Here is a 57,671-nt window from a genome sequence, read left to right as displayed (position 1 = left end):
GCGCGCAAAGGAAAACAGCGCACGCTTTCATATGCAGAATATCGCTCTGCAATGGAAAGAACTCTTTGATACGTCCAATCAAACCTTTAAATAACATCCGATTTATCCATTATGAAAAAGAAACTTAAACTTGCTTACATCGTTCCTGGGATATTTTATCCCAGTGGTATGGAACGGGTATTGACAGCCAAAGTCAACTATTTTGTCCATTATTTTGATTACGAAATCCATATTTTTGTTACCGATGGAAAAGGGCTGGAGCCCTATTATCCATTAGATGAAAGGATCCATTTACATCATTTGGACATTAATTTCGATGGTATTTTTAGGTTCTCACTTTTCAAACGGTTACGCTTATATATAAAAAAGCAACGGCTTTTCAAAAAACGGCTGGAAGCACAATTAACGGCCTTACGTCCTGATATTACGGTGTCCTTGTTGCGGCGTGATGTCAATTTCTTAAATGATTTAAAAGATGGTAGCCTTAAAGTTGGCGAGTTGCATTTCAATAAACTTGTCTATCGCCAATTTACCGACCGTCGTTTTCCAGTTTTTGTCCAGAAAGCGATTTCGTCTGTATGGCAGATGCAGCTGCTAAAAAATTTGCGTAAACTAGCAGCTTTTGTTGTCCTGACACATGAAGATGCCGGCTATTGGCAAGGTCTTGACAATATCTCGGTCATCCCCAACCCTTTATCCTTTTATCCCGTTCAGGCTGCCGCATTAGAGAATAAACAAGTGATTGCTGTGGGTCGGATGACCTATCAAAAGGGTTTTGATATGCTTATTGAAGCCTGGAAGACTGTATCGTCCAAACACCCCGATTGGATTTTGAAGATCTATGGAGGCGGAGAAAAGGAAGCGTATCAGTTGCAGATTGACAGGCTCGGGATCGGCGCAACTTGTTTTCTGGAAGACGGTACCGATACGATTGGAGAAAAATATTATGAGAGTTCGATTTTTGTTCTTTCCTCGCGATATGAAGGGTTTCCTATGGTTTTGGGCGAAACTATGGCTTATGGTGTCCCTCCTGTATCGTTCACCTGTCCATGCGGCCCCCGTGATATTATTGTCCATAAGCGCAATGGTCTGTTGGTCGAAAATGGTCATATTCCACAGCTGGCCGATCATATTTGTTACCTGATAGAAAATGAGACAGAGCGCAAAATAATGGGCCAAAATGCCCGAAATGACGTTCAAAAATTTGATATTGCACCTATTGCTCTTCAATGGCGCACTCTTTTTGAATCTTTAAAACCAATTTAGCATACGATGATGAATAAAAAGATGAAGTCTCCTTGGTATCAAAAATATTTATCAGCCTACAATGTTTCTCCCAATGAGGTGCCGACGGCTGTCATAGATCTGATCGCTAGCCAGTTAAAACAGCAGCAGAGTGAGCATCCGCTCGTTACAGTTTCGGTCATTGCTTACAATGAAGATAAAAATTTATGGGCTTGTTTATGGGCTTTAAGCGATCTTTCATCACGATACCCCATCGAAATTATAGGGGTTAATAATAACTCCACCGACAGCACAGAAACTATTTTTAAGCAGTCCGGGATACCCTATTTCAACGAAGTGCAAAATGGCTGCGGATTTGCAAGAAAATGCGGACTAGAGCATGCTAGGGGTGCGTATCACATGAATATTGATGCCGACACCTTATATCCTGTTGACTATGTCAATATCATGATCGGTCATTTAGAGCAGACCGGAGTAGTTGCAGTGAGCTCCACTTGGGGGTATGTCCCCGATAAAGAGCATACCGCATTTTCATTGTGGCTCTATGAGCGCATGCGTGATATCTTTTTATACTTGCAGTCTATAAAACGGCCAGAATTGAGCGTTCGTGGGCTGGTATTTGCTTATCGTACCGCTTTAGCACAAGAGATTGGCATACGCACCGACATCAAACGTGGCGAGGATGGCTCACTGGCACTGGGGTTGAAAAAATTTGGTAAAATTGTTTTTGTTCGAAATAAAAAAGCCAAGGCGATTACGGGGTATGGTACGATCAGTGCAGACGGCTCCCTATGGAATAGCTTTAAGATCCGGTTTATAAATGGCATTAAAAATATACCACTAATCTTTTCTAAAAAAGATCAATATCAAGATGAAGACTCAAATTTAATTGATCCCAAAAATAAATAATCTATTTTTGTCTCCTTATAGCGACCTTCTATGTTACAGTTTATATTTTGGTGCAGTTTATTGTTAGTGTTGTATACTTATGTTGGCTATGCCATCATCATTTATGTATTAGCAAAATACAGGCCTTATCAGCCTCAAGCACAGATTCATTCCGTCAACGAAGAACAACTTCCTGAGGTCACGCTTTTTATTGCAGCCTACAATGAAGCCGATATTATTGCCGAAAAAATGGCAAACTGTAGGGCCTTGGCTTATCCCAAGCATAAATTAAAGATCCTCTGGGTAATTGATGGCAGTAGTGATCATAGTGAAGTTTTATTGCAGCAGTATCCCGACGTGCAGGTCGTGAGTTCGCCCTTACGTAAGGGCAAAACTGCGGCGATCAATCATGGGATGAGTGTTGTCCATACCCCCATTGTTGTTTTTAGTGATGCCAATTGTTTTCTAAATACCGATGCCCTGACGATTATCGTCCATCAATTTAATGATCCGAGTATTGGCTGTGTATCAGGTGAAAAAAGAGTTGCCTTTACCGATGGCGATACGATATCGTCCAAAGGGGAGGGTACCTATTGGAAATATGAGTCCTTATTAAAGAAGCTGGACTTCCAGTATTATTCCGCAGTAGGAGCAGCTGGCGAGCTATTTGCGATTCGTACGGCCTTGTTTACGGTGATGCCAGAAGATACACTGTTGGATGATTTTATGTTATCCATGGGGATTGCGCAAAAAGGCTATCGTATCGCCTACACCCCAGATGCCTATGCCGTAGAGTCCGGTTCGCTCAATATGGAAGAAGAGGCAAAGCGCAAACGTCGCATTGCAGCTGGGGGCTGGCAATCCATCAACAGGCTCTTGCCCTTACTCGATATATTTACTTATGGAAAATTGAGTTTCCAATATCTGTCGCATCGCGTACTCCGTTGGTCAGTCACCCCTTTTGCTTTATTTGCCTTGTTGCCACTATCCTTCATCCTCGGACTAGGATATGTGTCACCCTATAATGTGTTTCATGTCATTTTTGCGAGTCAGGTCTTGTTTTACCTTTGCGCAGGCATTGGATATCTACAGCGCGATCATCCAAATGTGTCAAAGTTGTTTTATGTCCCCTATTATTTTATATTTATGAATATAAATGTAGTGCTGGGGATTTACTACCTATTCGGCAATCAGCACCGCGGCGGATGGGAAAAGTCACAGCGGAAATAATTTAGCAAAACATGATGGAGCAAAGAGCATTACATAACTTAAAATATTTGGAGAAGATCTTAGATCTGACCAGTGATACCTTATTCTTGATCGATCAAGATAATGTATGTGTTGATGCCATTATCAAGACCGACAATCCAATTATCAATCCTCGGACCGAGTTGATCGGCTCTAATATGCTCGATCTTTTGCCTTTATCTACTGCGCAGCTCATGGAGCAGGAATTTAACAAATGTCGTCAGACAGGAGATACCTCCAACCTGAACTACGATCTACCAACGACAGATCAGACCTACTTTTTTAAATTTATCATCCATAAGTTTGACCAGGAGCATTTGCTTTGCCAATATCGCGATATTACCCAGCGCAGCAATATGAAACATCGGCTCAAATCTGCCTTAAAAGCACAGCTTGAAGTAGGCAAAGTAGCGATGATCGGCCACTGGCGTTTTGATTGCCAAGATCAGGAGTTTTTGCATACCGGTTATTCCAATCTCTTGGGGATTAATCTGCTCGACGCCAAAATCACCTCACTGAATGAGTTATTGGCGTCCATTCATCCCGATGATCGCGAAAAGATGCGCAAATTTGTCAACATTGATTCAACCGAATTTAAAACATTGGAGTACCGCATGGTCCTTCCCGATCAGCCGATTGCGTATATCCGCGCCACAAAATATGCGAGATATTTGGAAAATGACCATACGATCATGGACGGATTTTCGCAGAATGTAAGTGACTTTATGAAAAATAGAAATGAACTGGAAATGGTGTTGGCCGTTGTTCATAATGCCCCATACAGTATTTTTGCTTGTCATACCGATGGGCAGCTGGCTTTTGCCAATAAAGCCTGCCGTCAGCAGAATGGTTTATCTGATGAAGAAGAGATTACCCATATGCTGGTGTACGAGCGATTGAAAAATTTTAGCTCAAAAGAAGAGTGGGAAGCCTTCTTTCAAAAAGTACAAGATGCGGCAGGTTATCTCCAGTACCGATGTGACATATCCTATCCTGAAATGGATATCATCGGTTCAGAATGCAGTTCCTTGATTATTAAAAATGGGAATGGCGAAGATATTGTCTGGACCATCCAGCGGGATATTTCCGATCAGATCAGATATGAAGAGCAATTGCTGCGCTCCAAAGAAACAGCGGAGGAATCTGAAAAATTGAAATCGGCCTTTATTTCCAATATGAATCATGAGATCCGTACACCCTTGAGTGCGATTATGGGATTTGGAAATATCATCGCCGAAACGCCAGATCCCGAATTGCGTAAAGAGTATGGTCAGATTTTGACCACCAACAGTAGTCAGCTTTTGCGTTTAGTATCCGACGTTTTAGAAATGTCACAAATGGAGACCGGTAAAGTTCGCTTTGAATCCGCTCCTGTATCGCTCAAAGGTATTTTCAATGAGCTGTCCTTAAGTTTTGTTCCCGATGACGATATGCCCAGTCTTTTCTTTGACATTCCCTCACAGGAGGTGGTAGCTTATCTGGATCGTGGGCGGGTGATGCAGGTCTTGGTCAATTTGATCAACAACAGTAGAAAGTTTACACCTGCCAAAGGATCAATTCATGTCGGTTATATGCTGCACGACGATACTGTTGAATTTTATGTCAGAGATAATGGTATCGGTATTGCCAAGGAGCTCCAGGAATCGATCTTTAATCGCTTTTTTAAGGTCAATGAATCGGATAAGGGCAGCGGTTTGGGTTTATCCATCTGTAAAGGTATTGTTGAACAGATGAGTGGCACCATCTCGGTCGAGTCCGAAGAAGGAGCTGGAGCAACCTTTAGAATTATGCTTCCATTAAAAACTCCAACATCATCCCAACGCGCTGCTCCATGATCAATCCTTCACAACCTCATCCTATACGCATCCGTTCCTTAATGGGCAAATCCGCCTATGTTATATTGATGCTTATCACATCGCTATCTTTTCTAGCTCTCTATATTTCGCCGGAGACTTTTGTGCTATTTCAATGGATTGGTGTGGTATTACCATTGCTGTTGTGCTGCAACCTATTTCTTTTAATTATTGCTTTGTACAAAAGGAGTTGGTATAGTATTTGTCCGCTAATTGCGATACTGGCAAACTTCCATTACTATCCACATAAGTTTCAGATGCATCAACCGGAAGAAGGGAATTTGGCTGAGATTAAATTTGCGACATATAATGTGCACGAGTTCAAAATGATCTATAACATATCTTCGATGGAACATATTGCCGAATATTTTTCTGCTCAGCAGTTGAATACTCTATGCTTGCAAGAAATACCTGCGGATTGTACGGAGGCAGATCTCAGACAGGTCTTCACCAGTATGCCGTATGTATTGACCACAGGTGGAGACGGAAAACACTTTCAGTTAGCTATTCTCAGTAAATATCCATTAGATTCTATTTCTACCATTTCCTTTCCCGAGCGTCCAAATTGTGCTTTATTTGCCGATATGACGGTCAATAGTAAAAAGATACGTATTGCCAACTTCCATTTACAGACCACCAACTGGAACCAAGTCAAAGGTACATTGCTGCACGAAGAGCATACCCAGGGCAGTTGGGCTGATGCATTAGGTGTTATTTCAAGCAATTTTAGATTTAGAGGCAAACAAGTCGATTCCCTAAGAAGCATATTGGATCGTTCTCCCTACCCGTTGATCGTGAGTGGTGATTTTAACAACACCCCAGTTTCATATGGGTACAGAATCCTTAAAGGCGATCTAAACGATGCCTATCAAGAGGCCGGAAATGGCTATGGATATACCTACCGTTATTTTATGAAACTGTACCGCATTGATTTTGTACTCTATTCGGGCACGACCATGCAAGCCCGAAATTACCGGCTAGGAGCTGTTGAATACAGTGATCACTTGCCAGTGCTGGTTGATCTTGATATAAAATGATGACTATTATAACATTTTTGAGACACAAATGGTTTGTGTCTTTGTTGATGCCAAATAATAAAAAAAAAAAGATACTTTAACAGTACCGAAATTGTTGATCTAAAATTATATTTACAAAATGATATTAGGTATTTATACGTACTATTGTGTAAGCTGCAAATTGACCTATGGAAATTGATTTTTCACTCTATAATATCCTCATTGTTGAGGACTCGGAACTAAACCTCTTTATGTTAAAAGGGATTCTCGAAAGGGAGGCTTTCAACGTGTTTTCGGCTTCGGCCGATGCGGAGGCTTTAGAAATTTTAGAAAAGGAACGAATTGATCTGATATTGATGGATGTCATGTTGGGCGATTCAAATGGTTATGATCTGACCATGAAATTGAAGTCGCTGGAGCACCACAAGCATATTCCAGTTATTTTTATTACCAACCTACGATCACCCGAAGACGTTGTGCGTGGTTTTGACAGTGGAGGTGTCGATTATGTGGCCAAACCTTTTAATAAGATGGAACTTTTGCAGCGAATTAAGCATCAGATCCGTCTCATCGCTTCAAATCAAACGATTACTAGGCAAACCGAAGAGCTCAAAGAGGCCATTCTTAATCGTGATCGCATGTATGCCATTTTAGCGCATGACCTGCGAAGTCCAATTTCTTCACTCAAGATGATCTTTAATATTTTGAGCGTTCAGACCGAAACTGCAGCAAATGGTTATAGCGATATGGTCAATACCGGAAATGATATTGCCGAACAGCTCTTTACTGTGCTGGACAATTTACTGAAGTGGACCAAGTCCAGCTTGGGTATGCTCAGCTATATTCCCCAGAAGCTGGATTTAAATGAACTGATACAAGGCGTAGCAGAAACCTTAATGCCGACCGCCAAGCTGAAAAATATCGCTGTTCAACTGGATCTACAGGAAGGCTTAGAGATCTTTTTTGATGTGGACATCATGAAAAGTATTTTACGAAACCTTTTGATGAATGCGGTCAAATTTAGCCATAACGACTCTGCGGTTACATTGAAGCTACATCGTGATCAAGAATGGGCAGTGGTCGAGATCATTGATACGGGAGTTGGGATGAGTCCTGAAATTCAGGAACAATTGCACCAGCAGATTTTCAGGCAAGGATCGGTGACACCTATGCATGATCAGGGCAAGGGGCTAGGTCTATGGGTTGTATATCATTTTATACACAGCCATCAGGGCGAGTTCTTTTTCCATTCCGAAGAGCACGTAGGATCACGCTTTGGATTTAAAGTTAAGCTGCTTACAGATTTGGGACAATCCTAGTCTTTAAAAACAAAGATGCACGGTATTTCGGATTGAGGTACCGTGCATCTGCCTATTATGCGATGCTTTTAAAATAAGCAATGGTTTTGCGGAGACCTTCCTCCAACTGGATCGTTGGTTCCCAATTTAAAGCCGATTTAGCCAGGTCAATATCCGGTTTGCGCTGTTTAGGATCATCTGAAGGTAAGGGCAGAAAGATAATTTTTGATTTCGATCCCGTTAGGGCGATCACGCGCTCCGCAAGTTCGCGGATACTAAATTCATTGGGATTGCCCATATTGATTGGACCTATCGTATCGTGGGAACTTCCCATCATTCTGATCATCCCCTCGACCAGGTCATCCACATATTGAAAACTTCTGGTTTGCGAGCCATCACCATATAGCGTGATATCTTTGTTGTTCAAGGCCTGAATGATGAAGTTGGATACGACCCTCCCATCATTGGGATGCATATTCGGACCATAGGTGTTGAATATCCTAATGATTTTGATTTTGACATCATTCATGCGGTGATAGTCCATAAACAAGGTTTCGGCACATCTCTTGCCTTCATCGTAACAGGAACGGATACCGATGGGGTTGACATTTCCCCAGTACGATTCCGTTTGCGGATGGACAATCGGATCCCCATAGACCTCGCTTGTCGAAGCCTGCAGGATCTTGATATTTAACCGTTTTGCCAATCCCAACATATTGATTGCGCCCATTACCGAAGTTTTCACAGTTTTGATTGCATTAAATTGATAATGCACAGGTGAGGCAGGGCAGGCCAGATTATAGATTTCATCTACCTCGATAAAATAGGGCATCGTGACATCATGTCGGATGGCCTCAAAGTATGGATTTGATAATAGTGGCGCTATATTCTCTTTAGATCCTGTAAAATAGTTATCCAAAGAAATGACCTCATTGCCCTCATCGAGCAATCTTTTGCACAAGTGCGAGCCAATAAAACCAGCTCCGCCCGTTATCAATATTCTTTTTTTCATGTATATTCTTTTATAAGAAGTTGAACATTACGAAGATATAGATATAGCAGTTGTCAGACAAATTTATTCCGCTTCGTATTGAAATTTAGTAAATAATTCACTAATTTCGATACATGCACGTATCTGCGGTAACCGCCTTATATTTTGCGAGTTAAAAATGGTTGCCGATGATGTTGTTTTAGTATACTTAGATGAGAGAAATTAAGAGAATAGCCTGTGTTGGAGCAGGGTATGTAGGTGGTCCGACCATGTCGGTTATTGCTCAAAAAAATCCAAATATTACCATCACTGTTGTTGATTTAAATCAGGCCCGTATCGATGCTTGGAATGACCCCGATCTAAACAATCTTCCTATATATGAGCCCGGTCTGGATGCAGTGGTCGCTGAGGCCAGAGGGCGCAATCTTTTTTTCTCGACCGATGTCGATAAAGCGATTGAAGAGGCCGACATGATCTTTATTTCGGTCAATACCCCAACCAAGACCTATGGCAAGGGCAAGGGACAAGCAGCCGATTTAAAATATATTGAACTATGTGCCCGTCAGATTGCGCGAGTCGCCAAAGACGATAAGATTGTCGTCGAAAAATCCACCCTGCCCGTCCGAACAGCAGCAGCTCTCAAGAGTATCTTGGACAATACCGGAAATGGTGTTAATTTCCATATTCTTTCCAATCCCGAGTTTTTGGCAGAAGGTACGGCTGTACCCGACCTGCACAGCCCCGATCGGGTATTGATCGGTGGAGAAGATCAGGAAGCCATAGAAGCTCTGGTGCAGATTTACGAAGCTTGGGTGCCTAGAGATCGCATATTGACCACCAATCTATGGTCTTCCGAATTGTCAAAACTCGTAGCCAATGCTTTCTTGGCACAGCGCGTATCTTCGATCAATGCCATTTCCGAACTGTGCGAAGTGACAGGAGCCAATGTAGATGAAGTGTCACGTGCCATCGGTTATGATTCGCGTATCGGATCCAAATTTTTAAAAGCATCCGTTGGATTTGGAGGGTCATGCTTCCAAAAAGATATTCTCAACCTGGTTTACATCGCCCGCACCTATAATCTCACCGCTGTAGCAGATTATTGGGAACAAGTGATTCTGTTAAACGATCACCAGAAAGATCGATTTGCGCAAAAGATCATACAGACCATGTACAATACGGTCAATGGTAAGCAGATTGCATTCTTAGGCTGGGCGTTTAAAAAAGATACCAATGATACGCGCGAATCGGCAGCGATTTATGTCGCCGATCACCTCTTGGATGAAGAAGCCGAGATCGTGGTGTACGATCCCAAGGTTTCGGCCGAGCAGATCTATCGCGATCTGGATTACCTCGGGACGCGTTCTCCGGCAGAAAACCGCCGTTTATTGACGGTTGTAAACGAGCCTCATCAAGCCCTAACAGGAGCACATGCGGTAGCGATATTGACCGAGTGGGATGAGTTTAAACAATACGATTGGGCACAGATAAAAGAAGGAATGAAAAAACCAGCTTTTGTATTTGATGGCCGCAAGATTTTAGATAGAAAGCAGCTCGAAGGATTCGGTTTTCAGTACTATGCTATTGGCGAGTGAGAAGTATTGTGTAATCTATTATTTTAAGCTAGAAGATTTTCTTTATGAAAAAAGTAGGAAAAATATATTTAAAAGAGTACTTTTGTTACTCAATTGCTGATCGATCTGAATGTTAGATAAACTTATTACTTCTAAAACCCGTCTTAAATTGCTAATCAAATTTTTTGTGTTAGCGGATAACCATGGGCATCTTAGAGGACTGGCAGGTGAATTTCAAGAATCAACAAATGCTATTCGTAAAGAATTGAATCAATTATCTGCGGCCGGATACCTAGAGCGTATTATCGTTAAGAATAAAATTATATATCGTGCAAATACGCGACATACACTTTTTGATCCGCTACAAAAATTGATCCGTACGTATTTGGGAATAGATGAAATTATAGATCAAGTGCTCGATAAGGCAGGTGATGTCTCTGAAATAAGTTTTATTGGTGACTGCGCTAAAGGAGAAGATTTAGGGATTATTGAAATTTTAATATTGGGTAAAAATTTAGATCAAGACTATCTAATAAATATAGCACATAAGATAAGCTTAAGAATAGGTAAACAAATCACAATCAAATTTAATGAACAATATAGTTTGCAGAGAATCGTTCTATTTAGAATTTAGAAAACAGTATTGATATTAAATATAGGTATGAAAAATTTTAAAATAGCGGTTATTGGACAAGGGTATGTGGGCTTTCCTTTAGCAATAGAATTTTCTTTTCATTTTTCTGTAATTGGATACGATGTAAATACCAAGCGGATAGACGAGTTAATGTCTGGGAATGATAGTAAACTGGAAGTTGAAAGCGAAAAAATAAAAAAATCTTTGGCTTTATATGAGCAGAGTCAAGGGCAAGTTGGTTATTTACCCAGTTCTGATGTTAGTACATTAAAGCAAGCAAATATTTATATTATTACAGTACCTACGCCTATAGATCGGTCGAATTCGCCAGATCTTCGTTATTTAAAACAGGCGACAGAATTAGTTGCTGGTGTTTTAAAGAGCAATGATATTGTTATTTATGAATCCACCGTATATCCAGGTTGTACTGAAGAAGAATGTGTTCCTTTGTTGGAAAAGTATTCGAACTTAGAATATAATGTTGATTTTTTCGTAGGCTACTCACCTGAACGGATTAATCCTGGAGATAAAAATAATACGTTAGTCAATGTTGTAAAGGTGACTTCTGGTTCTACAGTTGAAATTGCAGCTGAAATAGATCAGCTTTATCGTACTATCATCCAGGCAGGAACCCATTTAGCTCCTTCGATAAAAGTTGCTGAGGCGGCAAAGGCGATTGAAAATGCTCAACGTGATGTAAATATTTCATTTGTAAATGAATTGGCATTGATGTTTGATCGTATGAATATCGATACACATGAAGTTTTAGAAGCAGCCGGTACTAAATATAATTTTTTAAAATACAAACCTGGTTTAGTAGGGGGGCACTGTATATCTGTAGATCCTTATTATTTAACATATAAGGCAGAGCAATTGGGCTATGTCCCACAAGTTATCTTATCTGGACGTAGAGTCAATAATATGATTGCATCGTTTATCAGTAATAAGTTAATTAAGAAATTGGTTCTTAAGGGAAATGTCATCACTGGATCTCGTATCTTGATTTTAGGTGTAACATTTAAAGAAAATTGTGTAGACTTTCGGAATTCAAAGGTTATTGATATCATTCGAGATCTACAAGAGTTTGGTCTGAAAGTTGACCTTTATGATCCTTGGGTAGATCCACAATCTTTCTTCCATGAGCATCAACTAGAACTCATCAATGAGCTACCGAGGTCCGGTGGCTATGATGGCGTTATACTTGCTGTAGCACATGATCAATTTAAAAATATTCAACCTCGATCGTTGATAAAAGAAAATGGTGTAATTTTTGATGTAAAGGCATTTTGGGATAAGGAAGCAGTTGATGCACGCCTATAAGTATAAGACTATTTAATTCAATATGAAAGGAACAATTATCATTACCGGGGGAGCTGGATTTATTGGTTCCCACGTGGTACGTGAATTTGTAACAAAATACCCGGATTACCAGATTATCAATTTAGATGCATTGACCTATGCTGGAAATCTGGAAAATTTAAAAGATATCGAAGATTTTTCCAATTATACTTTTGTTAAAGGAGATATTACCGATCAAAATCTGATGCTGGATATTTTTAAGGAATATCAACCAGATGGCGTTATTCATTTAGCTGCAGAGTCTCATGTTGATCGTTCTATTACAGATCCGACAGCATTTGTGATGACTAATGTGATCGGAACGGTTAATTTGTTAAATGCAGCAAAGGAAATCTGGAAAGATGATTACGTGGGGAAACGCTTTCATCATGTTTCAACAGATGAAGTTTATGGCACGCTAGGAGAGACGGGTCTTTTTCAAGAGACAACGAGTTATGATCCTCATTCGCCTTATTCTGCATCTAAAGCGTCTTCCGATCATTTTGTGCGTGCGTACCACGATACATATGGCTTACCAACTGTGCTGACCAATTGTTCAAATAATTACGGCCCAAATCATTTTCCTGAAAAGCTAATCCCTTTGTGCATTCATAATATTTTAACAAATAAGCCTTTGCCAATTTATGGAAATGGTAAGTATACGCGCGACTGGTTGTTTGTTATTGATCATGCAAAAGCAATCGATTTAGTTTTCCATAACGGTAAAAATGGTGATTCATACAATGTTGGAGGCTTTAATGAATGGCAAAATATTGATCTGGTTAAAGAATTGTGTAAGCAGATGGATGAAAAGTTAGCTCGTCCTATAGGTACATCTGCAGCTTTAATTACTTATGTCAAAGATCGGCCAGGCCATGACCTACGTTATGCTATTGATGCGACGAAGATTAATAAAGAATTAGGTTATCAGCCTTCTGTAACGTTTGAACAAGGCTTATCGCTAACTATCGATTGGTTTTTAAATAATCAAGAATGGTTAGACAATGTGACTTCTGGAGATTATCAAAAATATTATCAAGGTCAATATAATGGCTAAGCCTATTTGATGATGATAGTTTATATATCTTAATATACAATTAAAGAATGAACGTTACCGAAACAAAACTCAAGGGCTGCTTTATACTGGAACCTGCGAAATATGACGATAGCCGTGGTTATTTTTTTGAAAGTTTCAATGAACAGACCTTTAATAAATTAACAGGAACAAGGACGCATTTTGTTCAGGATAATCAATCGTACTCTACACGCGGAGTATTGAGAGGTTTGCATACACAGTCAGGAGAACATGCGCAGGCTAAGTTAGTGCGGGTTTTGCAAGGAGAGGTATTGGATGTTGCGGTTGATGTCCGACCAGATTCATCAACATTTGGGCAACATGTTGCTATTAAGTTGTCCGAGGATAACAATTTGCAGTTATTTGTTCCACGTGGATTTTTGCATGGATTTGTGGTATTAAGTGATGTCGCAACATTTTTTTATAAATGCGATAATTTTTATAATAAGGCATCAGAATGTGGTGTTCATCCTTTGGATAAAGACCTAGGTGTTGATTGGGAAATTCCCCTTGAAGATATAATCTTATCTGAAAAAGACAAAGAAGCACTAAGTTTTAAGGAGAAATTTAAATCATGAAAATTGTTATCACTGGAGCAAATGGACAATTAGGTTCAGAATTACAAGATCTTTTCAATGAAAAGAGCAACTATGAATGCTTTTTTTTAGATAGAAATAAATTGCCTTTAGATCAAACGATGCTTATCCAAGCTATATTAGCACAGTATAAACCAGATTTGATTATTCATGGAGGGGCTTATACAGCAGTCGATTTAGCCGAATCTCAAACTGAATTGGCCGATAAAATTAATCACTTAGCTGCTGAACAGATTGCTGCATATTGTGCTCTTCACGGAACAAAATTAATAGCAATCTCCACCGATTATGTTTTTGATGGTCTTTCATCGGTAGCTTTGAAAGAGGATGCTCCAGTAGCACCCATCAACACATATGGATTGACAAAATTAAAAGGTGAGCAAGCTATTCAAATGCTTTGTCCAGAAGCCATCATCATTCGTACTTCGTGGGTATACTCTACTTATGGAAAGAATTTTGTTAAGACAATGATCAGGTTAATGAGTGAGCGAGATGAAATCGGAGTCATCAACGATCAGATTGGTTCGCCCACTTACGCGCGAGATTTAGCCGCAGCAATTTTAGTTATTATTGCATCGGATAAATGGCTAGGAGGAGTATATCATTATTCTAACGAAGGAGAAATATCGTGGTATGATTTTGCTGTTGCCATAAAGGAGAACAATGGTTTGACTTGTATCATAAACCCGATACCAAGTGTTGCATATACCACGCCAGCGGCTCGTCCAAGCTTTTCTTTATTAGATAAATCGAAAATAAAAGCTACATTTGGACTTACAATATCAGAATGGAAAGTTAGTTTGGTTGATATGTTAAGTCAATATAATCGTGTAACTAGTTATTAGCAATATGAAAGGAATTATACTAGCCGGCGGATCCGGAACACGCCTACATCCCTTAACTCTAGCAGTTTCCAAACAGCTGATGCCTGTCTATGACAAGCCCATGATTTATTATCCGTTATCCGTACTAATGTTAGCAGGAATAAAAGAGATATTAATTATTTCGACTCCACACGATCTACCTCATTTTGAAAAATTGTTAGGAGACGGTTCCCAAATAGGATGTAAGTTTTCCTACAAAGAGCAGCCAAGTCCAGATGGATTAGCGCAAGCATTTATATTGGGAGAAGAATTTATTGGAGACGATAAAGTAGCTTTAATACTTGGTGATAATATCTTTTATGCTTCTGGAATGTCTCAGTTATTACAAGATTCTACAGATCCACACGGAGGTATTGTGTTTGCTTACCAGGTTTCTGATCCAGAGCGTTACGGTGTGGTTGAATTTGATCAAGATAATCAGGTGCTTTCTATAGAAGAAAAGCCTAAAAATCCAAAGTCAAATTATGCTGTACCCGGGTTATATTTTTATGACAATGATGTTGTAGAAATTGCGAAAAATATCAAACCTTCTCTTCGTGGAGAGCTTGAAATCACAGATATCAATGCGGAATATCTACGTAGAGGCAAATTAAAGGTTGGCGTTTTTAATCGCGGAACTGCTTGGTTGGATACTGGTACCATTAACTCTTTGATGCAGGCAGGACAATTTGTCCAAGTGATCGAAGAAAGAACAGGAAAAAAAATAGGGGCAATTGAGGAGGTCGCTTATAGAATGGGCTATATTGACAAAAAACAATTAAAAAGAATTGCTGAACCATTGAGAAAGAGTGGGTATGGTGAGTATTTAATAAATGTAACTGAATAGATTTTTTACTGTGGCTATAAAAATTGATTTTCTTAAATCTCAAGTTGATGAGAGGAGTAAAAAATTAGGGAAAAATACACTATTGCTAATTGTATGCCAAGTCGTCGGAATAGTAGTAAGTTTTTTGATAGTTCCTCTAACTTTAAATCATTTAGGGGTTTCAGAATATGGTATTTGGATTACTTTGGTTGGTATTATAGAATGGTTTAATTTTTTTGATATCGGGTTAGGACATGGACTGAGAAATAAATATGCTGAAGCAAAAGCTAAAAATGAGTATGATGATCTGAAAAAGTATGTGAGTACCACATTCTTTATGATGTTGATAATAAGTGTCAGTATATTTTTATTATTTTCAGCTGTAACTCACTTTGTTGAATGGTCAGTAGTGTTGAATGCTCCCTCAGAATTAGGGTATACTCTTAAAAACCTATCTATAATACTAATTGGAATGTTTTGCATTAGATTTGTTGTTAATTTAATAAGTGTATTACTCACGGCAGATCAAAATCCCGCAATTCCAGCTATTATTACTGCTTCTGGAAGTTTACTGTCTTTAGGATTGATTTTAATGCTTATTTATTCTAATAAAGTAAATTTAATAACACTAGGAATATGCATGTCTATCTCTCAATTATTACCTCTTGTTTTTGCTTATTTTTATTTCTTTAAAGGTATATACAATTCAGTAACTCCTAAAATTATTCATTTTTCTAGGAAGCATTTAAATGAAATATTTTCTTTTGGCGGGAAGTTTTTTTTAATTCAGATAACGGCTTTGCTATTGTTACAATCTAATAATATTATTATTGCACAAGTTTGTGGATTGAAAGAAGTTACCTCTTTTAATATTGGGATGAAATATTTCAACGTTTTAAATACATTATTTATGACAATGGTAGGTCCATTGTGGTCCGCAACTACTGATGCATATTTTAAAAAGGATTTTGATTGGATAAAAAAGACTTATAGAAAATTTGATTTTCTATGGTATTTTCTATTTGCTTGCGGAATTATTATGTTTTTTCTAAGCGGTTTTGCTTATAAAATATGGTTAGGAAATAAGATAAGTCCTGATTATTTACTTATGATTTTATTATTGTTAAATATCTTATTTTTGATGCGAAGTACTTTATTCAGAAGTTTCATGAATGGTGTAGGTAAAATTAAATTGCAATTTCTTGTGACTTTTGTTCAATCATTATTACATATTCCTGTAATTATTTTTTTAGGAAAATTTTATGGAATTTATGGAATTGTTTTTGTCATGTTTACTTGGAATTTTATAAATTCGATTTGGGAATATAAGCAATATAAATTGATTTTGAATAACAAGGCCACGGGGCTTTGGAATAAATAGGGTTATTATGATAAAAACAAATTTTGAAGTACCCATAGTATTATTTACTTTTAAAAGAGCTGATAAAACATTGGAAGTCTTAGATCAAATTGCTCAAGTTAGACCTTCGAAGTTATATATTTTGAGTGATGAAGGACGTAATGAAGAGGAGAAAAAAACAGTTTCTAAATTGAGAAAAGATATAGAAGAAAGGATTACATGGGATTGTGAACTCATTAAAAATTATGCTGATAAAAATAGGGGTGTATATGAAAATATTGGTGTAGGAGCCAGATGGGTTTTAGAAAGGGAATCTTCTGCAATTTTTTTAGAAGATGATAACCTGCCTGATATAACATTTTTTGCATTCTGTCAAGAAATGCTTGAGAAGTACAAAAATGAAGAAAAAGTACTTTGGATTTGTGGAACAAATTATCTTGAGGAATATAAATCGGTTAAGGGGGAGAGTTATATGTTTACTTCAAATATGCTCCCATGTGGATGGGCATCATGGTCTAAGAAATTTTTAAAATACTATGATGGAGAATTAAAACTATGGAAAGACAGTAATACGAGAAAGAAATTGATTAAAAGTAAAAAATATTATAAACCTCTTTTACAACAAGATTTTAAAAACTGGGATAGAGAGTTAGACCGCATTAACAGAAATTTAAAACCTGATTCTTGGGATTACCAAATGGCTCTAGCATTAAAAGCAAATGACTTGTTAGGTATTGCTCCCAAGTACAATTTAATTCAAAATATCGGTGTAGATTTAGATTCAATTCATGGCGGCACATCATTTGATTTAGAAATGACGAAAAGATTTTGTGGCATTCCTACTAAAGCTATGGAATTCCCCTTAAATCATCCAGAAAAAATTGAGATCTCGATAGATTTTGAAAAGAAAACTTCTAAAATTATGACTCTTCCAAAATTAGTTCGTTTGAAAGAGGATTTATCATCTTTTATAAAGAAAATTTTAAAAATGAATCGTGAAGAAAGTATTGTCAATAAAATTAAGAAAACTTTAGGTGTAAGGTAGTATAAGAGATATGATTTCCATCAGTATATTTTTAATTTTTGTTTCTCTTTTATTTAAGAACTCAAAATTTCTGACAATATTAATATTAGTATATTGTTGGGTGCTTTTTGGCTTTAATACAATGAATGGAGATTATGATTTATATGAGAGAATGTATAACGGAGCTAAAAGTGCTAAGTCAATATTTTCTTACGAAGCTGGATATAATTTGTTAATGTACTTAGGGAATTTGTTTGGGTTTACTTTTCAAATATTTTTTAAAGTTATAGCGGCTTTTATTTTAACAGTTTTAGGTGTATTTAGTTTTAAGTTTTCAAGATATTCTGCTCTTTTTGTGAGTGTTTTTTTAGCAGTATACTTGCCTATTGAGTATGTTTTATTGAGAAACTTTTTGTCGTTTTCGATAGTTTTAATAGGTATAATTGCATTTTTGAAAAATCAAGAAAGGGGCAAATTTTTATTGTTAGTTAGCATTCTTATTGCGACGACTGTGCACATCTCCTCTATTTTTTATTTTTTAATATATTTCGCATTTTTATATAAAAATATAAAACCAGAAAAGGTATTTTTGCTTACTCTTATTGGATTATTTGCGTTTACGATTGGAGATTCTCTTTTAATTGGAATTCTCAAAGATACAGGCGGAAGAGGTACAATGTATTTAACTAGATTTCCTCAATTTTTATTGTATACCTTTTTTCAAATTGGAAATTATTTTTTAATTCATTGGTATTTCAAAAGTAATATTTCTATAAATCCAGATTTAAAAAAAGTAATCATTGCAATTAACTTGTATTTGGTGTTTTTAGTTATTTTGTATTTTAATTACGCAATTTTCATCAGAATATTTCTAAATATATCTTTAGTAAATGTTTTGTTTATGTTAAACCATGTCAATTTCAAATTTAAAAGAGGAGGAGAGAGACTGATAGTCCTTGTGCTTTATTTAGCTTTCTTCTTTTTTGAATTTGTGTTTCCAGTGATGAAAGATTCTCTGGATGCTATGTATGAGAATAATAATTTTTTTTATGAGTAAAGTACTAATAGTAGCTAATAATAGCTTTTCATCTTTATCAAACAATGGGAAAACATATGAAGCCATATTTTCAGATTTTAATAAAGCTGATCTTGGACAAATATTTTTTAGTGAAAATGAATCTCCTGATTTAGATTATTGTAATAATTATTTTAAAATAACTGATAAGGATGTTTTAATAAATACACTAACATTGAGTGGAAAAAAAGGAGGAGAAATTAATAAACAAAATTATATAAGTAATGAAAATCAACTAGCCTACAGCAAAAAAAAAATTGTGAGCGTTTTATTTAAATTTCTCCAGAAAAGAGCAGATTCGCTAGTTCAGTTGAGGGATTTGTTATGGAGTCTAAATTTTTGGAAAACTAATAAATTGAAATTGTGGCTTAGAGAATATAATCCTCAGATTATTTTTTTTGTAGCTGGAGATATGGAATTTCCTCATACTGTTGCTAAATGGATCTCGAATGAATTGAAGATACCTTTGGTAATTTATTTTACTGACGATTATGTCTTAAATCCCCAACCTAGAAATTTTTTAGATAAAAATAGAAAAGAAAGGGCTCTTAATTTTTATAAAGATACAATAGCAAAATCATCGAAACTATATACAATTGGAGAATTAATGGCCAATGAATATGAAAATTATTTTGGAAAGAGTTTTAATTTTATCATGAATTCTGTTAACGTTAATCCGCTAATTAATTATGTAGATGATAAATCTGATAAAGTGATAATAATCTCTTATTTTGGAGGATTGCATCTTAATCGTTGGAAAATGATTTCACGATTAGGCAGTATTCTAAATAATCGTGCAAAAATAAATGTTTATACGATAGAAAAACCTTCAAATGATATTTTGTCAGCGTTTGAGCGCGCATCGGTTAATTATTGTGGACCCGTGACTGGTGAAAATCTAAAGTGTAGAATTATTGAAAGTGATGTTTTGTTACATGTTGAAAGTGATGATCAATATAATAGAAGTCTAACAAAATTATCTGTGTCAACCAAAATTCCAGAATACTTAATGTCGGGTAGGGTTATCTTAGGATTTGGCCCCGTTGAAGTGGCATCTATGCGAATTCTTAGTGATAATGATATAGGGTATGTAATTTCAAGCAGTTTAAATGATTTTGAAATTTCTCAAAGTATTTCTAAAATTTTTGATTTTGAACAAAGAAAAGATCTGGGTATTAAAGGATATGATTTTGCTGTTGCCAATTTTAGTAAAGATGTTATTTCTAAGAAATTTAGAAAAGAAATTGAAGCTTTAGTACTTGATGCTAAATAGATAGATAATATGGCAGTAAAGAATATTAAAAATAGTACAATGAGAGATTATAAAATATGTACTAAAACAATTATGGATACTTCAGATCCTAATATTGTGTTTAATGACCTTGGCGAAAGCGAATATTACACTAATTTTATTGAAAATATTTTACCCTCTTGGAATTTTGGTCAAGATAAATCAGATGAATTATTAAAATTTGCAAAAAAAGTTAAGTTTGAGAATAGGAAAAAGCAATATGATTGTATTATAGGTGTTAGTGGAGGACTAGACAGTTCTTATTGTACATATGTTACAACAAAGATAATGGGTTTAAGACCACTTCTTTATCATGTTGATGCTGGATGGAATACGGAACAAGCTGTATCAAATATAGAAAAATTGGTCGATGGATTAAGTTTAGATTTGTATACTGATGTAATTAATTGGAATGAGATGAAAGATCTTCAACGTTCATTTTTTAAATCTCAAATTGCGGAGCAAGATGCACCGCAGGATTTAGCTTTTTTTTCTAGTTTATACAAATTTGCACATAAAAATAATATTAAATATGTTTTTACTGGAGCGAATTTTAGTACAGAATGTTGTAGGGAACCTATTGAGTGGGGAGCATATCCTGGAATTGATAAAAGATTAATTATCGATATTCATAATAAATTTGGAGAAACTAAACTCAAGACCTTTCCAATTGTTGATATTTTTACATATAAAATTTATTATCAACGAATATTAGGGATGAAGGTATTTCATCCATTAAATTATGTAACATATCTTAAAAATGATGCTGAATTACTTTTGAATGCTGAATTTGGATGGCAGCCATTTCGGCATAAGCATCATGAATCGCGATTTACTAGATTTATAGAAGATTTTTGGTTTCCAAAAAAATACGGGTTTGATAAACGAAGAGCACACCTATCTTCTTTAGTATTGACAGGTCAATTGACAAGAGAAGATGCCTTAAAGAGAATTTCAAAACAAGAACTAGATATACAAACAAGTGAAAATGAAAAAAGATATGTAGCTAATAAGTTAGGATTTTCAGAGTCAGAATTTGAAGAATTATTTATACAGCAAAATAGAACCTTTAGAGATTATAAATCAAAACGTTGGTTAATTCATCTAGGAATTTGGTTAAGTCGAATCTGTGGAATTGAAAAACGATTATTACGATGATAACAATTATTGACTATGGGGTTGGAAACGTTAATGCTTTTATAAATATTTATCGAGAACTAGGAATAGAATGTCAGGCGAGTTGTCTTGAGAATGAAATTTTGAATTCTAATAAACTAATTTTGCCAGGAGTAGGACATTTTGATTATGCTATGGAAAAACTGCAAAAATCAAATTTGATTCCGGTTCTAAATGAGATGGTTTTTAAACAGAAAGTGATGGTTTTAGGTATTTGTGTTGGTATGCAAATGATGGCAAACTTTAGCAGTGAAGGAATATTAATGGGTTTAGGTTGGATTCCTTCAAAAGTTGTTAAACTAGACACAACTTTAAGACATAAAACGTTAACTCCTCATATGGGTTGGAATAATGTAGAAGTAAATAATTTACATCCAATACTAAATGGTATTGATGATTTTTATTTTTTACACTCTTATGTAATGGAATGTGATAACCCAGAAAATATCCTTACAACAACAAATTATGGTGTAAATTTTGCTAGTATTGTTAACAATGAAAATGTTTTTGGTATTCAGTGTCACCCTGAAAAAAGCCATCAATCAGGAATTCGATTTTTAAGGAATTTTGCTAATTTATAGGAGATGTTAAAACCAAGATTAATTCCATGTATACTTATAGAAGATGGATTAGTTGTTAAAACTACAAAATTTAAAAATTCAGTATATATAGGCGATCCTATAAATATTGTTAAAATTTTTAATGAAAAGGAAGTTGATGAAATTTGTGTTTTCGATATTTCTGCATCAAGAAATTACGTAGAGCCAAATTTTGAACTTATTGGAGAGCTAGCAAAGCAATCAAGAATGCCTTTGTGTTATGGTGGAGGTATAAAGACGTATGAACAAGCTGAGAGGATATCTAATTTGGGTGTGGAGAAAATAGCATTAAGTAGTGTTATATTTGAAAATATAAATGTTGTAGCTCAAATTAGTGATCGTTTAGGACTTCAGAGCGTAGTGATTGTGTTAGATGTTCAAAAGAGATTATTAGGTGGATATGATATCTATATTAAAAACGGAAAAATAAATACAAAAATAGATTTATTTACCTTTCTGAAAAATATTAGTTCCTTACCATATGGTGAATTAATAATTAATTCTATTGATTTAGATGGCACACAAAATGGATACGATATCGCTTTGGTTAGAAAAGTGATAGACCTAACATCTAAGCCCATAACAGTATTAGGAGGAGCTTCAACACTGGCAGATATCAGTAAACTTTTTAATGAATTTAAAATTATAGGTGCAGGTGCAGGATCTTTATTTATCTTTAAAGGAAAATATAAAGCCGTATTAATAAATTATCCAACAAAGGAAGAAAAGAAAAAATTATATTGTAATATCTAGAAAAGAAAAATATGCAAATTAAAGACAAAGTACTTTTAATAACAGGAGGAACAGGTTCCTTTGGGACAGCTGTGTTAAATCGATTCTTAAATACGGATCATTTTAAACAGATTCGTATTTTCTCACGTGATGAAAAGAAACAGGATGATATGAGAAATCTATATAAAAATGAAAAAATCAAATATTATATAGGAGATGTTCGGGATTATAACTCGGTTGAGCCCGCTACTCGAGGTGTTGATTATATCTTTCATGCAGCTGCTTTAAAGCAAGTGCCATCTTGTGAGTTTTTTCCAATGCAAGCTGTAAAAACCAATGTTGAAGGTACACAAAATGTGATTCGTGCGGCAGCATCAAATAGAGTTAAGAAAGTAATTTGTCTTTCCACAGATAAAGCTGCTTACCCAATCAATGCAATGGGTATCTCAAAAGCAATGATGGAGAAAGTAGCTGTCGCTGAAGCGCGAAACTTAACTGATACGGTTGTTTGTCTTACTCGTTATGGAAATGTAATGGCATCTAGAGGTTCTGTCATTCCTTTGTTTTTAAATCAGATTCAAAAAGGAGAACCCATCACAATCACAGATCCAAATATGTCTCGTTTTTTTATGTCTTTGGAAGATGCAGTTGACTTGGTCTTATTTGCTTTTGAACATGCTAATCCAGGCGATTTATTTGTTAATAAAGCTCCAGCAGGTTCTATTGGCGATTTAGCTAAAGCCTTGATTGAATTGACAGGTAAAGAAGTACCTGTTAAAGTTATTGGCACTCGACATGGAGAAAAACTTTATGAAACTTTATGTACCCGTGAAGAAATGATGAAAGCCGAAGATATGGGTGATTTCTATCGTGTTCCAGCCGATAATAGAGACTTAAACTATGCTAAGTATTTCTCGGAAGGTGAGCAAGATGTATCTAAGATTGAAGATTATCATTCTCACAATACAGAGCAACAAGGTGTAGAAGGGCTTAAAAAGCTCATTTCAACATTGCCTCTTATCAGAAAAGAAGTTTTTGGCGAAGACGTAATGCAATATCCATACTAATTTTATTATGATTGATTTTATAAAAGGTGGAATAGCCAAAGACGATAGAGGTCAAATTCGGTTTGTCAATGATTTTGATATTTCTTTGGTTAAAAGGTTCTATATCATTAAGAACGTAGATTTAACGTTAGTTCGGGGCTGGAGAGCACATCGCATCGAACAGCGTTGGTTCTACATTCTTTCTGGTTCTTTTGCCATTGATATTGTGAGAATTGATGATTGGGAAACTGCTTCTACAGATTTACCTGTAGAACGCTTGTTTTTAAGTACGAATGAAAATCAAGTACTGCATCTTTCGGCAGGTTATGCTACAGCTTTTCAATCACTAGAAGAAAATTCTGAATTATTGGTTTTTTCAGATTTTGGAATAGAAAATGCTCCATACGACGATTATACATATCCGCTGGATTATTTTATAAATAGAAAATGATAAGAATAGGAATTACAGGTCAAAATGGTTTTGTTGGAAATCATTTATACAATACGTTGGGATTATTCCCAGATGAATTTGAAAGGGTCGATTTTAACCGTGATATTTTTGAACAGGATCAAGAATTAGATGCTTTTGTTTCAAAATGTGATGTCATTGTACATTTATCAGCTTTAAATCGTCATGAGTCTGAACAAGTGTTGCACGATACCAACGTTGCTTTGGCCGTTAAATTAGTTGACGCTTTAAAAAGAACAAATTCGCAAGCACATGTATTGATTTCATCGTCGACCCAAGAGGAACGTGATAATCTATATGGAAAATCTAAAAAAGCAGGCCGAGAAGCAATAGTGGAATGGGCGAAAGCCAGCGGAGGAAAAGCAACAGGATTAATTATTCCAAATGTGTTTGGTGCTTTTGGTAAACCTTTTTATAATTCTTTTGTAGCTACTTTCTGTTACCAACTAACGCATGGTGAAATACCTTCTATTGCCACAGACGGTGAGGTGAAATTGATTTATGTCCAAGAATTGGTAGATACGATCATTAGGACGATAAGAAGTAAAGAAGGTATAGCTGAATTATTAATTGAGCCAACTGCGACTAAAAAAGTATCTGAAGTACTCGCATTATTAAATGAATACAAAGCAAAATATTTTGATGGTGGAGAAATTCCGGTGATAAATAATACTTTTGAACATAATCTATTTAATACTTACCGTACTTATATTGACCACGCAACACATTTTCCTGTAAAGTTCACACAACATATTGATCCAAGAGGAGCTTTTGTAGAGGTTATTCGTTTAGGAATTGGAGGACAATGTTCTTTCTCGACAACTGTGCCTGGGATAACAAGAGGAAACCATTACCATACCCGTAAGATTGAGCGATTTGCGGTGATCAAAGGAAAGGCCCTTATTCAACTCAGAAAGATCAATACGGATGAAGTAATGGATTTTTATTTAGATGGCCAAGAACCAGCTTATGTGGATATGCCGATTTGGTATACCCATAATATTAAAAATATAGGAAAGGAAGAGCTTTATACGATCTTTTGGATCAATGAACCTTTTAATCAAGAGGATGCAGATACATATTTTGAAACTGTTTAAGTGTTAAACATATCATGAAAAAATTAAAAGTGATGACCGTCGTTGGTACACGACCAGAAATTATTAGACTATCAAGAGTATTAGCGGCACTTGATGCTTCTGATGCTGTAGAACATACTATAGTCCATACAGGACAGAATTACGATTACGAATTAAATCAGATCTTTTTCGAAGATTTAGGTTTACGCAAACCTGATTATTTTTTAGAGGCTGCGGGTAAAACAGCTACCGAAACGGTTGGAAATATTCTAATTAAAATAGATCCATTATTAGAAGAGTTACAACCTGATGCTTTTTTAGTATTAGGGGATACTAATTCTTGTCTATGCGCAATTCCTGCTAAAAAACGTCATATTCCTATTTTCCATATGGAAGCAGGAAATAGATGCTTTGACCAACGTGTGCCAGAAGAAACTAATCGTAAAATTGTGGATCATACTTCAGATATCAATTTAACATATTCAGATATTGCACGTGAGTATTTATTAAGAGAAGGTTTACCTGCAGATCGTATTATTAAAACAGGTTCACCGATGTTTGAAGTGTTGCATCATTACCTACCTGAAATTAATGCATCTCAAGTTTTAGAAAAATTGAACTTGGAGAAAGGTAAGTTTTTTGTAATTTCATCTCATCGTGAGGAGAATATCAATTCGGAGAAAAATTTCCGTGGATTGATGACATCTTTAAATGCTATTGCTGAAAAATATCAATATCCGATTATTGTTTCCACTCATCCGCGTACACAGAATATGATTGATAAGATGCAAATTGAAATGCGTCCTGAGATCCAGTTTTTGAAACCATTAGGATTTCATGATTACAATGCTTTACAAAAAGATGCTTATGCAGTATTGTCAGATTCAGGAACAATCTCAGAAGAATCTTCGATCCTAAATTTCCGTGCTTTGAATATCCGTCAGGCGCATGAACGCCCAGAGGCAATGGAAGAAGCATCCGTAATGATGGTTGGTTTATCTCCTGAACGTATTTTACAGGGCTTGACACAAGTTTTGCAACAGCAAGTAGGTGCAGAAAGAAATTTTAGACCGGTTGCAGACTATTCGATGGCAAATGTTTCTCAGAAAGTAGTTCGTATTATTATTTCGTATACTGATTATATCAAAAGAACAGTTTGGTCGGAAGAAATTTAAAAATGATTAAAAAGAAAAAAATTCTGATACATAGTATCGCTTTCTTTCCAGATGGCGTATCTACTGCGTATTTGTATAATGATATTGCGATTGCTTTTAAAGAGGCAGGGTATGAGGTTGTCGTTTTAACGACGACACCTCATTATAATGTCGTTCAAGATCAGTTGGATAAACATCCAATGAAAAAAAAGTTTTTTGGTCTCTATTATGAGGGAGAGTATTGCGGGATTCCTGTTATACATATTCCGCAGAAAAAGTTTAAATCTACCTTTTTAAGATTAATGGGTTTTGTGTATTGGCATCTGTTAGCTTTGATTTTGGGGCTGCGAGAAAAAAATGTTGATGTTATTTTGTCACCTTCACCTCCGCTTACTATAGGTTTAGTGAATTTAATTATTGCTAAATTTAAAGGGGCAAAAGTTATTTATAATGTGCAAGAAATTTATCCCGATTTTTTAATTGAACAGGGGGGGCTTAAATCAAGAGTTATAATAAATATTTTAAAAAAGTTGGAGTCATTTGTTTATAATAAATCAGATGCTGTAACTACAATTGATCAAGTTTTCTACAACACTATTATTGAAAGATTTGAACATAAAAATAAATTACATATAATTCCTAATTTTGTAGATACTGCGCTTTATAAGCCACTTTTAGAAAGCAACTTGGACCCCTCTTTGTTTATATCAAATGAAAATATTAAGCTCATGTATGCTGGCAATATTGGTCATGCTCAAGATTGGGAACCATTATTGCATACGGCAATTTTACTTAAGGATGACGGTTTTGATTTTTATGTGATTGGCGAAGGAGTTATGAAGAAATACGTAGAAGAGAAGGTACATGAATATGGATTAAAAAATGTACATATTTTACCTTATCAACCTAGAGAATTGATGCCTCGTTTATTGGCCTTTACAGATCTCCAATATATATTTATGTCAAAGGAAATGGAGGGACATGGTTTTCCATCAAAAGTTTATACGATTATGGCATGTGCCAAACCACTGCTAGTCTGCTCAGGAAAAGAAAGCCCAATTGTAAACTTTCTTAATAAACAAAACTGCTCAAAGATTATTACAACTACGATTTTTCAAGATAAGGTAAGTGAATTAGTTGATTTTTTGAAATCAACAACAAAAGATGAATTAAAGGAAATGGGGGAAAATGGGTTACACCTAATTAATGAAAAATATTCGCAAGAAGTTGTTGTAGGAGAATATATTTCTTTAATAGAAGGCTTGATAAAATCATGAAATTCATAGTAACAGGATCTACTGGTTTTGTAGGTCAAAATCTTAAAACTTTTTTAGAGGATAAAGGGGAGGAAGTGTGTAATTTATCATTGAGAAATTCGAATTGGCATGAAAACATTCCTGAATCAGGTACAGCTATTATTCATTTAGCAGGAAAAGCGCACGATACATCCAATAGCTCGAATCTAGACGAATATTATAAAATAAACAGAGATTTGACCATCCGGCTGTTTCAAAAATTTTTATTGACAGAAATTCGTGATTTTTTTTACTTTTCATCTGTAAAAGCAGTTGCTGATACAGTTAGTGGAGAATTAATTGAAGATGTGATTGGTGAACCATTTACACCTTATGGTAAGTCCAAAATTGAAGCAGAACAATTCTTATTAACCCAAAGCTTACCAGAAGGAAAACGCCTTTTCATCATTCGTCCATGCATGATACATGGACCGGGTAATAAGGGGAACCTAAATTTATTATACAAAGTTGTAGAGAAAGGAATTCCCTGGCCACTTGCATCATTCCACAACCAACGCTCTTTTTTAAGTGTTGACAATTTATGTTATCTTATTTATCAAATAGTAATAAATAAGAATATTTCTTCTGGAGTTTATAATTTTGCGGATGATGAATATTTATCAACAAATGAATTAGTAAAAGAGATTGCTAAAATATTAGGAAAAAAGGAGAAACTTTGGAGTATCTCATCATTATTGATTAAGTCAATGGTAAAGATTGGTGATGTATTACCCCTCCCTTTAAATTCGGAACGTCTAAAAAAGTTGACGGAATCATATGTTGTTTCTAATCATAAGATCAAAACAGCATTGGGAATTGAAAAATTACCGTTAACGGCAAAAGAAGGGTTGCAGAAAACAATTCTTTCATTTAAAAAATTTTAATTATGGTTTATTTCATCGTATTCATTTGCCTATTCATCCTCGAGCTTTTTTATTTTAAATTAGCCGATCATTTTAATATAATTGACAAGCCAAATCAGCGCTCTTCTCATAATACGATAACACTGAGAGGTGGTGGAGTTGTTTTCTATTTTGGCGCACTGGCTTATTTTATTTGGTCTGATTTTCAATATCCTTGGTTCTTTTTGGGATTAACAATAATGACTATTATTTCCTTCTTAGACGATGTCTTTACACTTTCCAATAAGATACGTCTTGTCGTGCATTTCTCTTCTGTTCTGTTACTTGCCTATCAATTAGTATTATTTGAAATGCCCTGGTATTATTTATTGATTGGCTTTATCTTCGTTGTAGGCGTAATCAATGCTTATAACTTTATGGATGGAATTAATGGTATGACCGCTTGTTATAGTCTAGCAGTTGGAGCATTATTGATGCTGACTAATTATAAGATTAATTTTATAGCCCACGATCTTCTTGCTTTTTCCTTACTTGGAGTTTTTGTTTTTTCCTTTTTCAACTTCAGAACAAAAGCTAAGTGTTTTGCTGGTGATGTTGGGGCCGTGGCGATTGCCTATATTCTATTATTTGCGCTTGGGTCTCTAATCTTAATGACTGGCAATATTATTTATATTTTATTTTTGTTAGTATATGGGATTGATGCAATATGGACAATTATTCGTCGTCTTTATCTGAAAGAGAATATTTTTAAAGCACATCGATCACATTTGTACCAGCTTTTAGGTAATGAAGTGGCGTGCAATAAATTGTTGATCTCATTTCTTTATGGCCTAATCCAATTTATTGTTGGTTTGTTTGTGATCAGGTTTTCCAACGAAAATTTATCTACTCAATTGATTTTTTCATTAGCCTTAGTTTCTTTACTAAGTCTTATATATCTGACAATAAAAATTTACGTAATAAAGAAATATATAATTACTAAAATATGATAAATTTCATTGCTGGTGGTATCGCCAAAGATTACAGAGGGCAAATTAAATTTGTAAATGATTTTGACATGAGTCTTGTCAAAAGGTTTTATATTATTAAAAATCCGGATACTGAACTTGTAAGAGGATGGTGTGCTCACAAGATGGATCAACGTTGGTTTTATGTTCTGTCCGGCTCATTTTCAGTTGACGTTGTGCAAATTGATAATTGGGAAAAACCGTCTAATAATCTCCCTATTACAAATAAAACAATTAGCGATGATGGTATGCAAATACTTCATGTTCCAATTGGCCTTGGGACTGCATTCCGAGCTTTAGAAGCTAATAGTGAACTATAAGTGTATGCGGATTACGGAATTGAAAATGCTTCAAATGAAGATCATACTTATCCGTTGGATTATTTTGTGAATAGACAAGTCTAAATTTAATGATATTTCCATATCTAGACATAGTAAATTCGGTGCATCAGGCTAATATATAATATTATATGTTGATTATATATAATTTAATTCATCAATTTTGGCAAGTTATTGAATGGATAAATTAGGTATAAATCTATTTTATTATGATATCAAGCTAAAAACGACTATTACAGATTTTTTCTTATTTAACTTTTTTTCCTTATTTTAATTGAAATTAAATGTATTTTTACTGTTGCTAAGAATATATCAATCGTGGTTTGATTATTGCTAGCGACTTATTAATTTATTCAATTGATTACAATAAAAATATTAGCACTAACATATATGAATAAAATAGTACAACGATTTTTTTATTTTTTAACTTTAATCGTATTTCTTTCAATTTTATCTTCCTGTGGATCTCGCAAAAGTATAGTTTATCTACAGCCAGATTCAACTGCAATCAATACAATTTATGAACAATTTATACCTAAAATTCAATCTAGTGATATTTTAGCCATATCAATTTCAGCGGCCGATATTAAAGCGACATTGCCATTTAATCAGCAGAATGCTTACCAACTGAACGCTGCTACAGGTAATGATTTCGCATTTAAACCTACTTACACGGTGGATGAAAATGGCATGATCGACTTTCCTGTTTTAGGTAAAATTAAATTGAGTGGGTTGACACGTGTAGAAGCTGTTGAAGAAATACGGCAACGGTTAAAAAAATACATTCTAGACCCTGGGGTTAATATTTCTTTTAGTAATTTTAAAGTTACTGTTTTGGGAGAAGTTACTAGACCGGGAACTTATCCATTACAAAATGAGCGTGTTACCATACTAGAGGCATTAGGACTAGCGGGAGATTTAACCATCAAGGGAAAACGTGATAATATACTTCTCATTAGAGAGATTAATGGTAAAAAAACAATGAACCGTATTGATCTAACAAAACAGGACGCCCTTAATTCTCCCTTTTATTATCTTGCACAGAATGATGTCATCTATGTCGAACCCAATGGATCGCAAGTAAGAAATTCCAATTTAGGGCAAAATACAAATGTTTGGATTTCAGTATCAAGTCTAATTATTACTATTATCGCTGTAATTGTATCCAGCCGCAATTAATTTTATGAACAACAATACAAATAATAACGTACCTTTTCAGGAAACTGAACAAGAAATTAATATTCGAGCATTAATAGAACAATACCTATATTATTGGAAATGGTTTGTTTTAGCCATGTGCATTGCATTATCAGGCGCTTTTGCCTATCTTACATATGCAACAAAACAATATACTGTAGATGCTAAAATACTATTACCTGACGAGTCAAGTGCAAAAGGTGAGCTTGCTGGTTTAGCTGATTTGGCAAGTATAACTAGATCTTCTGGTAACTCAGCTCAGGTAATGGATCAAATTGATGTGCTGAAATCAAGAAGATTGATTAACAAGGTGGTTGAAAAATTAAAATTAAATGTCACATATCAAAGTAAAGATGGTTTTCATAAATCATTTTTGACAGCGGATCAGGCACCATTTAAGTTTGTATTATTAAATGACAATCCTAAATATTTAGATACAGTTAAAGGTGGCTTTGAAATTAAAATTTTATCTGCTACTCAGCTGTTATTAACTGACACAAAATCTAAGAAGGATGTTAAATATAAATTAGGAAATAAGCTAAACACAGCAGTAGGTGAAATTATGCTGATTCCAAATTCAGGCAGTATAAATAAAGTCATAGGCAAAACATTTGAGGTTTCTGTACAGCCTATGGTTAATGTAAGAGAGAAGTTAGTTAAAGCAATTCAAATTAGTCCAAATACAGAGAAGCAATCTAATATCATAAATTTTGGAATGACCTTACCCTCTGTCAAATTAGCTCAAAATATTATTGATGAATTGATCAATCAGTATAATGTCGATCTAACTTCTGATAAAGATAAATTGACGAAAGCAACTTCCAAGTTTATTAGTGATCGATTAGCTATTATTTCTGGAGATTTATCTGCGGTGGATAAAAATGCGGAACGGTTTAAAGAGGGTAATCAGTTGACAGATGTCGAAGCAGAGGCTAAATTGTATCTGGAAACCGCATCTGAATCGGATAAAAAAGTAATGGAGCAAAGAACACAATTGAAATTGGTCGATTACATGCGTGAGTCTATTAAATCAAATAAAGCGGAATTGCTCCCCAGTAATATTGGTCTTCAGGACCTATCAATTGAAAAAACAATTTCTGAATACAATAAAATGGTACTGGAGCGGGACGATTTATTGCAAACCTCTACTTCAGATAATCCAGTCGTTCAGAATATTAATGATAATATACGCACATTGAATCTTAATTTAATGCGTTCTTTGGATAATTATCGCGCAGTAACGCAATTGGCATTAAATTCTGCTCAGGGAAAAAAATCAGAGTTACAAGGGAAATTGGGGAATTTACCTAAAACTGAACGCGGTTATCGTGATATTTCACGTCAACAGCAAATCGTAGAAACCTTATATTTATTTTTACTACAAAAGCGTGAAGAAAATGAAATAAAGTCAGCTGCGACACCTGACAATATCAAAATTATTGATTCTGCATATGGTACCGATATCCCAGTAGCGCCAAAAAAATCTATTATATTATTGGCTGCATTGATTTTGGGGTTAATAGTTCCTTTTGCTGCTATTTATCTTAAATTCCTTTTTGATAATAAAGTACAATCTCGTAAAGATATCGAACAGGCAATGAAGGTGCCTGTATTAGGAGAGATACCGACTTGTGTCAAACATGTTATTGAAGAAAACGATCGTAGTCCATTGGCTGAGGCATTCCGTATTTTACGTACCAATATGAACTTTATGTTGGGGACTAAAAAAGATCAATCAAAAGTGATTTTTATAACGTCAACTACTTCTGGAGAAGGTAAATCATTTGTTTCGACTAATTTGGCTAAGATTTTAGCCATGTCTGGGAAAAATGTTTTGCTTATTGGAGCCGATATTCGTAGTCCTCGAGTTTTAGATTATTTGGGTCTATCACACCTGCAACACACTAATATTGGTATAACGCAGTATATGATAAACCCGGATATGGATATTGCAAATATTGTTATTAAAACTCCTGATACTTATAAATTTGATATTATTTATTCTGGTTATGTCGCGCCCAATCCAGCTGAATTATTAATGAATGGACATTTTGATGATGTCATCGATTATGCTCGTACTCACTATGATTATGTATTGGTCGATACTGCACCAGTAAGTTTGGTAACAGATACGCTATTGATCGCTCATAATGCTGATTTAACCATGTACGTTACACGTGCAAATTATTTGGATAAAAGATTATTGAATATTCCCAAAGAATTATTTGAACAACAGAAATTGAAAAATATGGCGGTAGTGCTCAATGATGTTGATTTCGCTAGAGGTTATGGTTATGGCTACGGTTATGGTTATGGTTATGGAGATGGAAATACATCAAGGGGCTTTTGGAAGAAGTATTTAGAAAAATTTATTAATTTTTTCTCACGAAAGTAGTCCTAAAGTTACAATGTTAAAAGCCAATATTATACATATTGGCTTTTTTTGAAATATTTATTGATATTAATTATTAACTTTGTTAATTGTAGCATTATATTTTGTAGATACGTTATATCTTAAAGTTGGTAGTAATTAATAATTATGAGTTTTTTTTCAAAAATTTTTAAAAGTAAATCAAAAGATTCAAAACTAAAAGTATTGGGTAAGTTAGCTTTTTTGGAAGTTGATATGCACAATCATATTTTACCAGGTATTGACGATGGAAGTCAATCCTTAGAACAATCTATTCACCTATTGAAAGGTTTGAGATATATGGGGTTTGATAAATTTATTTGTACTCCTCATATTATGGATGGTATGTATCCTAATAATAGACAAATCATACAACAAAGTAAGCAAATCCTTCAAGAAGAACTTAATCGTCGTGCAGATAAACCGATCATTTTTGCAGCTGCAGAGCATATGATCGATGATAATTTAGCTAGATTAGTTCAAAATAATGAGCTATGTGTGATGCCAGGTGGTTACGTACTGATTGAAATGTCGTATTTGCAAGAATCGAAAGCTTTATTTCAAACGATATTGGATATTCAGAATTTGGGATATCAACCGATTTTAGCACACCCGGAAAGATATAATTATTACCATTATAATTTTAATGTCTATAAGCAAATTAAAGATGCTGGTTGTATGTTGCAACTAAATCTATTGTCTATAAGTCGATATTATGGTGTGGAAGTAAAATCTGCTGCTTTGACTATGATTAAATCCGGTATGTATGACTTTGTAGGCACCGACCTTCATCATAATCGTCATCTGATGGCTCTTGAAGATGTTGTCGGTAAATATCCAGTTCGAGACTTACTCTCAACATGTCCAATTTTAAATTCCAGTTTGCAAAATCATTTGAAAAATGATTTTGAAATTATAGAAACAGCGTATGTATAAATATATGGCAATGATGAAACCTTTTTATCTTTCAAATATTAAATAAATATAAAAATATACTTCCAGAAACCGAAGATTCTTTCGTATATGACCACGTATTTAACTCATTTGACCACCTGTTCTTCTTCATGATGTTTAACCGATTAAATTAACAATTTACGAATAATTGCTGCCGTCGTGCGCTATTCACATATCTTATTAGCATATTATACGTAATCGCCCTACCAAGTACATATTTAAAAGCTTAAGCGTATGGCCTAGCTTTGCATTATGAATATGCAAGAAAAAAGAGCTGCCATGCTGTCTATGATATCAGACTGGCGAGCTAGCGGAAAAAGCAAAAAGACATATTGCGCTGAAAACGGGATTAACGAAGCCACTTTTTATTATTGGTTTTCGCGCAGCAAAGGGGAAGAAACAGCCAGCGGTAGTTTTATAACTATCGATACGATCAGCAGTAAACATGAAGTTGAAGTTATTTATCCCAACGGAGTACGTATTAGGGTAGAGCACGATCTAGCCCTTCTTTCTCAACTGATACAGCTTTACTAATGTTTGCGCTCGGTTCATCCCACCGGTTTTACCTTTACGATAGCCACTGTGATATGCGCAAATCATTCGTAATCGCCCTACCAAGTACATATTTAAAAGCTTAAGAGTATGGTCTAGCTTTGCATTATGAATATGCAAGAAAAAAGAGCTGCCATGCTGTCTATGATATCAGACTGGCGAGCTAGCGGAAAAAGCAAGAAGACTTATTGCGCTGAAAACGGGATTAACGAAGCCACTTTTTATTATTGGTTTTCGCGCAGCAAAGGGGAAGAAACAGCCAGCGGTAGTTTTATAACTATCGATAAGATCAGCAGTAAACATGAATTTGAAGTTATTTATCCCAACGGAGTACGTATTAAGGTAGAGCACGATCTAGCCCTTCTTTCTCAACTGATACAGCTTTACTAATGTTTGCGCTCGGTTCATCACACCGGTTTTACCTTTACGATAGTCACTGTGATATGCGCAAATCATTCGATGGACTATGCGGACTGATCAAATCAGTGATGCAACGACAAGCTACCAGTGGTGAGGTATTCGTTTTTTTAAACCTTAGCCGTACGCATATAAAACTTCTCCACTGGGAAAAAGGAGGCTTTGTGTTGTATTACAAACGTCTGGAAAGCGGGACCTTTTTACCGCCACATGTAAAAAACGGAGAGTTGTCCTGGAGTGATCTGGTACTGATGGTTGAGTGTATCCAGGTTGTGAAAAGTATTCAAAAAAGACGGTTTTATTTCCCTTAAAAGTGGTTTTGTATAGGTTAAAAGCCACTTTTTACTTATATTTACGGTATGAAAACAGCACTGGAAAACCTATCAAAAGAAGACCTTCTCAAGGTTATTTCCAGTCAGCAGAAAGAAATTACAGGCCTTTCCAAAAGTTCCTCTATAAAAGATGAAAAAAATAGATTACCTGGAATCGCAGCTCGCTATGTACAAGCGTATGCAGTTCGGACAGAAGCGTGAACGCTTTGAGGGCGATCCCGCCCAGACCATGCTTCCTTTTAAAGCAGAGTCTGCGGAAGTAGAGCAGCAACTGGAAGAAGTTAAGCAAAAAATCGAATACATCCGCAAGCGCCCCAACCATAAAGGACGTGCGAAATTGCCTGCACACCTTCCTGTGGAAGAGATTGAAATCCATCCTGAAGGTGACTTATCCCAAATGATCTGCATCGGTAGGGAAATTACCGAAGAATTGGAATGCGATCCTGCCAAGTTCTACATCAAACGTTACATCCGTTATAAATATGCTGCTAAAGATAAATCTACCGTAGCTATTGCCGAACTTCCTGAGCGTGTAATCGATAAAGGTATCCCGGGGACCAGCTTGCTTGCGATGATCCTGACCGCTAAATACATGGATCATCTTCCACTATACCGACAGAAACAGATCTTTGCAAGGGAAAACATACAGATCCCATCATCAACGATCGAAGGATGGACCAAACAAGCGCTAGAAAAACTAGAGCCATTATATGAACAGCTCATCTTCGATACCAAAGTACAGGGCTACTTACAGGTCGATGAATTGCGTAGCAATCATCGAGACCATAAAGAGGAAAACAAATGCGAGATAAACCCCAATAAAAGTACTGGACAGCGATAAAAAAGGCGCTTCCCATCAAGGATATTATTGGGTATATCACGCTCCACTGGAGGGTATCGTGCTGTTTGATTATAGTCCCACCCGTGGTGGTATTGCGGCCGTGCCTATGCTTGGAAACTTTAAAGGCTATCTTCAGACGGATGGGTATGCTGTGTATGATAAATATGCTAAAAAAAAGGAAGTAACGCATCTAGCCTGTTGGGCACATGCACGCCGTGAGTTTGAAAAAGCATTGGATAACGATAAGCCAAGAGCTGAAAAGGCATTATTGATGATCCAGAAACTGTACGCTGTAGAGCGTCAAGCAAAGCAGGATAATCTTACAGCAGAACAGATCAAGGAGCTGCGGCTACAGGAGTCTTTACCTGTTATCAACGAAATGGGTAAATTGATCTTTGAGCAGATAAAAGCAACATTACCAAAAAGTCAGATTGGAAAGACCATGGCTTATGCTTATGCAAGATGGGATGCTTTATCAGCTTATCTATACGATGGCTCGTTATTGATCGATAATAAGCAGATTGAAAATGCAATCAGGCCCGTTGCCCTAGGACGCAAGAACTACCTCTTTGCAGGAAGCCATGAGGCAGCACAGCGTGCAGCAATGATCTATTCATTCTTCGCTATCTGTAAATAACATGAGGCAATCCTTTCAATTGGCTAAAGCATACGCTACAGAATATAGCGTCAATAAACCACAAAAACTTAAAAGACCTATTCCCACAGAACTACAAACAAATCATCCAACAATCAAATATGTAGTTCGTAGGCCGGATACGCCAGTACCATCATCCGTGAATCCTCTGCGGGCGCCCTTAAATTGGGTGATGAAGCACAGCAATCACAAGATGCGCAACAGATCTAACAAAAGATCGACGCATACAAAAAGCAATTGTGGACGAGCCTTAAAGGTGTAAAAGAAGAAAACTTGGAAAAGTTTATCCCAAATGCACAGAAACAGAAAAAAGTAAAGAAGAAATAAAATCAGTCTAATTTTGCTATTATAAAAAAGCATGCTCAATTTTTGAGCATGCTTTTTTACTTATGGTTATTTAATATTAATAAATGCATTTTAGCGCTCTATTAATCTTTATCCTTACCAAAGAATCTAGAATATGCTTGCATTACAGGATAGAAAAACGCTTCCAAAGGCGCATATCTAAAATACATCTTGAAGCAAGCCCAAAGCCGATACGCTCCGTCTGGCTGTAAGGAGACGGCAGTGACTTTCCCATCCTCATATCGCTTGTCGTGATAACCAAAGTTTCCAGAATACCAGATCTCATCCATCATCCAGTCTGCATCCCATTTTTCAGGATAGGGAAATGGGACTTTTTCTTTTTCTAGCCCCAAATATTTGACTAAAATGATGTGGAGTAAATGTGTCCACTGTAATATTCCTGTGTCTTTATAAATTTTTTTTAATTCTTCCTTGTTAATCTGAGAATCCACACTGTGATATAATCGTGCTGAATCGCAGATCTGTCGCAATCCGATGCCAAAGAATATTAAATGTTTTAAGATATGTGCATTTACCTGAAATGTCTGAAGCTCGATGGCAAGTACTTTGACTAGTACTTCATTAATTAATAATTCTTGCTGCCTATCACGGTACTTTAATTGTAGTTTTTGCAGATAATTGTATTTAAAAGGATTTCCAATATCAAAGAGCTTTTTGTGATGCTCAATATGGATACCATTCCAGTCATAATCTAAACTAAATCCAGCAGTGTCTCTAACATTAAGTTTCTTTTCTTTTATAATTTTTCTTGCTTTTTCATAGCTCTTATTTTCAAAATACCAATCAATATCACCGGACATACGATGTTCGGGAATATCGTAACAGCAAGCAACACCTTGTCCTTTTTGTAAGATAGGCTGAAGACCCAATTTGGTGAACGTGGTATATTGAGCTGCAATTACTTCATTCATTTTCTTATTATGACGTTCAATCTGATCGACTCGAACTGTCCATTTTATAAGTAGTGCTTGTGGAGGAAGTTGATCATCTTTAAGATATTTGAAGCTATCATAAATTAGCCCTTCAACGGTATGGTTTTTAGCATAGCATTGAATTTGTAACCAATCACTTTCATTTAATGGTGTTTCAATTATAAGAGATTCTTTCCCCCATAATCCAATCCGCAATAATTGAAAAAAGATATCTTTAAGTTTATTGTCCATTTACTTTTAAGTAACGTTCATTTCAAAAATAATGATTTTATATGATTTTTGTTATAATTTAATTATTTCCGATATCTTCATATGATCACCAATTAGGTAGGACCCTCTTTAACGCATTTTGGTTGTATTTCCCGCAGTTGCGCTATAGTTTGGTCAAACTGGATATTACCAATCCGGATAAAGGTTTGTACGATATGACCATGGATGATCTGTTTGTCCAAAAGAAGTATGCCAGTTCCATCGTCCGTGAATCCTCTGCGGGTGCCCTGAAATTAGGTGATGAAGCTCAGCAAGCACAAGATGCACAGCAGATCGAACAAAAGATTGACGCGTATAAAAAGCAATTGTGAACAAGTGCTAAAGGTGTAAAAGAAGAAAACTTGGAAGAGTTTATACCAAATGCAGAGAAACAGAAAAAAGCAAAGAAAAAGTAAGTTTAATTTAATTTTGCGATCATAAAAAAGCACGCTCACCTATTAGGAGCATGCTTTTCTTGTTTCATGAGTTTTCCCTTTAAGATTTCATGGTATTTGATTTTCCCTTCTTTTTTTCGGTAACAAGCCAATATCTGGACGCTCACTGTTTCTAAGCGTTAATAACTCAAACATAAATTCCTTAGGGAATCAATTTCACAATCAATCGCGCAAGGACTTATTGTACTTTTTTATCTTCAAGAATTGTTATCAATTTTTTATTTAGATAGAGTTTTTCTTTACCAACTTTGACAGATTGAAGGATATCTGCTTTTTCTAATGCTATTAAATAGTTTTTTTATACGAGTAAAAATAGCAAAAATTTACTCTCGTTTATCAAATACAGGTAATATTACCCTTGTTTATATATTGTTAATAATTTCTTTAACTACCAATAGCCTTATCCTTCACTGTCATTTCCATCAATTGGTTTCCGTGATAAGCCAATAACTGGACGATCATCGTTTTTAGATATTAAAAGGTATTGAGGTGAGTAAGTTAGACTCTAATGTCCACCAGACAATTCATGTTGTGATTAAAAATAAATTCTAACCATTATGAACTACTCCTGTTTATCACCAACATTAAATCCTATCTTTTTTCTTTCTTTTGGGATGGGTTCCTCTATCTTGTCTTGGAGACGGTCAATGTATTCGAATACAAGCTCAATATTTTTATCTTGACCATCTTGTTTTCTAGAAATTTTTTCGACAGCATTTTTTATTTCAGCGATTTAGAGACGGAGGCCTGTGTTATCCGTTAATAACTGACGCATGCGTGTAAATACACGCATTATCTGTATGTTTATCTTGATAGCAATGTCGCTTTTCAATACGGAAGATAGCATTGCGACTCCCTGTTCTGTGAACATCATTGGCAAATATCGACTACCACCTCAATTATCTGTTTTTGATGTCACAATTTGTGACCTCAAAAGTTCAAATTCATTTTCTAATAACTCAAACATAAAATCATCAGGGAAACGGGTTATATTTCTTTGTACTGCTTGCTTTAAGACCTTAGTTTCAATTCCATATAATGCTGCGAGATCACTATCCAGCATTACTTTATGCCCTCGGAATACATATATTTTATTCAGGACCACCTCTTCGGATAGTATTGATAGCGTTTCTTGTTTCGCCATAATTGGTTAAATGTATTGGTGTTCAATGTCTAAGATAGTCAAAAAGTAATGATATATCTTAACCTTTAGACTCATCTCCCGTATGTGGTTGAGCTAATCCTAGTATAGGCCGCTCACCTCACCGTAGAATTGTCGTTGCGACAATCCATGATGCCTATTGAAAGTAAATCAACTTATCATGAACTATTCGAAGAGATAGTTGAATTTTAATACCTTTTGGTACACCTTTTTAGAAATAGTAGCAGTGTCGTTGGTCTTTTTATTTAATTTTTAATTCCATCAAAGCCGATGGAATTAAAAAATCATTGGAAGTCGTGTGTCTACGCTAATTAGATACTTTAACGAATATTTTTCTGATTACGCCATTTTGCTCAATAGCCTTCACACTCAATAATAAATTTGGAGCTTCTTGAAATACTCGACAATGTATTCTTTTTATATATCCAAGCTTCGTACCGTTGAATGTTACAATTACAGCTTCTTTATCATGTTCATTATCTTTTTCCAACGCATATTGGAGTAAGTCTCCGTTCTTTACAAAGTTTTGAGGAATCTGAGCATAAGAAAGTCCTGAAATATCGGTTAAGAAATGAAGGTCTGTAGTAGTATGGTATTCTGCCAGAAATTCAAAGTTGTCAGTTGCCGTTAAACCCTGAGTTTTGCCAAGCAAATAAAATTTGTCATCTGCCTTATCAGGATTAACTTCCCAAAAGTCTAAAAAATTTTGAACATCAGGACGATCCGTTTTTATTAATCTATGTGAGAAAATAGAAAGTACATTGACGTCATATATCTTGTCCAAGTTTTGAAACTCGAAATAGGGTATAAATCCCTCTTTATTTCTTAATGCTTTAGCTTCAGGTAAATATTTAAAGGTAACGTTATTATCGTTGTCTTTTTCCAAAAGTCCAACAATATGCCTACGGGATCCCGACCCCTTACGCCATGCAAGATATATTTTTGAAAACTGACTCATTGATAATAGATATTATGTTTTTGTACCGCAAAGTTAGCAATTTTAATATCAGCTTTACTAGTTGATGAAATCAAGTGAACAATTGATGTTAAATATATCTGGGAGCTTATTTCCTTGGAATTCAATATTTCCTAATTCGATTTCATTAGATATAAAATAGTCTTCAATAGACACACTGTTAGTATGCAGATAATCAATTATTTCATTTAATATGAATGTTAGATAGTATCTTAAGTTGGAAGCTATATGTTCATTATTTGTATTCGTAGCAGCATCATGTATTATTTCATTGCGTAGACGATATATTCTAGTAAAGTGGATCTCAAGATTTTTCTTATGCTTTGTAAGATAGTCTGTTGCAGATAAAGTTCCATCTTTATTGAGAAACCACTTACTTAGTTTTGCTGTTCTATAACTTAGCAATGGATAATCAGCTGATAATTCGGAGGAGATCTGAATATATAGATTGGAATTTAAAAAATTGCTTAACTCATTCGTAAATAATGGTATTTTAGCCTTTTTTCTAGCACTTAATTGATTTATACCTTTCAGCAATGAAAAGCAATTACGTTTGACATATGCTCTAGCATGTGCATTAATAAAATGTTCTTTGATTCTATTGATTGTGTTCTGACTTTCATAATTTGAAAAAAGGTACTCTAATCCAATCCAATAGTTGATGAATTTATGTTCTACTTCTGTCGATTGATTTCCCAATCTCAGGTATCTTACAGCAGATTTTATTTTGTCTTTTGTTTCAATTGGAATATGCTGATTATTCAATATGGCTGGAATTTTACTTGTGAAATCTTGATAATGATCCATTGTCACTTTGTATTTCCCGTCTAGTATATTAATATTATTTTGAAAATCTCCATTAGCAGGATTTTCATTATCAATGACCAATACGCGATTATGTATGTTAAGATATTCATCAGAAAGACCAAGATTTATGACATCCAAATATTCAGACAGGATACTACGAGCTTTCTTTAATGCAGCAAGATAGTCTGTTGCAGATACATTACATCTTAGAAACTTTCTATTAGCATTTTGTGCATTGAAATTATCGAACTCACGCTGGCGATGACCAGCCAAAGCGATGCCCTGAATTGTATCCTCTAGTTGAAAGCTTTCTGTAACAATACCTGTAATTGCATCGTAAACTTTGTCTGTTGTATCCATTCTAAATATTACAACATATTCCTTTGGGAGATGATTTATTTTTTGTTCAAAAATATCAAATTGCGCATCAAAGCTTTTTTCATCGGTTAAATAGTTCACAAAGGTACTGTAAGCGATTTTGTAAAGATAACCTTTAGAGTATCCAATATTTATTAATTGACTCAATAGGATATTTAATGTGATGTCTATTTTCTCTAGTTCCTCAACGGCATGGTTATTGGCTGTAATTAATTGTTTAAGACCATTAATTACATGGGATAAATAATTTGTATTTTCCTTACGTAAAACACTAAGGCATGAGATCACTTTAAGATAATTGTGTTCATCAATATTCTTAAGTGTGGTATTTAGGTACTTTTGTGATATACTGTGAAAATTCAGATAATTAGGCGTTAATGAAAGCGAATCTATACATTCATCTATTAGGGCATACTTTTTGTTTTCTTTTGTTTTGATAGTATGAAAATGTTTTATTCGTCCATTTTTGAATTCTTGTAAACAATATCGAAGTTCTTCCATAACAGTTAATGGATTGTTAAGTCTTACTCGGTATGAATCAATGGTTCCCATATAGAGCATTTCAACGATTTTTTCAATAAAAAACCGTTGACATATGGTCAATCCATTTTTTTTATGGTTGATTACTTGCATTTTAAAAAAAGTTGTATCTTTGTATTAGGTAATTATAATTGAGATAAAGATACGGTAAGTATATTAAAGATAAAAAAGGAAGACTATGTTATTTTGGTTCTGGAGGCAATTCCGCGATTTAACACTCTTCCTTAGATATTTAAAGAGGTTTTCCCAGAAGGTTAACCTCTTTTTTATTACAATAAATTTTTGACTCTGCTATCAAAATTCGTTTCGATAAGAATTTACTCGTTCTTTCAAAACATAAGTTTTAAGGCCATTAGTATTTGTATTTAATACTTTCGTCTCCAGCAGCTGGTTTCGGTAATAAGCCAATAACTGGACGCCCATCGTTTTAAAAGTTAGAAGGTTATTTGGTGAGTAAGTTAGACTCTAATGTCCACCAGACAATTCATGTTGTGATTAAAAATAAATTCTAACCATTATGAACTATTCCTGTTTATCACCAACATCAAATCCTATCTTTTTTCTTTTTTTAGGGATGGGTTCCTCTATCTTGTCTTGGAGACGGTCAATGTATTCGAATACAAGCTCCATATTTTTATCTTGACCATCTTGTTTTCTAGAAATTTTTTCGACAGCATTTTTTATTTCAGCGATTTGCAGACGGAGGTCTGTGTTATCCGTTAATAACTGACGCATGCGTGTAAATACACGCATTATCTGTATGTTTATCTTGATAGCAATGTCGCTTTTCAATACGGAAGATAGCATTGCGACTCCCTGTTCAGTAAACATCATTGGCAAATATCGACTACCACCTCTTTTATCAGCTTTTGTGGTCACAATTTGTGACCTCAAAAATTCAAACTCATTTTCTAATAGCTCAAACATGAAATCATCAGGGAAACGGCTTATATTTCTTCGTACTGCTTGTTTTAAGACCTTAGTTTCAATGCCATATAATTCTGCGAGATCACTATCCAGCATTACTTTATGCCCTCGGAATACATATATTTTATTCAGGACCACCTCTTGGGGTAGTATTGATAGCGTTTCTTGTTTCGCCATAATTGGTTAAATGTATTGGTGTTCAATGTCTAAGATAGTCAAAAAGTAATGATATATCTTAACCTTTAGACTCATCTCCCGTATGTGGTTGAGCTAATCCTAGTATAGGCCGTTCACCATCGCCGTAAAATTGTCGTTGCGACAATCCATGATGCCTATTGAAAGTAAATCAACTTATCATGAACGATTAGAATAGTATATGTGGCTCTATGTCGAAAGCTATTGCTAATGCGCAGACTTCATATGCATAAATGCGATTAAACTTATTTTTAAATATTTCCTTCAGCTGGTTTCGTCAACTGGCCAATAACTGGACGCTCACCATCGCCGTACAAGTATTCGAAGAGTTGGCTGGGTTTAATCACCCTTAGTTCGGCAATATTATTTAGCTCTTCTGCGTAAGGTCGCTTTTTAGGATCAGTTAGAAGTTTATTAAGTCTCACGTTATCAATTCCAGTATTATGTTCAGTACAGTTTTGAGGTTTGAAATAATCAAAAAGTAACATACCAAGCGTTGATTTCCATTTATTGCTAAACTCTTTTTTATTTGAATTTTTAAAAATGTCCTCCCTCGTAATAGTGAAGCGTTCTAGATTTGAATCCTTATATATGCTAATTAAAATTTAAGAATTGTTGGATCTATGAAAATTTTAGCATATGTATCTACAAGACCTAGTTGATCATAAATTTTTAGATCTCCCGATTTAGTAATAATAAGTTTTTGGTCAGAAATATTCATGTCAACGTACTCTTTTCCATTGTAAACAATTTCACTATAAGGTACGCTCGATAAAGTATTTATTTCTAAGGATTCTTTATCTATGTCACATGGTCCATAATAAAACTTATTATCCTTTAGAACGATTTTCTGACCTATTCTTTGATTGTATGCTTTCGAATTGTGAGCATCTAGCCAAACACCTACGAGATGGCCCATTTTTTCATCCGATTCAGTATGTAAATTATTGCTTACTTTCGAATTGGTAGTGGATGTTTTAGTTTGATTGGTTTCGTTTGCACAACTTAGAAAGAAAAGATGTAGAATTATTATAGCGATTACAATTGGAGCTCTATTTTTCATTTATTTGATTTCCTGTAAAAAATATATTAGAATTAATATTTTGAGAATTTTATGGTAAATTTTACTAGCCGCTTCATTTTTTTTAAGTTAATTTCGGTGTCAAGCCAATAACTGGACGCTCACCATCGCCGTAAAAGTATTCGAATAGTATATGTGGGTCTATGTCAAAAGCTATTGCTAATGCGCAGACTTCATATGCATAAATGCGATTAAACTTATTTTTAAATAATTCATTTAATGTTGTTTCCATCATGCTTGATGCATTAACTAGGTCGGTTTTTACATTAAAAATATTAGCAATACCTCTTCCTATTTAATGTCAAAAGTCGGATCAATCTGTTATAGTAAAAAGCTTAAACATTTAATTGAGCGATCAGCGCTCTTTGAGTTTCTACTAGCTCCTGCTGTGTTTCTAGATACGCTTTTTGTAATATTATTGTTTTTATGGCTTCTTCTAACTGGTTTTTCAATTCATTGATCTCCCTTAGAAATGTTTCATTTTCTTTTTCACGGAAAGTTTTATAAGGCTCTTCCTCATAATAATATTGTAGGAAATTGTGATTTAATGCTTTAGAATACTGAAAAATTCTATCTATTTTTAGAGTTGATCTCTTATAATCATTTCCCACATTTTGTTGTACATCATCTATTAAAGTAGCTAACTGACTTTGTGAAAGATTTTGATCATCTGCGACCTTTTTGATAATCCATCCTATATTTACAGTCATTTTAATTTTTTTTGTTATTTCAACAATATATTTTGTTAAAAAGATTTTAATTCTTATATTTGTTTTACAATCAGTTCACTGATTGGAGTCTCGAGCATCGAAACGGCAAATTTCAATAACACGAGACGTAGGGTTTGCGAACCCCCAGACTTTTTGTACTTTTACAAATAGAAGGGGCTAGCCTCCCTATCTGGATTTGTGTTAAGGTCCTTTGCCGTACCGGATGTTCAATGAAAGATAGTAGAGGCTAGCCTTTTTATATAAGCCCTTTTTCTTCCGCACGAGACTTATTTTCATTGACCAATGTTTTATTAACCAAATCATGATGAAAAGAAAAGAGTCCAGAAATCCGATTTTACCTCTGCCGATCCAGGATCGGGCAGGGCAAAGCGCTATCAATGCACTGATAAAAAACAAGCTCCGCCAGCCGGAATAACTTGTATACCACTAAAACCAAAAGGACCCCATCTACCGATGAAAGGCGATCAATAGGAATGGCGAAGAGCCACCTTGATCGCTAAACCCCTTGTTGGTTTTACCGATTCATCTATGCAGTCTATCATACTATAGCAATCAATTTTTGTTCTTTTATTCTTGACACACTAAAAGTAATGAATTATTTACTGCAAAGCAACACTATAGCTGCTCGATGTATAGAAATTCTGTATAGAATGAATCGGTTTTTTAATCTAGTATAACACAAAATGCAATCGCGAATAATAATGATAACCGTTGATGATGACCATTTAATTGCATTTTTCCACCTTATTTTTTAACTGTTGAGCTGTTGTAGCAGATCGTTGGATTGCTAGCGTCCATCCCGCTAAACTAGGCTTAACGTAATCTTTAAAAATATGCTAAAAAATAGCAAAGGGGAAAGGTATGCCCTGTCCCCAAAGGAAGAAATAGGCTTGGATGTAAGTCAAAAACGGGATTTAATAACCAAAAAGAAGCCTATGATAACAGACTTACAAGAACACATGCAGGCACATGCTCCTGTGGAATGGAAGGACAGCCTCCTGGATCCACTGGGCATCGCTGGCCATACCGATGCGGAAAAAAAGGAGCGCTATGATTCCCTGCTGATCCGTGCAACTGGTCAGGGGGACCCCTGGACTGCTGTGGTGCGGCACGAACGTGCAGATATGCTCCGGATATCGCTGGTCAATATGACCATCTGCCAATGTTACCTATTTGCGCTGGATCTGCCGTTGGACTTTCCGCTCGATCATATCCTGGTACTGGGCGGACCGCGACATGACTATATCCCTGATGCCACAGGTGCCACAACGGATCTGTACAGCTATGAGCTGACGGTGCCCGCAAATACCGAACGGGAAGAATATAGGCAGCGGATATTGAATGAGCTGAATGCCCACTTTGAACTCGAAGTGCGCACGGAAATGCTTCATATCGTAAAGGGAAGCCGTCCGATAAGCCATCTGGAGCATGAGGAGGTCGAGATCCTATGGGATCAGCAACTGACCGTGATCATGAAAACAAAAAAAGGAGCGCGAGTAGGGAAGACCTATCCTATACTGGCGCAAAACAATTAAATAGTCAAGTTTCAGTGTTTATAAATCCCCTTTCTACCGAGGGCTAAAAAAGACCTTAGGATCAGGTCTACCCTCGGCATGAAAAGGGTATAGGCACATTATGTCTAAAAATATGATAAAATTATTAAATATATATAGTACTGGCTTTTGGAGCTACCTCCAAAAGTTGATGCGGCGTGGGGGCGAAGGTTTTCTGTTGATTGGGAAGATGATGATGGTGATTCTGATGACGGGAGGTGCCATGGAAAGCGGGGCGCAAGTTGATGGGATCAGACCCCTGAAAATTGGTGATACCATTCCTGAAGCATTATGGAATATGCCCTTGTCAGCTACGAATATTCGATCTGGAGAAAAAAGTATCAAATTAGGGGATTTCAGAAATAAAAAATTGATTATTCTCGATTTTTGGGCGACATGGTGCAGCCCCTGTATAAAAGGTATGCCCATATTAAATGATATTGTAAAATCTAATAGCAATATCACCGCGATCTCGGTAGGAACTGAAGATCGGCAGAAAATCGAAAAATTTTTAGAAAATCAACCCTTGACATATCAGACTGGATTTGAACTCCCCGTGCTCGTTGAAGATAAGCACTTAAAGCTATTTTTCCCTCATGCACGTATACCACACTATGTGTGGATAGATGCAGATGGAAAGGTAATGGCATTTACTTCTTCTGATGCGCTATCTGCAGAAAATATCACCAAGGCGCTGGAAATGGGACATGTAAAAACTGAAATGAAAATCGATTACGATAAAACAGGTCCCTTATATGTAGTGGATAATAGATTGCCACAATGGGGGGACTTGCAGTATTTTTCGCTGCTCAGTAAAGGTTATAAAGAGGGTATGGGATCGAGTAATCGTCGACGCGAACTAGATGGTAAATTGGTCGGCAATTTATTTACCAATACAAGTATCTATAAAATGTATAGCTACCTGATTGATCAGATCGACCCGGACAATTTTAAAAATGAGTTTCAATTTGAAGTCCGAGACATGGAACAACTGATGGTAACCCCTCATTCGGGAAGGGACATCGAATGGAAAAAAAAATATTTTTATTCGTTTGATTATTGGAATTTGAATTCAGCTCCTTCAAATCAATACCTCGATATGATCCAGGCACTCAATTTGGCCTCTCCGTATGAGCTCATCATTTCCAAGAAAAAAAGATCTTTTTATGTACTGCAAGATAGAAATAAAAAGCCGAATAAATCGGCAGATGCAGATCTGGATCAATCAGACTTTGCATTTGACGTTAAGTCAACACCCCGACATCTGACCGTATATCTCAATAATAACGCACATCTAGATCTCCATGTTATTAACCGCGCAACTACAACAGTACTTCATCGGTATGCTTTAAAAAACGCTGTAGGGATAGCTCAAATCAACAAAAGACTTAAAAATTACGATTTACAGTTGGTGAAGAAAGATATGTTGGTCAACAGCTATTTGTTTAAAGAAAAAGGAGGTCATCTATGAAAGCGAGCTATATCTTAAGTGGTGTAATGCTACTGTTTTCAGTGCAGTTATATGCCCAAAAATCGATCAGGATTATGGTTCGGGATGACCATGGGCTTCCGATAAAGGATGTAAATATGATGCAAGTAGGGAGTTCTGATGTATTGGGTGTCTCCAATGAAGAAGGAGAGGCTGTTTTGACTTTGAAAAGACAGGATTCTGTGGTTTTCTCTAAAATGGGCTATGCACGATTAGCAATGCATTTCTCGTCTTTCACATCATCATCCTTGCAGGTCACCATGTTTCGCACTTTAAAGCAGTTGGAAGAAGTTACGGTCAGTACGGGATATCAGGTGATTCCCAAGGAACGTGCTACGGGATCCTTTACGCTGGTTGATCAAAAAACACTGAATGAACAAGTTGGAATGAATGTCGTAGACCGATTGCCTTATGTAGTGGGTAGCATGACGAATGATCAAAGGAGCAATAGCCCCTCCATCTCTATTCGTGGACTGAGTACCATACAGGGAGAAAAACAACCCTTGATTATCTTAGACAACTTTCCTTATGAGGGTGATCTCCAGGCGCTAGATCCTGCAAGTGTGGCAACGATTACTATTTTGAAGGACGCTGCAGCAGCAAGCATATGGGGGGCTAAAGCAGGTAATGGCGTTATTGTGATCACAACGAAGAAAAGTCAGTTTAATAGACCTGTGCAAATAACAGCCTCCGCGCGGTATAATATAACTGATCGGCCTGACCTGTCGAAAGTACATCAGATCTCTGCGATAGAAAATCTTGATCTTGAAAAATTATTATTTGAAAAAGATCATTATGCGAGCAACTTTCGGGATATGCCCACTGCTGTGACACCATTTGTGGAATTGCTTAGAAAAGAACAGCTCGCTGATATAGACCGCGAAACGTTGGAAGAATATTATAAATTTTACCGTAATAAGGATGTTCGGGATGCCTATAAAAGTCATTTTTATAGTGTAGGAACGCTGCAGCAATATCAAATAACTTTGGCTATGGGCACGCAGAAACTTGCTTCGAGAGGTGCAATCGGATATGATCGCAGTTTTTCGAATACAGGTGCTGCGATGAAAAGGCTGAATATTGACTTCAGTAATAAATGGCAGCTCACTAACGCCATCGCATTGGAAACAGGTGTGCGGTATACTGATTTGTCGACGGCAAATGGAAGACCTGCATTTGGTAGTATAACGGCAGGCGGAAAGGCTTTGCCTAGTTATTTTTCGTTTACCGATAGGGATGGAAGTCCTCTGGCTATTTCAAAAAGTTATGATCAGTCTTTTCTTAACGGTCTTTATTCGGGTAAACTTTTAGATTGGACTTATATACCGCTCACAGATTATACGCATGTGACCAATACGTTAGCACAAAAGCAATTGCTCCTGGATGCTAAAATAAATATAGGAATCTGGAAAGGACTGCAAACGTCTATTGAATATCGATACACAAAACAACCTCAAGAAAATGTTGTGCTGAATTCGGTTTCCTCTTTTTACACCCGCAATTTGATAAATCTATATAGTGAAATAAATGGGAATACCGTCAAGCAGCACATTCCTAATGGTGCTATTCTGAATACAGAGGATCAGGATTTTACAGGTCATAATGGACGTATGCAGTTCAATTATAATCTGACAGCTGGCAAACATCAGGTACATGCGCTGCTCGGTGCAGATATGACCAACAATGAGCGCTACGGGAACAAATATATGCGCTACGGATATCAACCAGAACTACTTAAATATAAGGAAGTGAATTTCCTGTCTCCAGTAAAAAATAGTATCACGGGAGCAATGGAATTTATTCCCAATGAAGCTGGACTGAGAGGAGTGCAAAATCGTTATTTATCTTTTTTCTTTAATGGAGCTTATACCTTTAATAACCGCCTGAGTGTAACAATGAGCGCTAGAAAAGATGGTTCTAATCTCTTTGGTGTAAAGACAAACGATAAATTTAACCCTTTGGGATCAGTAGGAACAAGTTATGTGCTGCGTAAAAGAGATCATAGCGATAACATGTGGCTGAATTACCTCAAGTTAAGAACGACTTATGGAATCAGTGGAAATGTTGATCAAACGCGCAGTGCAGTGCCCATAATAAGCTATTTGTCCGTCAATAACTATACACAAAATATCTATGCAAGGATCGAAAGTTTTGCAAATCCAAATTTACGATGGGAAAAGATAAAAATGTGGAATGTTGGTGCGGATCTATCTGCTTTTAGCGATCGCCTAAGTTTATCTGTAGAATATTTTAGAAAGGATGCATATGATTTATTTGGTTTTGCTGAAGTCGATTATACGACTGGTGTAGGCACTTCGATGGTTAAAAATGTTGCGGCTATGACAGGAAATGGAATGGATATCGAGTTAAAGACAGTCAATGTGGATAAAACGGTCAAATGGATCAGTTTTCTGAATCTTTCTTATTATCGGGATAAGATAACAGATTATTATCAAGGATCTACCTATGGTTACAGCTACGTAGGTAGCGAGTCTCCCAATATATCAGGGCTGGTCGGAAAACCGGTATATGGCGTGTATGCGTATCAGTGGCGCGGACTGGACGAACAAGGAAATCCAGTTGGTGTACTTGGAAATCAAAATTCGATAGATTACAATCAAATCACGAATACGGGTACAAAGATTGATGATCTGGATTATCACGGCCCTGCATTACCGACTTTTTTTGGAAATTTTAGAAATCAGATTTCCTATAAAGGGTTTGAATTATCGGCACTTATGCATTTTAATCTGGGTTTTTATTATAAAAAAAATGCATTGTCTTATAATAGCTTGGTCAATAATGGACAAGGGCATGAAGAATATAGCCAGCGGTGGCAGCAGGCGGGTGATGAATCTTGGGCTACAGTACCTTCTTTTCAGTATCCGTTAAATGCCGCAAGAGATGCCTTTTATCGTGCTTCTTCCATAAATGTCATCAAAGGGGATATCATTCGACTGCAATACATCAATCTTTCGTATCAACTTCCTTCAGGATTGATAAAAGGTATTAATAATATCAATGTAGGTATTAATGCGCAGAACTTGGGTGTATTGTGGCGTGCAAATAAATATAAAATAGACACTGCTTTATTGGATGGAGCTCTTGCTAGTCCTAAAAATTATAGTGTTTCTTTAAATATGACGTTTTAAAGTATGAGGATATGAAATATAAAATAAAATTGGTAATCATAATTGTATTGCAAATATTAACCATAGGCTGTGATCAGTTTTTGGATGTCAAGCCAAATAAAAATCTTGTTGTACCAGCTACATTGGATGATTGTCAAGCTTTAATGGATAATAAGGTTTTGATCGAAAAGGGTTTGGGTTCGGGAGAGGTCTGGAGTGATGATTATTTTCTGACAGATGCTAATTATCTCAGTCTGGCTGAGAATTTTAGGACGATGTATCGTTGGGATCGTAGCTTTATCTATGAAGGAGCATTTAATGACTGGAAAACTACTTATGACCAAATCTACTTGTGCAATTTAGTACTGGAAACCTTAGGCAAAATAGATGCGAAGGAAAATGAAAAAATGTTTTATAATGATGTCTTAGGACAGGCCCTATTCCATAGAGCGCACTATTATTTCCAGGCGGTTATCCTCTGGGGAGCGGCTTATCATCCCAATAATTCAAAATCAGAACTTGGAATCTCATTGAGATCCAACTTGGATGGTGATGAAAAAACTGTTCGCGCTTCTGTAGAAGAGTGTTATACATATATTTTAAATGATTTAATCCGTGCTCTAGATGTACTGCCCGAAACATCAATATCACCTGTACGACCGACGCGATATGCGGTAGCGTCATTGTTAGGTAGGGTATACTTGTCCATGGGTGCTTTTGATAAGGCACGTCAATATATCGAAATCGCACTCGATCATAACGCATCGCTTATGAATTTCAATTCGATGAATAGTAATCTCGCAAATTCATTTAAACAATTCAATGTTGAGGTTATTTTTGAATCGAGAGGTGTGTATCCAGCCATGTTGACAGCAAAAAAAGCCAATGTTGCAAAGGAATTAATCGATCTGTATGATCAGAAGGATTTACGGTTGAAGCTATACTATGCCTATATAAGCGCGGGGCAGTATACTTTTAAAGGAAGCTATGAAGGCAACGCTACTTTTTTTAATGGTATATCGACCAATGAGAACTACTTAAATATGGCTGAATGTTTGGCTCGAGCTGGGACTCTAGATTTAGCTATTGATCACATCATCAATTTATGGAAAAACCGCATGTCAGATTTTAACGTCGATCAAGCAAGATCGGACTTGAAAGCAATGAATCAACATACATTAATAACGATGATTTTACTGGAACGCCGAAAAGAGTTGCCATTTAGGGGATTAAGATGGATGGACCTCAAACGCCTTGCTGCATTGGGAGAAATATCGACCATGAGCAGATTAGTAGAAGGTCAGGTTTATGAGCTCAAAACAGATTCTCGTCATATGCTTTTACCGATACCAGAAAATATAATAAAACTGACAGGCATCAAACAAAATTAGTTTGAATGTCTCAAAATAAACCAGCCCATAGTTAATTTACTATAGGCTGGTTTGTTTGGTAGAAACTTTTCAGTATAATGTTTTACTCACTTCTGGTCTCGATAGCGGCCGCAGTCACATCCGAAGGATCTTGAAACGTATTGAGGTACGATTGTAAATCTGGTGTGGATGGATTGCTCGTATCAAATTCAATAGTGCACGGTACTTCAGGGATACCGTCGCAATCTGGAAGTGTGTTCATACTTGAAACAAGCTCGTATGCACTTGCATTTTTAGCATTTGATAAAGGCTCATTATTCTTCAAATGCCATTGCTGCGTTGTTACGGTCTTGTCAACCTTCGCTACTTCCTTCTCACCATCGTTTTTCGTAAAGGCACTTGCTCCTAATACCATTCCTGCTGCCACGACACACACACTTGTTGCGCCGATGGCTCTTTTTAATAATGTTCTCATATTACTATTTTTTTAATAGACAGCTGCAAGCTCAACTGTTGTTTTGATCATGTCTCGGCAATGTGCTCTTTTTGTCCTATTATTCCGCAGGGGAATCTGTATATCTGGTATGTCGCAATTCCGAGAGATGCTATCCCTTTCTGGGTCCTATTCTTCTTTTTTTAGAACTTCTGAAAGGCAGTTGAATACCGCATCTGTTTATATATCAAATGTCAAGCATTTTATTGAGGTCTGCTGGATGCACAACTGCTACATATTTTGCGCGGTTTTCCATATTGATGGATGCATATATGATGCTTTTTACGGAATTCGCCGGTTTGCGCGCTGGATCGTACTACGAGAGATGGATAAAAGCATGGCCATTTCGCGTTGCGAAAGGATAGCTCGGAGCATCGGCATATCACGGTAAAACCGGAGATAACGCTCTGATGGATTTTGGATAAGGGATAGCCGCCTGAGCTGAACGAGCTGCTTTTTCTTTTTACTGTGGAGTACATCGACCAAAACCGCCACTTTAGCGTCTTTTTTCTTGTATTTATGTACCGTCTCATATGGTAATGCGAGGATATGGCTTGGCCGTATACCAACGATATGTCCCTGACTGGGACGGTCTGAATATAGATGCTCCGTGGTCGTCAGAGCCATGCCGGGGAGAGCGACGGAAAAGATTTTATCTGTTTCAGACGCGTCATCTTCATAAATGCGGGCAATCAATCCACCACACACGATGTAAACATTTTTTTCTCGGCTTCCTTCTTGATATAAAACTCCCCGAGTCGAAACTTGGTGATAGGTGCTATGGTCTAAAAGCCAGTTGAAATGGGATCTTTTTATTTTGGCATATTGACTCCAATACGTGAGCAGCTGCTCTACAGCCTGCTGATGTAAGACGGTATGTTTTTTCATTGATTTTGTTGTTAGATGATTATTGGGTTAGAGAGTTAGATGGTTAGACCACTTTGTTACTCGTCACTCCGTCACTCCGTCACTCTGTTACTCGTCACTCCGTCACTCCGTCACTCTGTTACTCGTCACTCCGTCACTCGTCACTCATCACTCGTCACTCATCACTCGTCACTCCATCACTCGCTTATTAAAAGAAAAATTAGTATATAATAATAATTGCCGGTTGAATTGATGAAAATATTTCTGAATAGGTGTTTTTATAGGGTGAATGCAGGGGTTTTAAAAGGTTAACTGTTTTCTGTTAATTTTTAAATGTCAAAAAGTTTGAACATGATATTCCTTTATGGGATTAGTTGACTATTTTGTTGCAGTAACACTTGTAAAACGTGTTTTTATAATAAAAGATAATTTTGTCTTTTATTATTTAGTTCTTATCTTTGTTTCCATGAAAATGGACATTCAGAATTTGCAAGATATAAAAGTATTGGAGCTTTCATCTGATGAATTTGTATTTGATGAAATTTATCGTTTTGAAGAAATGTCGGACCCGGGCCGTGGACGTATTTTGTTTGCTATTTCGTGTCCGATGCACCATATAAAGGAATCTGTAATTCATAGTTTTGGCGCTGATTTTGGTTATTGTTCTTCCAAATGGGTACCATATTTATATCAATCCAAGACAATAATCTAATATGGGATTTTTTTCAAAAACATGTGAGTATGCTTTGAGAGCCGTATTTTATATCGCCAGTAAATCTCAGGATGGACAACGTGTAGGTATAAAAGAAATTGCCGAGAATATTAATTCACCAGAGCATTTTTTGGGGAAAATATTGCAAAAATTAAGTCGGCAGGGTATCATATTATCAGCTAAAGGACCTAATGGGGGCTTTTACATGGATACAAAAGGGCTAAATCGACCCATAGCCGATATCATTACTGCTTTAGAAGGTGATGATATATTTACGGGCTGTGGTATGGGCTTAAGTTACTGCTCAGAAAGCAACCCTTGTCCGCTACACCATGAATTTAAAAAAATCCGTAACCAAATGACGCACATGTTGCATATGACCTCTATTGGGGCATTTAATACCGAATTACTCCATGGAACATTAACATTGAATAAATAATTTTTTTAATCAAATAAAAGATATTTTTATCTTTTATTAATACTTTTTATAACATGACAAACGAGCAAAAACAATTGGTAAAAGCTACTGTACCTGTATTGAGAGAGCATGGTGTATTATTGACCACACACTTTTACAACCGAATGTTTCAGCACAATCCCGAATTAAAAAACATGTTTAATATGGGTAATCAACAAAATAGTAAGCAACAAACTGCTTTAGCAATGGCTGTGTTAGCTTATGCAGAAAATATTGAAGATCCTTCGGTATTGCTACCTGTAGTAGGCAATATTGGTCATAAACACACGAGTCTTGATATCCGACCAGAACATTATACGATTGTAGGTAATCATTTAATAGCATCTATTCAAGAAGTTCTCGGCGAAGCGGCTAGCCCAGAATTGGTAGATGCTTGGACAATTGCTTACCATCAACTGGCCTTATTAATGAGCGGCCATGAACAAGGTTTGTATAAAAAGCATACGGAGCAAAAAGGTGGTTGGACAGGTTGGAGACCTTTCGTTGTAAAACAAAAAGTAGTAGAATCAGCAGAGATCACTTCATTTTATCTTTACCCTGCTGATAACGGTTCTGTAGAAAATCATCTTCCAGGACAATATATTAGTTTGCGTTTATTTCTTCCCGAATTACAATTATTACAACCACGCCAATACAGTATTTCAAGTGCTCCGAATGGTGAATATTATCGTATATCTGTAAAAAGAGAAGCGGGTAGCCCACATCCCGATGGTATGATCAGTAACCGTCTTCATGACTATGTTAACCCAGGCGATATCGTAGACCTTTCAGCACCTGCTGGTACATTTGTGTTAAATGTAGCAAGCGATTCACCAAAAGTTTTTATCAGTGGTGGCGTGGGACAGACGCCTTTGTTATCTATGTTTGAGGATTTAACTTCAAATAAAAACATCAATGTGCCAATAACTTGGGTACATGGTTGTAGAAATGAAGAAGTACATGCTTTTAAAGATAAGATTAATGAAATAACTGCTGTAATTTCTAATATCAATCAGCATATCTTTTATGAACAAGTGAAAGAGGCACAAAATGACAAATACGAAGGTTGGGTTGATCTTGAAGTGTTAAAAGATAGCATACTTGAAAGTGAGACAGAATATTATATTTGTGGACCTGCTCCCTTCATTAAAAAACATTATAATTTTCTAATAGAAAACGGTGTGCAAAAATCGGTCATCTATTTTGAGGAATTTGGACCAGCATCATTGCAGTTGAATTAAGATGATCAGTAGCCGACAGCAAACGACTACTGTCGACTACAAACGTTTAATAACCGGCTAATATTTTTAGTTTTTCTCATATTTGGTCATCTAATTAATGATTTAAATAAACCATATTATGATGAAAAAAACAAAAAGTAACTTAGGTAAGTATGTTGGTTTTAGTGGAGACTGGAGTTTTAAATTTTATTTTGGCAGGGAAGAAAATAAGCCGATTTTAATTGGGTTTTTAAATGGGCTCTTTGAGGGAG

General features: G+C 35.9%; 57 protein-coding genes and 1 pseudogene (1 of these 58 running past the window's edge). 45 read left to right on the top strand and 13 right to left on the bottom strand.

The genetic code is table 11. From position 1 onward, the window contains the following. From B3P23_RS12535 to B3P23_RS12505, 7 genes are all read left to right on the top strand, one after another. Window positions 1–94, top strand: partial view of a glycosyltransferase family 4 protein gene (locus tag B3P23_RS12535; protein ID WP_293926481.1) — the 3' end only. Its footprint begins 1,046 nt before the window's first position; 94 of the gene's 1,140 nt are visible here — the last part of the coding sequence; its start codon lies beyond the left edge, outside the window; its stop codon occupies window positions 92–94. Window positions 95–111: 17 nt separating this feature from the next. Next, a complete protein-coding gene (locus B3P23_RS12530) occupies window positions 112–1,266 on the top strand; it encodes a glycosyltransferase family 4 protein (RefSeq protein ID WP_293926478.1) in 1,155 nt (384 codons plus the stop codon). Window positions 1,267–1,272: 6 nt separating this feature from the next. Continuing rightward, window positions 1,273–2,154, top strand: a complete 882-nt coding sequence (locus tag B3P23_RS12525) for a glycosyltransferase family 2 protein (protein ID WP_293926475.1) — start codon at window positions 1,273–1,275, stop codon at window positions 2,152–2,154. 30 nt (window positions 2,155–2,184) lie between these two features. Beyond that, window positions 2,185–3,363: a glycosyltransferase family 2 protein gene (locus B3P23_RS12520; protein WP_293926472.1), complete on the top strand. Its 1,179-nt coding sequence runs from the start codon at window positions 2,185–2,187 to the stop codon at window positions 3,361–3,363. 11 nt (window positions 3,364–3,374) lie between these two features. Then, window positions 3,375–5,216: a PAS domain-containing sensor histidine kinase gene (locus B3P23_RS12515; protein WP_293926469.1), complete on the top strand. Its 1,842-nt coding sequence runs from the start codon at window positions 3,375–3,377 to the stop codon at window positions 5,214–5,216. Beyond that, on the top strand, window positions 5,213–6,271 hold the full coding sequence (locus tag B3P23_RS12510; protein WP_293926466.1) for an endonuclease/exonuclease/phosphatase family protein: 1,059 nt from the start codon (window positions 5,213–5,215) through the stop codon (window positions 6,269–6,271). The genes B3P23_RS12515 and B3P23_RS12510 overlap by 4 nt, the downstream gene beginning before the upstream one ends. Window positions 6,272–6,438: 167 nt before the next feature. Beyond that, window positions 6,439–7,569 (top strand): hybrid sensor histidine kinase/response regulator, encoded by a 1,131-nt coding sequence (locus B3P23_RS12505; RefSeq protein ID WP_293926463.1) that lies wholly within the window; start codon window positions 6,439–6,441, stop codon window positions 7,567–7,569. 55 nt (window positions 7,570–7,624) lie between these two features. On the opposite strand, the gene B3P23_RS12500 is transcribed toward B3P23_RS12505, so the two are convergent. After that, on the bottom strand, window positions 7,625–8,560 hold the full coding sequence (locus B3P23_RS12500; RefSeq protein WP_293926460.1) for a UDP-glucuronic acid decarboxylase family protein: 936 nt from the start codon (window positions 8,558–8,560) through the stop codon (window positions 7,625–7,627). Between the two features lie 191 nt (window positions 8,561–8,751). On the opposite strand from B3P23_RS12500, the gene B3P23_RS12495 reads away from it, so the two are divergent. The 29 genes and pseudogenes from B3P23_RS12495 to tnpC all read left to right on the top strand — a co-directional run bounded on the left by B3P23_RS12495 (window position 8,752) and on the right by tnpC (window position 37,415). Next, window positions 8,752–10,134 carry a nucleotide sugar dehydrogenase gene (locus tag B3P23_RS12495; RefSeq protein WP_293926457.1) on the top strand — a complete coding sequence of 461 codons (1,383 nt, stop codon included), beginning with the start codon at window positions 8,752–8,754 and terminating at the stop codon, window positions 10,132–10,134. Between the two features lie 109 nt (window positions 10,135–10,243). Continuing rightward, complete coding sequence (locus B3P23_RS12490) at window positions 10,244–10,747, top strand: ArsR family transcriptional regulator (protein ID WP_293926454.1); 504 nt, start codon at window positions 10,244–10,246, stop codon at window positions 10,745–10,747. A gap of 27 nt (window positions 10,748–10,774) precedes the next feature. After that, window positions 10,775–12,067: a nucleotide sugar dehydrogenase gene (locus tag B3P23_RS12485; protein WP_293926451.1), complete on the top strand. Its 1,293-nt coding sequence runs from the start codon at window positions 10,775–10,777 to the stop codon at window positions 12,065–12,067. Window positions 12,068–12,089: 22 nt separating this feature from the next. Continuing rightward, window positions 12,090–13,142 (top strand): dTDP-glucose 4,6-dehydratase, encoded by a 1,053-nt coding sequence (gene rfbB / locus B3P23_RS12480; protein ID WP_293926449.1) that lies wholly within the window; start codon window positions 12,090–12,092, stop codon window positions 13,140–13,142. A gap of 47 nt (window positions 13,143–13,189) precedes the next feature. Next, a complete protein-coding gene (gene rfbC, locus B3P23_RS12475) occupies window positions 13,190–13,738 on the top strand; it encodes a dTDP-4-dehydrorhamnose 3,5-epimerase (RefSeq protein ID WP_293926447.1) in 549 nt (182 codons plus the stop codon). Next, the gene (gene rfbD / locus B3P23_RS12470) at window positions 13,735–14,601 is read left to right on the top strand and encodes a dTDP-4-dehydrorhamnose reductase (RefSeq protein WP_293926444.1); all 867 of its coding nucleotides are present in this window, start codon (window positions 13,735–13,737) and stop codon (window positions 14,599–14,601) included. The genes rfbC and rfbD overlap by 4 nt, the downstream gene beginning before the upstream one ends. Before the next feature lie 4 nt (window positions 14,602–14,605). Further along, the gene (gene rfbA, locus B3P23_RS12465) at window positions 14,606–15,466 is read left to right on the top strand and encodes a glucose-1-phosphate thymidylyltransferase RfbA (RefSeq protein WP_293926442.1); all 861 of its coding nucleotides are present in this window, start codon (window positions 14,606–14,608) and stop codon (window positions 15,464–15,466) included. A 10-nt stretch (window positions 15,467–15,476) separates the two neighbouring features. After that, complete coding sequence (locus tag B3P23_RS12460; RefSeq protein ID WP_293926439.1) at window positions 15,477–16,826, top strand: lipopolysaccharide biosynthesis protein; 1,350 nt, start codon at window positions 15,477–15,479, stop codon at window positions 16,824–16,826. A 7-nt stretch (window positions 16,827–16,833) separates the two neighbouring features. After that, window positions 16,834–17,850, top strand: a complete 1,017-nt coding sequence (locus B3P23_RS12455; RefSeq protein WP_293926437.1) for a hypothetical protein — start codon at window positions 16,834–16,836, stop codon at window positions 17,848–17,850. 10 nt (window positions 17,851–17,860) lie between these two features. Continuing rightward, window positions 17,861–18,886, top strand: a complete 1,026-nt coding sequence (locus tag B3P23_RS12450; RefSeq protein ID WP_293926434.1) for an EpsG family protein — start codon at window positions 17,861–17,863, stop codon at window positions 18,884–18,886. Further along, the gene (locus tag B3P23_RS12445; RefSeq protein WP_293926432.1) at window positions 18,879–20,177 is read left to right on the top strand and encodes a hypothetical protein; all 1,299 of its coding nucleotides are present in this window, start codon (window positions 18,879–18,881) and stop codon (window positions 20,175–20,177) included. The genes B3P23_RS12450 and B3P23_RS12445 overlap by 8 nt, the downstream gene beginning before the upstream one ends. A 9-nt stretch (window positions 20,178–20,186) precedes the next feature. Continuing rightward, the gene (locus B3P23_RS12440) at window positions 20,187–21,353 is read left to right on the top strand and encodes an N-acetyl sugar amidotransferase (RefSeq protein ID WP_293926430.1); all 1,167 of its coding nucleotides are present in this window, start codon (window positions 20,187–20,189) and stop codon (window positions 21,351–21,353) included. Beyond that, entirely contained in the window at window positions 21,350–21,952 is a 603-nt protein-coding gene (gene hisH, locus B3P23_RS12435; RefSeq protein WP_293926428.1) for an imidazole glycerol phosphate synthase subunit HisH, read from the top strand. The genes B3P23_RS12440 and hisH overlap by 4 nt, the downstream gene beginning before the upstream one ends. Before the next feature lie 3 nt (window positions 21,953–21,955). Then, entirely contained in the window at window positions 21,956–22,723 is a 768-nt protein-coding gene (locus B3P23_RS12430) for an AglZ/HisF2 family acetamidino modification protein (protein ID WP_293926426.1), read from the top strand. Window positions 22,724–22,734: 11 nt separating this feature from the next. Then, window positions 22,735–23,769, top strand: a complete 1,035-nt coding sequence (locus B3P23_RS12425; RefSeq protein ID WP_293926423.1) for a polysaccharide biosynthesis protein — start codon at window positions 22,735–22,737, stop codon at window positions 23,767–23,769. A gap of 7 nt (window positions 23,770–23,776) precedes the next feature. Beyond that, window positions 23,777–24,199, top strand: coding sequence for a WxcM-like domain-containing protein (locus B3P23_RS12420; RefSeq protein ID WP_293926420.1), 423 nt, complete (start codon window positions 23,777–23,779; stop codon window positions 24,197–24,199). Then, on the top strand, window positions 24,196–25,314 hold the full coding sequence (locus B3P23_RS12415; RefSeq protein ID WP_293926417.1) for an NAD-dependent epimerase/dehydratase family protein: 1,119 nt from the start codon (window positions 24,196–24,198) through the stop codon (window positions 25,312–25,314). Before B3P23_RS12420 ends, B3P23_RS12415 begins: the two co-directional genes overlap by 4 nt. 14 nt (window positions 25,315–25,328) lie before the next feature. Continuing rightward, window positions 25,329–26,468: a non-hydrolyzing UDP-N-acetylglucosamine 2-epimerase gene (gene wecB / locus B3P23_RS12410; protein ID WP_293926414.1), complete on the top strand. Its 1,140-nt coding sequence runs from the start codon at window positions 25,329–25,331 to the stop codon at window positions 26,466–26,468. A 2-nt stretch (window positions 26,469–26,470) separates the two neighbouring features. Continuing rightward, entirely contained in the window at window positions 26,471–27,724 is a 1,254-nt protein-coding gene (locus tag B3P23_RS12405) for a glycosyltransferase family 4 protein (RefSeq protein ID WP_293926411.1), read from the top strand. Next, a complete protein-coding gene (locus B3P23_RS12400) occupies window positions 27,721–28,626 on the top strand; it encodes an NAD-dependent epimerase/dehydratase family protein (protein WP_293926408.1) in 906 nt (301 codons plus the stop codon). Before B3P23_RS12405 ends, B3P23_RS12400 begins: the two co-directional genes overlap by 4 nt. A 2-nt stretch (window positions 28,627–28,628) precedes the next feature. Continuing rightward, a complete protein-coding gene (locus B3P23_RS12395; protein ID WP_293926405.1) occupies window positions 28,629–29,594 on the top strand; it encodes an MraY family glycosyltransferase in 966 nt (321 codons plus the stop codon). Further along, complete coding sequence (locus B3P23_RS12390) at window positions 29,591–29,932, top strand: hypothetical protein (protein WP_293926402.1); 342 nt, start codon at window positions 29,591–29,593, stop codon at window positions 29,930–29,932. The genes B3P23_RS12395 and B3P23_RS12390 overlap by 4 nt, the downstream gene beginning before the upstream one ends. A gap of 408 nt (window positions 29,933–30,340) precedes the next feature. Next, window positions 30,341–31,129 carry a polysaccharide biosynthesis/export family protein gene (locus B3P23_RS12385; RefSeq protein WP_293926400.1) on the top strand — a complete coding sequence of 263 codons (789 nt, stop codon included), beginning with the start codon at window positions 30,341–30,343 and terminating at the stop codon, window positions 31,127–31,129. A gap of 4 nt (window positions 31,130–31,133) precedes the next feature. Beyond that, a complete protein-coding gene (locus B3P23_RS12380) occupies window positions 31,134–33,542 on the top strand; it encodes a GumC family protein (protein ID WP_293926398.1) in 2,409 nt (802 codons plus the stop codon). A gap of 144 nt (window positions 33,543–33,686) precedes the next feature. Beyond that, window positions 33,687–34,493 carry a tyrosine-protein phosphatase gene (locus tag B3P23_RS12375; protein WP_293926396.1) on the top strand — a complete coding sequence of 269 codons (807 nt, stop codon included), beginning with the start codon at window positions 33,687–33,689 and terminating at the stop codon, window positions 34,491–34,493. 270 nt (window positions 34,494–34,763) lie between these two features. Continuing rightward, entirely contained in the window at window positions 34,764–35,045 is a 282-nt protein-coding gene (tnpA, locus tag B3P23_RS12370) for an IS66 family insertion sequence element accessory protein TnpA (RefSeq protein WP_414713150.1), read from the top strand. A gap of 126 nt (window positions 35,046–35,171) precedes the next feature. Further along, window positions 35,172–35,453 carry an IS66 family insertion sequence element accessory protein TnpA gene (gene tnpA / locus B3P23_RS12365; RefSeq protein WP_414713149.1) on the top strand — a complete coding sequence of 94 codons (282 nt, stop codon included), beginning with the start codon at window positions 35,172–35,174 and terminating at the stop codon, window positions 35,451–35,453. Next, window positions 35,453–35,791: an IS66 family insertion sequence element accessory protein TnpB gene (tnpB, locus tag B3P23_RS12360; protein ID WP_293926389.1), complete on the top strand. Its 339-nt coding sequence runs from the start codon at window positions 35,453–35,455 to the stop codon at window positions 35,789–35,791. The genes tnpA (B3P23_RS12365) and tnpB overlap by 1 nt, the downstream gene beginning before the upstream one ends. Before the next feature lie 48 nt (window positions 35,792–35,839). Beyond that, window positions 35,840–37,415 (top strand): annotated as a pseudogene (gene tnpC, locus B3P23_RS12355) (IS66 family transposase). A 321-nt stretch (window positions 37,416–37,736) separates the two neighbouring features. Here tnpC and B3P23_RS12350 read toward each other — a convergent pair. Further along, window positions 37,737–38,837: a nucleotidyltransferase family protein gene (locus tag B3P23_RS12350; RefSeq protein WP_293926386.1), complete on the bottom strand. Its 1,101-nt coding sequence runs from the start codon at window positions 38,835–38,837 to the stop codon at window positions 37,737–37,739. Window positions 38,838–38,959: 122 nt separating this feature from the next. Between B3P23_RS12350 and B3P23_RS12345 the strand changes: the two genes are divergently transcribed. Then, the gene (locus B3P23_RS12345; protein WP_414713148.1) at window positions 38,960–39,187 is read left to right on the top strand and encodes a hypothetical protein; all 228 of its coding nucleotides are present in this window, start codon (window positions 38,960–38,962) and stop codon (window positions 39,185–39,187) included. 301 nt (window positions 39,188–39,488) lie between these two features. Here B3P23_RS12345 and B3P23_RS21490 read toward each other — a convergent pair whose 3' ends face one another. From B3P23_RS21490 to B3P23_RS12305, 9 genes are all read right to left on the bottom strand, one after another. Beyond that, complete coding sequence (locus tag B3P23_RS21490; RefSeq protein ID WP_414713152.1) at window positions 39,489–39,596, bottom strand: hypothetical protein; 108 nt, start codon at window positions 39,594–39,596, stop codon at window positions 39,489–39,491. Between the two features lie 609 nt (window positions 39,597–40,205). Continuing rightward, complete coding sequence (locus tag B3P23_RS12340) at window positions 40,206–40,454, bottom strand: ORF6N domain-containing protein (RefSeq protein WP_293926383.1); 249 nt, start codon at window positions 40,452–40,454, stop codon at window positions 40,206–40,208. A 325-nt stretch (window positions 40,455–40,779) separates the two neighbouring features. Further along, complete coding sequence (locus tag B3P23_RS12335) at window positions 40,780–41,430, bottom strand: HIRAN domain-containing protein (protein WP_293926380.1); 651 nt, start codon at window positions 41,428–41,430, stop codon at window positions 40,780–40,782. Between the two features lie 57 nt (window positions 41,431–41,487). Beyond that, window positions 41,488–43,266 (bottom strand): hypothetical protein, encoded by a 1,779-nt coding sequence (locus tag B3P23_RS12330; RefSeq protein ID WP_293926377.1) that lies wholly within the window; start codon window positions 43,264–43,266, stop codon window positions 41,488–41,490. A gap of 429 nt (window positions 43,267–43,695) precedes the next feature. After that, window positions 43,696–44,277, bottom strand: a complete 582-nt coding sequence (locus B3P23_RS12325; protein WP_293926374.1) for an ORF6N domain-containing protein — start codon at window positions 44,275–44,277, stop codon at window positions 43,696–43,698. A 269-nt stretch (window positions 44,278–44,546) separates the two neighbouring features. Beyond that, the gene (locus tag B3P23_RS12320) at window positions 44,547–44,783 is read right to left on the bottom strand and encodes a hypothetical protein (RefSeq protein ID WP_293926371.1); all 237 of its coding nucleotides are present in this window, start codon (window positions 44,781–44,783) and stop codon (window positions 44,547–44,549) included. A 110-nt stretch (window positions 44,784–44,893) separates the two neighbouring features. Continuing rightward, window positions 44,894–45,358 carry a hypothetical protein gene (locus tag B3P23_RS12315; RefSeq protein WP_293926368.1) on the bottom strand — a complete coding sequence of 155 codons (465 nt, stop codon included), beginning with the start codon at window positions 45,356–45,358 and terminating at the stop codon, window positions 44,894–44,896. An 82-nt stretch (window positions 45,359–45,440) separates the two neighbouring features. After that, a complete protein-coding gene (locus B3P23_RS12310) occupies window positions 45,441–45,611 on the bottom strand; it encodes a hypothetical protein (protein WP_293926365.1) in 171 nt (56 codons plus the stop codon). 100 nt (window positions 45,612–45,711) lie between these two features. Next, the gene (locus B3P23_RS12305) at window positions 45,712–46,086 is read right to left on the bottom strand and encodes a hypothetical protein (RefSeq protein WP_293926362.1); all 375 of its coding nucleotides are present in this window, start codon (window positions 46,084–46,086) and stop codon (window positions 45,712–45,714) included. Window positions 46,087–46,940: 854 nt separating this feature from the next. On the opposite strand from B3P23_RS12305, the gene B3P23_RS12300 reads away from it, so the two are divergent. The 4 genes from B3P23_RS12300 to B3P23_RS12285 all read left to right on the top strand — a co-directional run bounded on the left by B3P23_RS12300 (window position 46,941) and on the right by B3P23_RS12285 (window position 53,671). After that, entirely contained in the window at window positions 46,941–47,642 is a 702-nt protein-coding gene (locus tag B3P23_RS12300) for a hypothetical protein (protein WP_293926360.1), read from the top strand. A gap of 112 nt (window positions 47,643–47,754) precedes the next feature. After that, the gene (locus B3P23_RS12295; RefSeq protein ID WP_293926358.1) at window positions 47,755–49,131 is read left to right on the top strand and encodes a TlpA family protein disulfide reductase; all 1,377 of its coding nucleotides are present in this window, start codon (window positions 47,755–47,757) and stop codon (window positions 49,129–49,131) included. Then, a complete protein-coding gene (locus B3P23_RS12290) occupies window positions 49,128–52,301 on the top strand; it encodes a SusC/RagA family TonB-linked outer membrane protein (RefSeq protein ID WP_293926356.1) in 3,174 nt (1,057 codons plus the stop codon). The genes B3P23_RS12295 and B3P23_RS12290 overlap by 4 nt, the downstream gene beginning before the upstream one ends. Window positions 52,302–52,312: 11 nt before the next feature. Continuing rightward, window positions 52,313–53,671, top strand: a complete 1,359-nt coding sequence (locus B3P23_RS12285; protein WP_293926353.1) for a RagB/SusD family nutrient uptake outer membrane protein — start codon at window positions 52,313–52,315, stop codon at window positions 53,669–53,671. An 82-nt stretch (window positions 53,672–53,753) separates the two neighbouring features. Here B3P23_RS12285 and B3P23_RS12280 read toward each other — a convergent pair whose 3' ends face one another. After that, window positions 53,754–54,125, bottom strand: coding sequence for a hypothetical protein (locus B3P23_RS12280; protein ID WP_293926350.1), 372 nt, complete (start codon window positions 54,123–54,125; stop codon window positions 53,754–53,756). Window positions 54,126–54,425: 300 nt separating this feature from the next. Further along, a complete protein-coding gene (locus B3P23_RS12275) occupies window positions 54,426–55,031 on the bottom strand; it encodes a Crp/Fnr family transcriptional regulator (protein WP_045754526.1) in 606 nt (201 codons plus the stop codon). A 451-nt stretch (window positions 55,032–55,482) separates the two neighbouring features. On the opposite strand from B3P23_RS12275, the gene B3P23_RS12270 reads away from it, so the two are divergent. From B3P23_RS12270 to B3P23_RS21485, 4 genes are all read left to right on the top strand, one after another. After that, on the top strand, window positions 55,483–55,722 hold the full coding sequence (locus B3P23_RS12270) for a hypothetical protein (protein ID WP_293926347.1): 240 nt from the start codon (window positions 55,483–55,485) through the stop codon (window positions 55,720–55,722). 1 nt (window position 55,723) lies between these two features. Beyond that, a complete protein-coding gene (locus tag B3P23_RS12265) occupies window positions 55,724–56,161 on the top strand; it encodes an RrF2 family transcriptional regulator (RefSeq protein WP_045754525.1) in 438 nt (145 codons plus the stop codon). A gap of 53 nt (window positions 56,162–56,214) precedes the next feature. Next, the gene (hmpA, locus tag B3P23_RS12260) at window positions 56,215–57,420 is read left to right on the top strand and encodes an NO-inducible flavohemoprotein (RefSeq protein ID WP_293926344.1); all 1,206 of its coding nucleotides are present in this window, start codon (window positions 56,215–56,217) and stop codon (window positions 57,418–57,420) included. A gap of 118 nt (window positions 57,421–57,538) precedes the next feature. Then, on the top strand, window positions 57,539–57,671 hold a 133-nt coding region (locus tag B3P23_RS21485; protein WP_414713151.1), incomplete at its 3' end, for a PD-(D/E)XK nuclease family transposase.

This window comes from Sphingobacterium sp. UBA6320 (genome assembly GCF_002440335.1).
In the GTDB taxonomy this organism is placed as follows: domain Bacteria; phylum Bacteroidota; class Bacteroidia; order Sphingobacteriales; family Sphingobacteriaceae; genus Sphingobacterium.
Note: the sequence above shows the minus strand (reverse complement) of the source record. Positions and strands in the feature narration are given on the sequence as shown.

Bases quoted from the DNA above. Each gene is read 5' to 3' on its own strand.
- B3P23_RS12530 (WP_293926478.1), top strand. From the start codon at position 112: ATGAAAAAGAAACTTAAACTTGCTTACATCGTTCCTGGGATATTTTAT.
- B3P23_RS12525 (WP_293926475.1), top strand. From the start codon at position 1,273: ATGATGAATAAAAAGATGAAGTCTCCTTGGTATCAAAAATATTTATCA.
- B3P23_RS12520 (WP_293926472.1), top strand. From the start codon at position 2,185: ATGTTACAGTTTATATTTTGGTGCAGTTTATTGTTAGTGTTGTATACT.
- B3P23_RS12515 (WP_293926469.1), top strand. From the start codon at position 3,375: ATGATGGAGCAAAGAGCATTACATAACTTAAAATATTTGGAGAAGATC.
- B3P23_RS12510 (WP_293926466.1), top strand. From the start codon at position 5,213: ATGATCAATCCTTCACAACCTCATCCTATACGCATCCGTTCCTTAATG.
- B3P23_RS12505 (WP_293926463.1), top strand. From the start codon at position 6,439: ATGGAAATTGATTTTTCACTCTATAATATCCTCATTGTTGAGGACTCG.
- B3P23_RS12500 (WP_293926460.1), bottom strand. From the start codon at position 8,560: ATGAAAAAAAGAATATTGATAACGGGCGGAGCTGGTTTTATTGGCTCG.
- B3P23_RS12495 (WP_293926457.1), top strand. From the start codon at position 8,752: ATGAGAGAAATTAAGAGAATAGCCTGTGTTGGAGCAGGGTATGTAGGT.
- B3P23_RS12490 (WP_293926454.1), top strand. From the start codon at position 10,244: ATGTTAGATAAACTTATTACTTCTAAAACCCGTCTTAAATTGCTAATC.
- B3P23_RS12485 (WP_293926451.1), top strand. From the start codon at position 10,775: ATGAAAAATTTTAAAATAGCGGTTATTGGACAAGGGTATGTGGGCTTT.
- rfbB (WP_293926449.1), top strand. From the start codon at position 12,090: ATGAAAGGAACAATTATCATTACCGGGGGAGCTGGATTTATTGGTTCC.
- rfbC (WP_293926447.1), top strand. From the start codon at position 13,190: ATGAACGTTACCGAAACAAAACTCAAGGGCTGCTTTATACTGGAACCT.
- rfbD (WP_293926444.1), top strand. From the start codon at position 13,735: ATGAAAATTGTTATCACTGGAGCAAATGGACAATTAGGTTCAGAATTA.
- rfbA (WP_293926442.1), top strand. From the start codon at position 14,606: ATGAAAGGAATTATACTAGCCGGCGGATCCGGAACACGCCTACATCCC.
- B3P23_RS12455 (WP_293926437.1), top strand. From the start codon at position 16,834: ATGATAAAAACAAATTTTGAAGTACCCATAGTATTATTTACTTTTAAA.
- B3P23_RS12450 (WP_293926434.1), top strand. From the start codon at position 17,861: ATGATTTCCATCAGTATATTTTTAATTTTTGTTTCTCTTTTATTTAAG.
- B3P23_RS12445 (WP_293926432.1), top strand. From the start codon at position 18,879: ATGAGTAAAGTACTAATAGTAGCTAATAATAGCTTTTCATCTTTATCA.
- B3P23_RS12440 (WP_293926430.1), top strand. From the start codon at position 20,187: ATGGCAGTAAAGAATATTAAAAATAGTACAATGAGAGATTATAAAATA.
- hisH (WP_293926428.1), top strand. From the start codon at position 21,350: ATGATAACAATTATTGACTATGGGGTTGGAAACGTTAATGCTTTTATA.
- B3P23_RS12430 (WP_293926426.1), top strand. From the start codon at position 21,956: ATGTTAAAACCAAGATTAATTCCATGTATACTTATAGAAGATGGATTA.
- B3P23_RS12425 (WP_293926423.1), top strand. From the start codon at position 22,735: ATGCAAATTAAAGACAAAGTACTTTTAATAACAGGAGGAACAGGTTCC.
- B3P23_RS12420 (WP_293926420.1), top strand. From the start codon at position 23,777: ATGATTGATTTTATAAAAGGTGGAATAGCCAAAGACGATAGAGGTCAA.
- B3P23_RS12415 (WP_293926417.1), top strand. From the start codon at position 24,196: ATGATAAGAATAGGAATTACAGGTCAAAATGGTTTTGTTGGAAATCAT.
- wecB (WP_293926414.1), top strand. From the start codon at position 25,329: ATGAAAAAATTAAAAGTGATGACCGTCGTTGGTACACGACCAGAAATT.
- B3P23_RS12405 (WP_293926411.1), top strand. From the start codon at position 26,471: ATGATTAAAAAGAAAAAAATTCTGATACATAGTATCGCTTTCTTTCCA.
- B3P23_RS12400 (WP_293926408.1), top strand. From the start codon at position 27,721: ATGAAATTCATAGTAACAGGATCTACTGGTTTTGTAGGTCAAAATCTT.
- B3P23_RS12395 (WP_293926405.1), top strand. From the start codon at position 28,629: ATGGTTTATTTCATCGTATTCATTTGCCTATTCATCCTCGAGCTTTTT.
- B3P23_RS12390 (WP_293926402.1), top strand. From the start codon at position 29,591: ATGATAAATTTCATTGCTGGTGGTATCGCCAAAGATTACAGAGGGCAA.
- B3P23_RS12385 (WP_293926400.1), top strand. From the start codon at position 30,341: ATGAATAAAATAGTACAACGATTTTTTTATTTTTTAACTTTAATCGTA.
- B3P23_RS12380 (WP_293926398.1), top strand. From the start codon at position 31,134: ATGAACAACAATACAAATAATAACGTACCTTTTCAGGAAACTGAACAA.
- B3P23_RS12375 (WP_293926396.1), top strand. From the start codon at position 33,687: ATGAGTTTTTTTTCAAAAATTTTTAAAAGTAAATCAAAAGATTCAAAA.
- tnpA (WP_414713150.1), top strand. From the start codon at position 34,764: ATGAATATGCAAGAAAAAAGAGCTGCCATGCTGTCTATGATATCAGAC.
- tnpA (WP_414713149.1), top strand. From the start codon at position 35,172: ATGAATATGCAAGAAAAAAGAGCTGCCATGCTGTCTATGATATCAGAC.
- tnpB (WP_293926389.1), top strand. From the start codon at position 35,453: ATGTTTGCGCTCGGTTCATCACACCGGTTTTACCTTTACGATAGTCAC.
- B3P23_RS12350 (WP_293926386.1), bottom strand. From the start codon at position 38,837: ATGGACAATAAACTTAAAGATATCTTTTTTCAATTATTGCGGATTGGA.
- B3P23_RS12340 (WP_293926383.1), bottom strand. From the start codon at position 40,454: ATGGCGAAACAAGAAACGCTATCAATACTATCCGAAGAGGTGGTCCTG.
- B3P23_RS12335 (WP_293926380.1), bottom strand. From the start codon at position 41,430: ATGAGTCAGTTTTCAAAAATATATCTTGCATGGCGTAAGGGGTCGGGA.
- B3P23_RS12330 (WP_293926377.1), bottom strand. From the start codon at position 43,266: ATGCAAGTAATCAACCATAAAAAAAATGGATTGACCATATGTCAACGG.
- B3P23_RS12325 (WP_293926374.1), bottom strand. From the start codon at position 44,277: ATGGCGAAACAAGAAACGCTATCAATACTACCCCAAGAGGTGGTCCTG.
- B3P23_RS12320 (WP_293926371.1), bottom strand. From the start codon at position 44,783: ATGTTACTTTTTGATTATTTCAAACCTCAAAACTGTACTGAACATAAT.
- B3P23_RS12315 (WP_293926368.1), bottom strand. From the start codon at position 45,358: ATGAAAAATAGAGCTCCAATTGTAATCGCTATAATAATTCTACATCTT.
- B3P23_RS12310 (WP_293926365.1), bottom strand. From the start codon at position 45,611: ATGATGGAAACAACATTAAATGAATTATTTAAAAATAAGTTTAATCGC.
- B3P23_RS12305 (WP_293926362.1), bottom strand. From the start codon at position 46,086: ATGACTGTAAATATAGGATGGATTATCAAAAAGGTCGCAGATGATCAA.
- B3P23_RS12300 (WP_293926360.1), top strand. From the start codon at position 46,941: ATGCTAAAAAATAGCAAAGGGGAAAGGTATGCCCTGTCCCCAAAGGAA.
- B3P23_RS12295 (WP_293926358.1), top strand. From the start codon at position 47,755: ATGATAAAATTATTAAATATATATAGTACTGGCTTTTGGAGCTACCTC.
- B3P23_RS12290 (WP_293926356.1), top strand. From the start codon at position 49,128: ATGAAAGCGAGCTATATCTTAAGTGGTGTAATGCTACTGTTTTCAGTG.
- B3P23_RS12285 (WP_293926353.1), top strand. From the start codon at position 52,313: ATGAAATATAAAATAAAATTGGTAATCATAATTGTATTGCAAATATTA.
- B3P23_RS12280 (WP_293926350.1), bottom strand. From the start codon at position 54,125: ATGAGAACATTATTAAAAAGAGCCATCGGCGCAACAAGTGTGTGTGTC.
- B3P23_RS12275 (WP_045754526.1), bottom strand. From the start codon at position 55,031: ATGAAAAAACATACCGTCTTACATCAGCAGGCTGTAGAGCAGCTGCTC.
- B3P23_RS12270 (WP_293926347.1), top strand. From the start codon at position 55,483: ATGGACATTCAGAATTTGCAAGATATAAAAGTATTGGAGCTTTCATCT.
- B3P23_RS12265 (WP_045754525.1), top strand. From the start codon at position 55,724: ATGGGATTTTTTTCAAAAACATGTGAGTATGCTTTGAGAGCCGTATTT.
- hmpA (WP_293926344.1), top strand. From the start codon at position 56,215: ATGACAAACGAGCAAAAACAATTGGTAAAAGCTACTGTACCTGTATTG.